This is a genomic window from Collinsella sp. AF31-11 (assembly GCF_003475605.1).
Lineage (GTDB): Bacteria > Actinomycetota > Coriobacteriia > Coriobacteriales > Coriobacteriaceae > Collinsella.
The window spans coordinates 103,200-159,572 of the sequence record NZ_QRQS01000004.1; the positions used below are offsets into that span (position 1 = coordinate 103,200).

Annotated in this window: 58 protein-coding genes and 1 pseudogene (2 of these 59 running past the window's edge); 52 read left to right on the plus strand and 7 right to left on the minus strand. The window is 61.2% G+C overall.

Annotation, left to right across the window (positions count from 1 at the left end):
• The 7 genes from DWZ22_RS03565 to rpsJ form a co-directional block, all read left to right on the plus strand.
• Nucleotides 1-4,071 carry the 3' portion of a DNA-directed RNA polymerase subunit beta' gene (locus DWZ22_RS03565; protein ID WP_199583439.1) on the plus strand. The gene continues 405 nt to the left of window position 1, outside the view, so 4,071 of the gene's 4,476 nt are visible here — the last part of the coding sequence; its start codon lies beyond the left edge, outside the window; its stop codon occupies nt 4,069-4,071.
• Between the two features lie 385 nt (nt 4,072-4,456).
• Nucleotides 4,457-4,975: an RNA polymerase sigma factor gene (locus DWZ22_RS03570; protein WP_118405479.1), complete on the plus strand. Its 519-nt coding sequence runs from the start codon at nt 4,457-4,459 to the stop codon at nt 4,973-4,975.
• Complete coding sequence (locus tag DWZ22_RS03575; RefSeq protein ID WP_118405455.1) at nt 4,926-6,002, plus strand: DUF4179 domain-containing protein; 1,077 nt, start codon at nt 4,926-4,928, stop codon at nt 6,000-6,002. Before DWZ22_RS03570 ends, DWZ22_RS03575 begins: the two co-directional genes overlap by 50 nt.
• 544 nt (nt 6,003-6,546) lie before the next feature.
• Nucleotides 6,547-6,924, plus strand: coding sequence for a 30S ribosomal protein S12 (gene rpsL, locus DWZ22_RS03580; protein ID WP_006235012.1), 378 nt, complete (start codon nt 6,547-6,549; stop codon nt 6,922-6,924).
• Nucleotides 6,925-6,998: 74 nt separating this feature from the next.
• Entirely contained in the window at nt 6,999-7,472 is a 474-nt protein-coding gene (gene rpsG / locus DWZ22_RS03585) for a 30S ribosomal protein S7 (RefSeq protein WP_006235013.1), read from the plus strand.
• A 19-nt stretch (nt 7,473-7,491) separates the two neighbouring features.
• Nucleotides 7,492-9,591, plus strand: a complete 2,100-nt coding sequence (fusA, locus tag DWZ22_RS03590) for an elongation factor G (RefSeq protein ID WP_022094183.1) — start codon at nt 7,492-7,494, stop codon at nt 9,589-9,591.
• Between the two features lie 60 nt (nt 9,592-9,651).
• A complete protein-coding gene (gene rpsJ, locus DWZ22_RS03595; RefSeq protein ID WP_022094184.1) occupies nt 9,652-9,960 on the plus strand; it encodes a 30S ribosomal protein S10 in 309 nt (102 codons plus the stop codon).
• A gap of 116 nt (nt 9,961-10,076) precedes the next feature.
• On the opposite strand, the gene DWZ22_RS03600 is transcribed toward rpsJ, so the two are convergent.
• The gene (locus DWZ22_RS03600; protein ID WP_158566083.1) at nt 10,077-10,853 is read right to left on the minus strand and encodes a biotin--[acetyl-CoA-carboxylase] ligase; all 777 of its coding nucleotides are present in this window, start codon (nt 10,851-10,853) and stop codon (nt 10,077-10,079) included.
• A gap of 176 nt (nt 10,854-11,029) precedes the next feature.
• On the opposite strand from DWZ22_RS03600, the gene DWZ22_RS03605 reads away from it, so the two are divergent.
• From DWZ22_RS03605 to DWZ22_RS10390, 14 genes are all read left to right on the plus strand, one after another.
• Nucleotides 11,030-11,989, plus strand: a complete 960-nt coding sequence (locus DWZ22_RS03605) for a 3-oxoacyl-ACP synthase III family protein (protein WP_117862227.1) — start codon at nt 11,030-11,032, stop codon at nt 11,987-11,989.
• Between the two features lie 52 nt (nt 11,990-12,041).
• The gene (locus DWZ22_RS03610) at nt 12,042-12,278 is read left to right on the plus strand and encodes an acyl carrier protein (protein WP_055285196.1); all 237 of its coding nucleotides are present in this window, start codon (nt 12,042-12,044) and stop codon (nt 12,276-12,278) included.
• Between the two features lie 2 nt (nt 12,279-12,280).
• Nucleotides 12,281-13,225: an enoyl-[acyl-carrier-protein] reductase FabK gene (fabK, locus tag DWZ22_RS03615; protein ID WP_117862226.1), complete on the plus strand. Its 945-nt coding sequence runs from the start codon at nt 12,281-12,283 to the stop codon at nt 13,223-13,225.
• Nucleotides 13,213-14,139 (plus strand): ACP S-malonyltransferase, encoded by a 927-nt coding sequence (locus tag DWZ22_RS03620; RefSeq protein WP_117862225.1) that lies wholly within the window; start codon nt 13,213-13,215, stop codon nt 14,137-14,139. The genes fabK and DWZ22_RS03620 overlap by 13 nt, the downstream gene beginning before the upstream one ends.
• Nucleotides 14,140-14,169: 30 nt before the next feature.
• Complete coding sequence (fabG, locus tag DWZ22_RS03625) at nt 14,170-14,943, plus strand: 3-oxoacyl-[acyl-carrier-protein] reductase (RefSeq protein WP_117862224.1); 774 nt, start codon at nt 14,170-14,172, stop codon at nt 14,941-14,943.
• Nucleotides 14,944-14,982: 39 nt separating this feature from the next.
• On the plus strand, nt 14,983-16,230 hold the full coding sequence (gene fabF / locus DWZ22_RS03630) for a beta-ketoacyl-ACP synthase II (RefSeq protein ID WP_117862223.1): 1,248 nt from the start codon (nt 14,983-14,985) through the stop codon (nt 16,228-16,230).
• Nucleotides 16,231-16,233: 3 nt separating this feature from the next.
• The gene (gene accB, locus DWZ22_RS03635) at nt 16,234-16,707 is read left to right on the plus strand and encodes an acetyl-CoA carboxylase biotin carboxyl carrier protein (RefSeq protein ID WP_117862222.1); all 474 of its coding nucleotides are present in this window, start codon (nt 16,234-16,236) and stop codon (nt 16,705-16,707) included.
• 9 nt (nt 16,708-16,716) lie between these two features.
• Nucleotides 16,717-17,139 (plus strand): 3-hydroxyacyl-ACP dehydratase FabZ, encoded by a 423-nt coding sequence (fabZ, locus tag DWZ22_RS03640; RefSeq protein WP_118328197.1) that lies wholly within the window; start codon nt 16,717-16,719, stop codon nt 17,137-17,139.
• Between the two features lie 10 nt (nt 17,140-17,149).
• On the plus strand, nt 17,150-18,493 hold the full coding sequence (locus DWZ22_RS03645) for an acetyl/propionyl/methylcrotonyl-CoA carboxylase subunit alpha (protein WP_055250229.1): 1,344 nt from the start codon (nt 17,150-17,152) through the stop codon (nt 18,491-18,493).
• Nucleotides 18,486-20,204, plus strand: a complete 1,719-nt coding sequence (gene accD / locus DWZ22_RS03650; protein ID WP_233546435.1) for an acetyl-CoA carboxylase, carboxyltransferase subunit beta — start codon at nt 18,486-18,488, stop codon at nt 20,202-20,204. The genes DWZ22_RS03645 and accD overlap by 8 nt, the downstream gene beginning before the upstream one ends.
• 40 nt (nt 20,205-20,244) lie before the next feature.
• Nucleotides 20,245-21,459, plus strand: a complete 1,215-nt coding sequence (locus DWZ22_RS03655; protein WP_147352258.1) for a PTS transporter subunit EIIC — start codon at nt 20,245-20,247, stop codon at nt 21,457-21,459.
• Nucleotides 21,460-21,609: 150 nt separating this feature from the next.
• Complete coding sequence (locus DWZ22_RS03660; protein WP_117854499.1) at nt 21,610-22,764, plus strand: cation diffusion facilitator family transporter; 1,155 nt, start codon at nt 21,610-21,612, stop codon at nt 22,762-22,764.
• 38 nt (nt 22,765-22,802) lie between these two features.
• Nucleotides 22,803-23,423, plus strand: coding sequence for a histidine phosphatase family protein (locus DWZ22_RS03665; RefSeq protein ID WP_118405460.1), 621 nt, complete (start codon nt 22,803-22,805; stop codon nt 23,421-23,423).
• A gap of 31 nt (nt 23,424-23,454) precedes the next feature.
• Nucleotides 23,455-23,682: a hypothetical protein gene (locus DWZ22_RS10390; RefSeq protein WP_233506705.1), complete on the plus strand. Its 228-nt coding sequence runs from the start codon at nt 23,455-23,457 to the stop codon at nt 23,680-23,682.
• 99 nt (nt 23,683-23,781) lie between these two features.
• Here the strand turns inward: DWZ22_RS10390 and DWZ22_RS03675 are convergent, their stop codons facing one another.
• Together DWZ22_RS03675 and DWZ22_RS03680 are read right to left on the minus strand one after the other, a co-directional pair.
• Nucleotides 23,782-24,543 carry a DeoR/GlpR family DNA-binding transcription regulator gene (locus DWZ22_RS03675; protein ID WP_117862215.1) on the minus strand — a complete coding sequence of 254 codons (762 nt, stop codon included), beginning with the start codon at nt 24,541-24,543 and terminating at the stop codon, nt 23,782-23,784.
• Between the two features lie 15 nt (nt 24,544-24,558).
• Nucleotides 24,559-25,323: a DeoR/GlpR family DNA-binding transcription regulator gene (locus tag DWZ22_RS03680; protein ID WP_233546436.1), complete on the minus strand. Its 765-nt coding sequence runs from the start codon at nt 25,321-25,323 to the stop codon at nt 24,559-24,561.
• A gap of 262 nt (nt 25,324-25,585) precedes the next feature.
• On the opposite strand from DWZ22_RS03680, the gene DWZ22_RS03685 reads away from it, so the two are divergent.
• From DWZ22_RS03685 to rplX, 21 genes and pseudogenes are all read left to right on the plus strand, one after another.
• On the plus strand, nt 25,586-26,026 hold the full coding sequence (locus DWZ22_RS03685) for a PTS sugar transporter subunit IIA (RefSeq protein ID WP_117647590.1): 441 nt from the start codon (nt 25,586-25,588) through the stop codon (nt 26,024-26,026).
• Between the two features lie 117 nt (nt 26,027-26,143).
• On the plus strand, nt 26,144-26,620 hold the full coding sequence (locus DWZ22_RS03690; protein WP_117647588.1) for a PTS sugar transporter subunit IIB: 477 nt from the start codon (nt 26,144-26,146) through the stop codon (nt 26,618-26,620).
• An 80-nt stretch (nt 26,621-26,700) separates the two neighbouring features.
• Complete coding sequence (locus tag DWZ22_RS03695; protein ID WP_117647586.1) at nt 26,701-27,510, plus strand: PTS sugar transporter subunit IIC; 810 nt, start codon at nt 26,701-26,703, stop codon at nt 27,508-27,510.
• Entirely contained in the window at nt 27,510-28,340 is an 831-nt protein-coding gene (locus tag DWZ22_RS03700) for a PTS system mannose/fructose/sorbose family transporter subunit IID (RefSeq protein ID WP_117862213.1), read from the plus strand. Before DWZ22_RS03695 ends, DWZ22_RS03700 begins: the two co-directional genes overlap by 1 nt.
• Nucleotides 28,341-28,509: 169 nt before the next feature.
• Entirely contained in the window at nt 28,510-30,006 is a 1,497-nt protein-coding gene (locus DWZ22_RS03705; RefSeq protein ID WP_118405462.1) for a sulfatase, read from the plus strand.
• A gap of 103 nt (nt 30,007-30,109) precedes the next feature.
• Entirely contained in the window at nt 30,110-31,210 is a 1,101-nt protein-coding gene (locus DWZ22_RS03710) for a radical SAM protein (RefSeq protein WP_117647580.1), read from the plus strand.
• Nucleotides 31,211-31,311: 101 nt separating this feature from the next.
• Nucleotides 31,312-32,796: an arylsulfatase gene (locus DWZ22_RS03715; protein WP_118405463.1), complete on the plus strand. Its 1,485-nt coding sequence runs from the start codon at nt 31,312-31,314 to the stop codon at nt 32,794-32,796.
• Nucleotides 32,797-32,811: 15 nt separating this feature from the next.
• A complete protein-coding gene (locus DWZ22_RS03720) occupies nt 32,812-33,423 on the plus strand; it encodes a hypothetical protein (protein ID WP_117647577.1) in 612 nt (203 codons plus the stop codon).
• Between the two features lie 501 nt (nt 33,424-33,924).
• Nucleotides 33,925-34,722 carry a sulfite exporter TauE/SafE family protein gene (locus tag DWZ22_RS03730; protein ID WP_118405464.1) on the plus strand — a complete coding sequence of 266 codons (798 nt, stop codon included), beginning with the start codon at nt 33,925-33,927 and terminating at the stop codon, nt 34,720-34,722.
• A gap of 599 nt (nt 34,723-35,321) precedes the next feature.
• Nucleotides 35,322-35,942, plus strand: a complete 621-nt coding sequence (gene rplC / locus DWZ22_RS03735; protein ID WP_035137484.1) for a 50S ribosomal protein L3 — start codon at nt 35,322-35,324, stop codon at nt 35,940-35,942.
• Nucleotides 35,943-35,988: 46 nt separating this feature from the next.
• Complete coding sequence (rplD, locus tag DWZ22_RS03740) at nt 35,989-36,615, plus strand: 50S ribosomal protein L4 (protein WP_006235032.1); 627 nt, start codon at nt 35,989-35,991, stop codon at nt 36,613-36,615.
• Nucleotides 36,616-36,903 (plus strand): 50S ribosomal protein L23, encoded by a 288-nt coding sequence (gene rplW, locus DWZ22_RS03745; RefSeq protein WP_118405465.1) that lies wholly within the window; start codon nt 36,616-36,618, stop codon nt 36,901-36,903.
• Between the two features lie 179 nt (nt 36,904-37,082).
• Nucleotides 37,083-37,913 (plus strand): 50S ribosomal protein L2, encoded by an 831-nt coding sequence (gene rplB, locus DWZ22_RS03750; protein ID WP_117583062.1) that lies wholly within the window; start codon nt 37,083-37,085, stop codon nt 37,911-37,913.
• A 32-nt stretch (nt 37,914-37,945) separates the two neighbouring features.
• Nucleotides 37,946-38,206, plus strand: a complete 261-nt coding sequence (gene rpsS, locus DWZ22_RS03755) for a 30S ribosomal protein S19 (RefSeq protein ID WP_006235035.1) — start codon at nt 37,946-37,948, stop codon at nt 38,204-38,206.
• A 14-nt stretch (nt 38,207-38,220) separates the two neighbouring features.
• The gene (rplV, locus tag DWZ22_RS03760) at nt 38,221-38,592 is read left to right on the plus strand and encodes a 50S ribosomal protein L22 (protein ID WP_006235036.1); all 372 of its coding nucleotides are present in this window, start codon (nt 38,221-38,223) and stop codon (nt 38,590-38,592) included.
• A gap of 6 nt (nt 38,593-38,598) precedes the next feature.
• The gene (gene rpsC / locus DWZ22_RS03765) at nt 38,599-39,309 is read left to right on the plus strand and encodes a 30S ribosomal protein S3 (protein ID WP_006235037.1); all 711 of its coding nucleotides are present in this window, start codon (nt 38,599-38,601) and stop codon (nt 39,307-39,309) included.
• Nucleotides 39,309-39,704: pseudogene (gene rplP / locus DWZ22_RS03770) on the plus strand (50S ribosomal protein L16); the annotation flags it as partial. The gene rpsC and the pseudogene rplP, both read left to right, overlap by 1 nt.
• A 107-nt stretch (nt 39,705-39,811) precedes the next feature.
• Complete coding sequence (gene rpmC / locus DWZ22_RS03775) at nt 39,812-40,027, plus strand: 50S ribosomal protein L29 (RefSeq protein ID WP_006235039.1); 216 nt, start codon at nt 39,812-39,814, stop codon at nt 40,025-40,027.
• Nucleotides 40,028-40,043: 16 nt separating this feature from the next.
• On the plus strand, nt 40,044-40,304 hold the full coding sequence (gene rpsQ, locus DWZ22_RS03780; protein WP_006235040.1) for a 30S ribosomal protein S17: 261 nt from the start codon (nt 40,044-40,046) through the stop codon (nt 40,302-40,304).
• 118 nt (nt 40,305-40,422) lie between these two features.
• Nucleotides 40,423-40,791, plus strand: coding sequence for a 50S ribosomal protein L14 (rplN, locus tag DWZ22_RS03785; RefSeq protein ID WP_006235041.1), 369 nt, complete (start codon nt 40,423-40,425; stop codon nt 40,789-40,791).
• A 13-nt stretch (nt 40,792-40,804) separates the two neighbouring features.
• Nucleotides 40,805-41,110, plus strand: a complete 306-nt coding sequence (gene rplX, locus DWZ22_RS03790; protein ID WP_006235043.1) for a 50S ribosomal protein L24 — start codon at nt 40,805-40,807, stop codon at nt 41,108-41,110.
• Nucleotides 41,111-41,877: 767 nt separating this feature from the next.
• On the opposite strand, the gene DWZ22_RS10395 is transcribed toward rplX, so the two are convergent.
• Complete coding sequence (locus DWZ22_RS10395) at nt 41,878-41,979, minus strand: IS3 family transposase (RefSeq protein ID WP_231501554.1); 102 nt, start codon at nt 41,977-41,979, stop codon at nt 41,878-41,880.
• A 329-nt stretch (nt 41,980-42,308) separates the two neighbouring features.
• Here DWZ22_RS10395 and DWZ22_RS03800 point away from each other — a divergent pair, with 329 nt between their 5' ends.
• The 8 genes from DWZ22_RS03800 to DWZ22_RS03835 all read left to right on the plus strand — a co-directional run bounded on the left by DWZ22_RS03800 (nt 42,309) and on the right by DWZ22_RS03835 (nt 50,375).
• Nucleotides 42,309-42,653, plus strand: coding sequence for a 5'-methylthioadenosine/S-adenosylhomocysteine nucleosidase (locus tag DWZ22_RS03800; RefSeq protein WP_233502308.1), 345 nt, complete (start codon nt 42,309-42,311; stop codon nt 42,651-42,653).
• A 226-nt stretch (nt 42,654-42,879) separates the two neighbouring features.
• Complete coding sequence (locus tag DWZ22_RS03805) at nt 42,880-45,621, plus strand: PRD domain-containing protein (RefSeq protein ID WP_118405466.1); 2,742 nt, start codon at nt 42,880-42,882, stop codon at nt 45,619-45,621.
• Between the two features lie 123 nt (nt 45,622-45,744).
• Entirely contained in the window at nt 45,745-46,218 is a 474-nt protein-coding gene (locus DWZ22_RS03810; RefSeq protein WP_118405467.1) for a PTS sugar transporter subunit IIB, read from the plus strand.
• Nucleotides 46,219-46,227: 9 nt separating this feature from the next.
• Complete coding sequence (locus DWZ22_RS03815) at nt 46,228-47,013, plus strand: PTS sugar transporter subunit IIC (RefSeq protein ID WP_118405468.1); 786 nt, start codon at nt 46,228-46,230, stop codon at nt 47,011-47,013.
• Between the two features lie 2 nt (nt 47,014-47,015).
• Nucleotides 47,016-47,849, plus strand: coding sequence for a PTS system mannose/fructose/sorbose family transporter subunit IID (locus DWZ22_RS03820; protein WP_089572476.1), 834 nt, complete (start codon nt 47,016-47,018; stop codon nt 47,847-47,849).
• Between the two features lie 26 nt (nt 47,850-47,875).
• Entirely contained in the window at nt 47,876-48,274 is a 399-nt protein-coding gene (locus DWZ22_RS03825; RefSeq protein WP_118405469.1) for a PTS sugar transporter subunit IIA, read from the plus strand.
• Nucleotides 48,275-48,286: 12 nt separating this feature from the next.
• Nucleotides 48,287-49,411 (plus strand): glycoside hydrolase family 172 protein, encoded by a 1,125-nt coding sequence (locus DWZ22_RS03830; protein WP_199583441.1) that lies wholly within the window; start codon nt 48,287-48,289, stop codon nt 49,409-49,411.
• A 79-nt stretch (nt 49,412-49,490) separates the two neighbouring features.
• Nucleotides 49,491-50,375, plus strand: a complete 885-nt coding sequence (locus DWZ22_RS03835; protein ID WP_199583443.1) for an ROK family protein — start codon at nt 49,491-49,493, stop codon at nt 50,373-50,375.
• A 116-nt stretch (nt 50,376-50,491) separates the two neighbouring features.
• Here the strand turns inward: DWZ22_RS03835 and DWZ22_RS03840 are convergent, their stop codons facing one another.
• The gene (locus tag DWZ22_RS03840; RefSeq protein WP_117757095.1) at nt 50,492-50,734 is read right to left on the minus strand and encodes a DegV family protein; all 243 of its coding nucleotides are present in this window, start codon (nt 50,732-50,734) and stop codon (nt 50,492-50,494) included.
• Between the two features lie 590 nt (nt 50,735-51,324).
• On the opposite strand from DWZ22_RS03840, the gene DWZ22_RS03845 reads away from it, so the two are divergent.
• Nucleotides 51,325-52,404 (plus strand): Gfo/Idh/MocA family protein, encoded by a 1,080-nt coding sequence (locus DWZ22_RS03845; protein WP_118405470.1) that lies wholly within the window; start codon nt 51,325-51,327, stop codon nt 52,402-52,404.
• A gap of 3 nt (nt 52,405-52,407) precedes the next feature.
• Nucleotides 52,408-53,154: a DeoR/GlpR family DNA-binding transcription regulator gene (locus DWZ22_RS03850; protein WP_118405471.1), complete on the plus strand. Its 747-nt coding sequence runs from the start codon at nt 52,408-52,410 to the stop codon at nt 53,152-53,154.
• A gap of 388 nt (nt 53,155-53,542) precedes the next feature.
• On the opposite strand, the gene DWZ22_RS03855 is transcribed toward DWZ22_RS03850, so the two are convergent.
• Both DWZ22_RS03855 and DWZ22_RS03860 read right to left on the minus strand, forming a co-directional pair.
• Entirely contained in the window at nt 53,543-54,202 is a 660-nt protein-coding gene (locus tag DWZ22_RS03855) for an RluA family pseudouridine synthase (RefSeq protein WP_231501551.1), read from the minus strand.
• A 15-nt stretch (nt 54,203-54,217) separates the two neighbouring features.
• On the minus strand, nt 54,218-56,373 hold the 3' portion of the coding sequence (locus DWZ22_RS03860) for a U32 family peptidase (RefSeq protein WP_118405472.1). The gene runs 340 nt beyond the window's last position; only the last 2,156 of its 2,496 coding nucleotides appear in the window; the start codon falls outside the window, past its right edge — the gene reads right to left on this strand; it ends in the stop codon at nt 54,218-54,220.

A 56,373-nucleotide genomic window follows, 5' to 3' on the forward strand; every position in this document is an offset into this window, starting at 1 on the left:
AGCTACATCATCACCGAGGTTGACTACGAGGCTCGCGAGGCCGACGCCGACGACCTGCGCGAGGAGCTCGCTGCCGATCTGGAAGAGATCGATGCCGAGTGCGCCCGCCAGATCGAGTCCCTCAAGGAGCAGGGCGACCCCGAGAACTTTGACGAGTTCTCCGACGAGGAACCGCTGACCCCCGAGGAGATCGCCTCTGGCATCGTCGACATCGAGGAAGAGCGCAAGGACGAGAAGCAGCTCCGCACGGACGCCTTCAACGCCTTCATGAAGCTCACCGAGCGCGACCTCATCTCCGATGAGCCGCTGTTCCGCGAGATGACCCGCTACTACTCCATGTACTTCAAGGGTGGCATGGGTGCCGAGGCCGTCCGCGACCTGCTCGCTGCCATCGACCTTCCTTCCGAGGCCGAGAAGCTCAAGGCCATCATCGCCGACGAGGATTCCCAGAAGCAGAAGCGCGAGAAGGCCGTTAAGCGCCTCGAGGTCGTTGACGCCTTCCTGAAGGGCGGCAACAGCCCCGCGAACATGATCCTGGACGTCATCCCGGTCATTCCGCCCGATCTGCGCCCGATGGTCCAGCTCGACGGCGGCCGCTTCGCTGCGTCCGACCTCAACGACCTGTATCGTCGCGTGATCAACCGTAACAACCGACTCAAGCGCCTGCTCGACCTGGACGCCCCCGCGATCATCGTGAACAACGAGAAGCGCATGCTCCAGGAGTCCGTGGACGCCCTGTTCGACAACGGCCGTCGTGGTCGCCCGGTCTCTGGCCGTGGCGGTCGCCCGCTCAAGTCGCTCGCCGAGGCCCTCAAGGGCAAGCAGGGTCGTTTCCGTCAGAACCTGCTGGGTAAGCGTGTCGACTACTCCGGCCGTTCGGTTATCGTTACCGACCCCAAGCTGCTGCTGCACCAGTGCGGTCTGCCTAAGACCATGGCGCTGGAGCTCTTCAAGCCCTTCGTAATGAAGCGCCTGGTCGAGCTCGGCAAGGTCGAGAACATCAAGGGCGCCAAGCGCGCTATCGACCGCGGTGCCACCTTTGTGTGGGACATCCTCGAAGAGGTCATCGACGGCCGCGTCGTGCTGCTCAACCGTGCACCGACTCTGCACCGTCTGTCCATCCAGGCCTTTGAGCCGGTGCTGGTCGAGGGCAAGGCTATCCACCTGCACCCGCTGGTCTGCTCGCCCTTCAACGCCGACTTCGACGGCGACCAGATGTCTGTCCACGTGCCGCTGTCCAGCCAGGCTCAGGCCGAGGCTCGCGTGCTCATGCTCTCTGCGAACAACCTGCGCTCGCCGGCATCCGGCAAGCCGGTCAACATTCCCTCGCAGGACATGATCATCGGTGTGTACTACCTCACCCAGGTTCGCGACGGCCTGCCGGGCGAGAACCACGTGTTCTCGAGCTTCGACGACGCGCTGCACGCCTATGACTGCCGCTCCGAGGTCGACATGCAGGCCAAGATTCAGGTCCGCGTGTCCGCCGAGAACGCCAACGTCATCAACGAGGACGGCACCCGTATCTTCCGCGTTAAGAACGGCAAGAACGAGTTCGTCGACTACGACGTCACCGGCAACAAGACCGCGCGCTTCGAGACCTCTATCGGCCGCATCATCTTCAACCGCCAGTGCCTGCCCGAAGACTACGAGTTCATGAACTACAAGATGGTCAAGGGCGACGTGGCCAAGCTGGTTGCAGACTGCTGCGATCGCTACCCCGAGGCCAAGGTCGGTCCGATCCTCGACGCCATCAAGTACTCCGGCTTCCACTACGCTACCCGCGCCGGCCTCACCATCTCGGTGTGGGACGCTCTCATCCCTGCCGAGAAGCAGGAGCTGCTCGACCGCGCCCAGGCCAACGTCGACCAGATCAACGAGTACTTCGAGGAGGGCTTCATCAACGAGACGGAGCGCCACATCGAAGTCGTTAACGAGTGGACCGCTTGTACCGATAAGGTTGCAGCGCTCATGCTCGACATGTTCGACGAGGAGAACCCGCTGTACATGATGGCCGACTCCGGCGCTCGTGGTTCTAAGACCCAGCTGCGTCAGCTCGGCGGCATGCGTGGCCTGATGGCAGACATGTCCGGCGAGACGATCGACCTTCCCATTAAGGCGAACTTCCGCGAGGGCCTGCTGCCACTCGAGTACTTCATTTCGACTTACGGCGCCCGTAAGGGCCTGGTCGATACCGCATCCCACACCTCGGACTCTGGTTACCTGACCCGTCGTCTGGTCGACGTGGCCCAGGACGTCATCGTCCGCGAGGAGGACTGCGGTACGCACGAGGGCGTTACCTACAACCTCATCATCCCCGGCACCACCGACCTCAACACCGACCTCGTCGGCCGTTGCTTCATCCAGGACGTCGTGGCTCCCGATGGCACCGTGCTCTTTGAGCAGGACGGCTACATCGAGAAGGTTGCCGACATCCAGAAGATGGTCGATGCGGGCCTCAAGAAGGTCAAGCTCCGCGCGCTGCTCACCTGCCGCTCCAAGTACGGCGTGTGCCAGAAGTGCTACGGTTGGGATCTTTCCACCCGTCGTCCGGTCGCCATCGGTACTGCCGTTGGCATTATTGCCGCCCAGTCCATCGGCGAGCCCGGTACGCAGCTTACGATGCGTACCATTCACTCCGGCGGCGTCGCTGGCGTCGACGATATTACGCAGGGTCTGCCTACGGTCAGCCGTATGTTCGATATCGTCGGCAACGTCAACGAGAAGATTCTGGGTCGCGAGGCCGAGCTGGCTCCGTACTCCGGCCACCTCTCGATTAAGCCCGAGAAGTCCGAGTACGTGCTGACGCTCACCGACTCCGAGGATCACACCCGTGTTCTCGACGAGCGTCGCGTCCCCGCTTCGGTGCGCTTCATGCCCGAGATCGAGGACGGCTGCGAGGTTCGCGCCGGCGACCAGATCACCAAGGGCTTCGTCAACTTCCGCAACCTGCGCAAGCTGACCGACATCGAGTCGACGATGCACACCTTCGTCGAGAGCGTCAAAGACGTCTACACCAGCCAGGGCGTCGACCTGAACGACAAGCACATCGAGGTGCTCGCACGTCAGATGCTGCGTCGCGTTCAAATTACCAACCCCGGCGACTCCAAGTACCTGCTTGGTCAGTACGTCGACCGCTATGAGTTCGCCGACGAGGTTGAGCGCGTTGCCCGCCTGGGCGGTCAGGCTCCCGTGGCCGAGCCCGTCATCCTGGGTACGCTCAAGGTCGCGTCCAACATCGACTCCTGGCTGTCGAGCGCTTCGTTCATCCGTACCGCTGGCGTCCTTACCGAGGCTGCCATCGAGGGCAAGGTCGACCACCTGCTCGACCTTAAGTCCAACGTCATCGTCGGTAAGAAGATCCCGGCTGGTACCGGCCTCAAGCCGTACGCCAACGCCAAGCTGACGTATCGCACGGCCGACGGCTACGTGGACATCGACGGCCCGGCTTCGCCCAACGCCAAGTCGCTGCCCGAGTGGGCTCCTGTGGAGCTCAAGGACCTGGACGAGCAGCTCCCGCAGCAGCTCGACTGGGCCGGCTACGACGAGTTCGGTGGTGCTGACGGTTCGTTCACCCGCAACGGCCATACCATCTCCGCCGAGAAGGCTCGCCTGTACCTGTTCGACGACCTGGGCGTGTCGCAGCGTTGGACCAACAAGTTCAGCGAGGTTGGCATCGAGACGGTCGGCGACCTGGTCGGCAAGTCCGAGGAGGATCTGCTGCGCATCGATGGTATCGGTGCTAAGGCGATCGAGGAGCTCCGTGACGGCCTGGAGGCCCACGACCTGCTCTACATCCTCGAGAACAACGACGACGTTGCCGACGAGGAAGACCTCTCGCAGCTGCTGCAGATGGTCTTTAGCCCCGACGGTCCGGACGATATCCTGCTGGGTACCTCCGCTCCGACGCATCACGCCGACGCCGACGAGGAGCTCCTGGGCGCCCCGATCGACGACAAGAAGGCTCCCGCCAACGGCGCGATCAACGAGGACATGGCGTCCCTCGACGAGCTGCTCAACCAGCTCGTGGACACCGACGACGCCGAAGAGGCCAAGGACAACGACGAGGAATAATTTCCTAGTACGTTAACCGCCCTTCCAAAGACCCGCTTCCCAACAGGGGAGCGGGTCTTTTTTGGTGAGGAACGTTGCCCCGACGAGCACGTCGGATTCCCGGAACGGGCGGCCCGCTGTTAAAGTTTGTCGCGAGTTCCGCACGCAAAGGAAAGCACTTAATGTGCTTTCCGTCTTGTGCAGGACTGTAGAGCAGCAAACTTAAACAGCGGGCCGCCCGTTCCGGGAATCCGCCCCCGCGCACAGAAGGGGATTCCTTTTGCCAATAAGGGACAGGTTTATTTTGGTAGGTTTTTCCTGCTTGGATTTGAAACATTTCGTTCGGCCAAAGCGTATCTATGGTGAGGACCTCATCAAGAACCATCAGCGTCACCGGGAGGTGATTATGGAAGAACAAGCTTTTAGACAGGCGGTTGAAGACCACCGTGATGTCGTGTTTCGGATCGCCTTGACGTACCTGCGCGATCGCGCCGATGCCGACGATATTGCCCAAGATGTCTTTCTTAAGTTGCTTAAAAGCGATGGACACTTTGAAAGTTGGGAACATCTTCGCCGCTGGCTTATCCGGGTCACGATCAATGAATGCAAATCTCTCTTTCGAAAGCCATGGAGGCGTGTGGAGGATATTGAGAACCTGGCCGATTCGCTTTCGACGGCGCAGGAGGAGACCAAGGCGGTCCTGTCAGACGTTATGCGACTTCCGGAACGATTCCGTGTTCCCATCATGCTCTATTACTATCTGGGCTTTTCGACCTCAGAGATTGCCGAGTTATTGCATGTGCCAGCCGCGACTGTTCGGACGCGTTTGGCTCGCGGCAGATCGAAGCTCAAGTTCATCCTAGAGGAGGGCGACCGTGAAATCCAATCAAATCAAGCAGGCCTTCGAGTCCGTCCAAGCCGATAGCGATCTTGCTGACCGTGTTCTTTATGCCGCTGCTGGTGAGCCGCTTCGCCGAAAGGGTCACGCGAAGCCTCTGTATGTTGCCGTAATCGGATGTCTTGCCGGAGTGCTGGCGACCGGAGGGGTCGCCTACGCTGTTGTCAATTCCAGTTATTTTGCCTCTGCCTGGGGAAACCATGGCAACGGAGAGTCCGTTACCTGGACAAATGGCGGCTCGTCGGGGACGAAATATACCTACACCAGAGAGTTTGGTGATGGTATCGCGCCCCAAAGCCTGGAGGGTGCAGTCCAGAAGGTCAATCTGTCCGTCGAGGGCAACGGCTATACGCTCGACATTCATGAGATGGCAATCGACGAGAACGGTTGCGGTGCTGTGACGTTTACATTGTCCAATCCGAATGGCGTTAACTACTACAGGCCGGCGGCAGAGCTTGGCGAACTTGTTCTCTATGGTGAAGAAGAAGGGGGCGTCAGTACACCCAGCATGAACTTCGGCGAGGAATGGGCTGATACACGCTGCACCATTGATAAAGACACATCAAGCGACACGGTCATTAACGGCACGATGTACTTTGCATCTTGGAATCGCGATCGAGATTTACGACATGCGGTCACCTGGAATATCAGTTGGACGGAGGGCAAAGGTGAGGATGCGAAGGTGATCGAGGTATCGACGCCAGAGTTTAACGTCGGAGCGCACGTCGATACAAAAGAACTCCGCTCCGATGACTCGCCTCTCGAGATCAGTCCGTTTTCCATCCAGACGCACATCGATGATCTGGGCTATGAAGCAGTTGATCATAAACTGACCGTCACCTACAAGGATGGGTCAGAGCAGATTATCGAAGATGACGACGCAGGGGCGTACAATTTCTATGTTTCGATGGGACGCAATAGCGGAGAGAACATCTGGGTTCCGACAAGGCTCATCAATGTCGATCAGGTTGTATCGGTAACCCTTGAGGGAACGAGGTGCACATCAACGGGGGAGACCGAAACGAAAGTACCCTTTACCATCGTCTATTCGTAAGGTCTAGGCCGCTTCCCAAGAGGGAAAGCGGCCTATTTTGCGTTATATGGACGGTTAGATTGAACGCTATTTGTCTGATTCTCGGAAGAACGTGGCAAATGGATGCGGATCACCGTGAAGAGCGGCGTTTTCCCAGATAAAACCGACCAAAATAAACCTGTCCCTTTTTGGCAGGTAACGTTGCCCCGACGAGCACGTCGGATTTCCGGGCCGGGCGGCGCTGGGGTTAAGTTTGTCGCGAGTTCCGCACGAGCCGGAGGCCACTTAATGTGGCCTCCGTGCGAGCCAGGACTGTAGAGCAGCAAACTTAACCCCTGTGCCGCCCGGGCCGGGAATCCGCCCCCGCGCACAGGAGGGGATTCCTTTTGTGTAGGCTTTGCGGAAATGTGCCAATTTTGGGATACGCCCGGCGGCGTGGTCTGTTGACGGCACAGCTTACGGCACGTATCCTATCGAACTGCGTGTTTCGTAGGGGGATGCTGACCCCTCGATTCAAGCCGTTGCACTTTACAGAAAGCTGGAATCATTCGAGAAGGAGTACGCTTTGCCTACTATTAACCAGCTGGTTCGCCAGGGCCGTCGTTCCGTGCCCAAGAAGTCCAAGAACGCTGCTCTGCAGCACAACTCCCAGAAGCGCGGCGTGTGCACCCGCGTCTTCACCACGAGCCCCAAGAAGCCGAACTCGGCTCTTCGTAAGGTTGCCCGTGTTCGCCTTGTCAACGGCATCGAAGTTACTGCTTACATCCCGGGTGAGGGCCACAACCTGCAGGAGCACTCCATCGTGCTCGTCCGCGGCGGTCGTGTCCGTGACCTCCCTGGTGTCCGTTATCACGTCATCCGTGGCGCCTACGACGCTGCTCCGGTCCAGAACCGTATGCAGGCCCGTTCCAAGTACGGTGCTAAGCGCCCCAAGGCTAAATAAGCCAGATAACGTTTTGATACTTTCGCCGTGTGCCGTCTTGAGCGCCGCACGGTAGACACTTAAGGAGATTTCACATGCCGCGTCGTGCAGCAGCTAATCGTCGTGAGGTTCAGCCTGACGCCGTTTACAACAACCGCCTGGTGACTCAGCTCATCAACAAGGTCCTTCTTGACGGCAAGAAGGCCACCGCTGAGCGCATCGTTTACACCGCTTTCGAGATCGTTGCCGAGAAGTCCGAGGGTGGCGACGCTCTCGCTACCTTCAAGAAGGCTATGGACAACGTCAAGCCCACGCTCGAGGTTAAGCCCAAGCGTGTCGGTGGCGCTACCTATCAGGTCCCGATGGAGGTTAACTCCCGTCGTTCCACCGCTCTGGGTATCCGCTGGATCGTCAACTTCTCCCGCGCTCGCAAGGAGAAGACCATGGCCGAGCGTCTCGCCAATGAGATCCTCGACGCTTCCAACGGCCTGGGCGCTTCCGTCAAGAAGCGTGAGGACGTCTTCAAGATGGCCGAGGCCAACCGCGCGTTCTCTCACTATCGTTGGTAAGTTAAGGTAAGGAACTAACATGGCTAAGCCTAAGTACAAGCTTTCCGATACCCGTAACATCGGCATCATGGCCCACATCGATGCCGGTAAGACCACCACGACCGAGCGTATTCTTTACTACACCGGTAAGACCCACAAGATCGGTGAGGTTCATGAGGGCGCTGCCACCATGGACTGGATGGTTCAGGAGCAGGAGCGCGGCGTAACCATTACCTCCGCTGCTACCACGTGCTTCTGGAACAAGGACGGTAAGGACTACCGCATCCAGATCATCGACACCCCGGGCCACGTTGACTTCACCGCCGAGGTCGAGCGCTGCCTGCGCGTCCTCGATGGTGCTGTCGCCGTCTTCGACGCCGTTGCCGGCGTTCAGCCCCAGTCTGAGACCGTTTGGCGTCAGGCTTCCACCTTCAACGTCCCCCGCATCGCCTTCATCAACAAGTATGACCGCGTGGGCGCTGACTTCTTCAACGCTATCGAGACCATGAAGGATCGTCTCGACGCTAACGCCGTGGCCGCTCAGGTCCCGATGGGCGCCGAGGACAACTTCTGGGGCGTCATCGACCTCGTCACCATGACTGCATGGGACTTCAAGGCCGACGAGAAGGGCATGACCTACCCCGAGCCGATGGACGAGATCCCGGCTGAGTTTGCCGACATCGCTGCCACCAAGCGCGAGGAGCTCCTCGACGCTGCTGCCAGCTTTGACGACGAGCTCATGGAGAAGATCCTCATGGAGGAGGACTTCACCGTCGAGGAGCTCAAGGCTGCTCTGCGCAAGGGTGTTCTGGCCAACGAGCTTAACCTCGTCTTCGTGGGCTCCGCCTACAAGAACAAGGGCGTCCAGGAGCTGCTCGACGCTGTCGTCGACTACCTGCCCAGCCCGCTCGACGTTGAGGCCGTCACCGGTACCGATCCGGACACCGGCGAGGAGATCCAGCGTCATCCTTCCTTCGACGAGCCCTTCTCCGGCCTGGTCTTCAAGATCATGACCGACCCGTTCGTCGGTAAGCTCACCTACGTCCGCGTTTACTCCGGCCGCGCTGAGTCCGGCTCCTACGTGGTCAACGCTTCCAACGGTCAGCGCGAGCGCCTCGGCCGCATTCTCGAGATGAACGCCGCCGAGCGTATCGACCGTGACGACGCTGCCGCCGGCGACATCGTCGCTTGCGTCGGCTTCAAGAACTCCACCACCGGTGACACCCTGTGCGCCGAGGGCAAGGAGATCGTCCTCGAGAAGATCGAGTTCGCTAAGCCCGTTATCGACGTTGCCATTGAGCCCAAGACCAAGGCCGAGCAGGACAAGATGTCCCTGGCTCTGACCAAGCTCGCCGAGGAGGACCCGACCTTCCAGGTGTCCACCAACCACGAGACCGGCCAGACCATCATCGCCGGCATGGGCGAGCTGCACCTCGAGATCATCGTCGACCGTCTGCTCCGTGAGTTCAAGGTTGACGCTAACGTTGGTAAGCCCCAGGTTGCCTACCGCGAGACCGCTGGTCACGACGTCGAGAAGGCTGAGGGCAAGTTCGTCCGTCAGTCCGGTGGTCGCGGTCAGTACGGCCACGCCGTCATCAAGCTCGAGAAGATGGAGGAGGGCTTCGGCTACGAGTTCGTCAACGCTATCGTCGGCGGCGTCGTGCCCAAGGAGTACATCCCGTCCATCGACAAGGGCATCCAGGAGGCCCTGAACACCGGTGTTATCGCCGGCTTCCCGGTCCTCGACGTCAAGGTCACCCTGTTCGACGGTTCTTACCACGAGGTCGACTCCTCCGAGGCCGCCTTTAAGATCGCCGGTTCCATGGCTATCAAGGACGCCCTCAAGAAGTCCGATCCGCAGCTGCTCGAGCCGATCATGGCTGTCGAGGTCGAGACCCCCGAGCAGTACATGGGCGACGTTATGGGCAACCTCTCCGGTCGCCGCGGCAAGATCGAGGGCATGGAGGATCGCAAGAACAGCAAGCTCATCCGTGCCAAGGTGCCGCTGGGCGAGATGTTCGGTTACGCTACCGACCTTCGCTCCCAGACCCAGGGCCGTGCATCCTACACGATGCAGTTCGACTCTTATGAGCCCGCGCCCAAGTCCATCGTGGACGAGGTCATGAGCAAGAACGCCTAAGTTCGAGCTCCCTGTTACGTAATCCGCGAGAACATCTCTCGCACTCTTTGGAGGTTTAAGTTGGCTACCCAGAAGATCCGCATTCGCCTCAAGGGCTATGATCACGAGGTCGTCGATCAGTCCGCGAAGCTCATCGTCGAGACCGCTCAGAAGACCGGCGCTCGCGTTTCCGGTCCTGTCCCCCTGCCCACCGAGCGCAACCTGTACACGGTTATCCGCTCGCCGCACGTGAACAAGGACTCCCGTGAGCAGTTCGAGATGCGCACCCACAAGCGCCTCATCGACATCCTCGACCCCACCTCGGGCACTGTTGATTCGCTCATGCGTCTCGACCTCCCCGCTGGCGTCGACATCGACATCAAGCTCTAAGCGATATCGCTCATAGCTTACAGAGCCCCGCTGCCATTACGGTAGCGGGGCTCTTTTGTTTTGCATGATGGCCTTGGGGGACCGGGTAATGCTGTCGAGCGGGTGGCTGTGGCGCCTTATTTACCCATGGAACGCAGCGATGCCTCCTCAAAATGGAAGGATCGCAAGCCGTCTTCCGTCTCGATGCACGCGCGACCAAAGGTATCGACCGTTTGAAAGATGCCACGTGCCAGCTCGTCACCGGCAGGGGAACGGGCGATAACTTGCTCCCCAATCCAATTGAGATGAGCGACATAATCATCGTGGACGGGCGCGATCGGACCAGCGTCTTCTTCCATGGCGTTGAGCAGATCTGCCCACGCGTCCACAGCGTTTACGACGGTGTGATAGACCTCCTTGAGTAGGACATCGACGGTGGGAACATTCTCGTTGAGGTCTGACAGACCGATTGCCGGCAGGCCGCCATCGGGAACCTCCGAGGGCACATAGTTCACATTGACGCCAATGCCGCAGACGGCAATGGGCTTGCCCTCGTTGTCACGAGCCGCCTCGACCAAGATGCCGCCGAGCTTATGTCCTCGTGCGACGAGGTCGTTGGGCCATTTGAGGCCGATCTCGTTAGCAAGACCTTGCGCCTCGAGCGCCTCGAGCACCGCTAGGCCGCTGACGGCGGCAAGGCCAGAGTACTTGGCGGGATTAACACGAGGACGTAGGACAATCGAGAGCAACAGGTTGCCGGCGGTTGAATCCCACTTGTGGCCGCGTCGGCCGCGTCCTGCCGTTTGCGCGCGGGCGGCAAGCCCCGTGCCGTGCGGCGCTCCCTGTTTTCCTGCCTCGAGCAGGTCATCGTTGGTCGATCCGGTTACGTCGACTATCGTTAATTGGGCATCCATAGCGGCTGCTACCTCCTTAATGAATAAGTGAATGACGCAATGGTGTTGAGAGATAGACACAATGTGAAGCCTTTGTCGCATTTGGACAATTTAATGTTAACACGTCAACAAAGCGAAGAATGCGCTATCCTCTCTTGGTCGATGTAAACACGTCAACAACTCAAAGGAGGTGAGCGATGGGTTTCACGATACTGGGAACGGGCTCGGCGCTTCCCAAGCGCAGAGTTTCCAATGACGAGCTGTCCGAGTTCCTCGATACCTCGGATGAGTGGATTTTTACCCGCACGGGCATCAAGAGCCGCCATGTGTGCACCACCGAGTCGCTCGACGACCTTGCCGTGGCAGCGAGCGAGCAAGCGCTCCAGACGTCCGGAATCGATGCGAGTCAGCTGGATCTTATCGTCTGTTCGACGACGACGGGCGATCATCTCGTTCCCGCCGAAGCGTGCGCCGTTGCTGAGCGCCTGGGTGCCACATGTCCTGCCTTCGACGTTTCGGCGGCTTGTGCCGGCTTCGTATTTGCGCTCGATGTCGCCGAGGGCTATATCGCCCGCGGTCGTGCCAGGCGCGTGCTTATCGTTGCTGCCGAGCAGATGACGCGCGCGCTCGACTGGACCGACCGTGCCACGTGCGTGCTCTTTGGTGATGGCGCGGGTGCTGCGGTCATAGAGGCTGGGGTAGAGAATCCCCTCGCCGTTGAGCTTTCGACGTCGCCTGACGTCGAAACACTGCGCGTCCCCGGATTGGCGGGCTCCTCGCCGTATAAGACAGCGCAGGACCGCGAAAGCGTGCTGTCCATGAACGGTCGTCGTGTGTTCAAGTTCGGCGTCAATGCCATCTGCGACATGGTCCATAAGCTTGCGAGCGATGCGAGCATTGCGGTCGAAGACATCGATCATTTTGTATTCCATCAGGCTAACGAACGAATCCTGAGCCAGGCGGTCAAGCGCTTAGGTGTGCCGGACGACTGTGTGGTCCGAACGTTGCGTGAAACCGGCAACATCTCGAGCGCCTGCATTCCCTTTGCGCTTGATCGGCTGGCGCGCACCAACGCACTGAATGCGGGCGACACCATCGCCCTCGTTGGATTTGGCGCCGGCTTGGATGTAGGTGGCTATCTACTTCGCTGGAAGTAGCTGCACATAGGAAATGAAAACGCCCCTGGGGCACAAACAAAGGAGAACTACCATGGCAGATCAGAAGACCTTCGAGCGCGTTTGCGACGTTATCCGCGAGACCGCCGGCCTTGACGATGTCGAGATGAAGCCCGAGTCCACGCTCGAGGAGATTGGCCTCGACAGCCTGGGTACCGTCGAGATCCTCGTTGCCGTCGAGGACGAGTTTGGCATTGAGCTCGATACCGAGGAGAACCCCAAGACGGTCGGCGAGTTCGTCGATACGGTCGAGGCGGCATTGGAGAAGTAGTGATGCTCAAGTCTCCTCTCTGCGATCTGCTCGGCATCGAAAAGCCTGTGTTCCAGGGCGGCATGGCCTGGATTGCTGACGCCTCGCTGGCATCGGCCGTGTCCGAGGCGGGCGGCTTAGGCATTATCGCGGCCATGAATGCCGATGCCAACTGGCTGCGCGATCAGATTCACGAGCTGCGCGCCAAGACGGATAAGCCCTTTGGCGTCAACGTTATGCTCATGAGCCCGTTTGTCGACGAGGTCGCACAAGTGGTGATTGATGAGCGGGTGCCCGTTGTGGTGACCGGCGCCGGCAATCCCACCAAGTACATGAAGGCGTGGAACGAGGCGGGCATCAAGGTCATCCCGGTCGTTGCCTCGGTGGCGCTGGCGCGTCTCGTGGCGCGTCGCGGGGCCACCGCCGTGGTTGCCGAAGGCACCGAATCAGGCGGCCATATTGGCGAGACCTCGACGATGGCACTGGTGCCGCAGGTTGTCGATGCGGTCGATATTCCCGTGGTCGCGGCTGGCGGTATCGCCGATGGCCGCGGTGTGGCGGCCGCCTTTATGCTCGGCGCTGCCGGCGTCCAGGTGGGAACACGCTTTCTGGTCGCAAACGAGTGCACCGTATCCGAACAGTACAAAGAGCTGGTGCTCAAGGCAGGCGACACGTCGACGCGCGCGACCGGTCGCTCGACGGGACATCCGGTTCGTGCCCTCAAGAGCCCCTTCACCAACGCGTATGCCAAGAACGAGGCGGCGGGCGCAAGTCCCGAGGAGCTCGGGGCCATGGGCACGGGTGCGCTTCGCAAGGCGGCAAAGGACGGTAATTACGAAGAGGGTTCGTATTTGTGCGGACAGATTGCCGGCATGGTCAACGAGCGCCAGAGCGCTCGCGAAATCGTCGACGATCTGGTCGGCGGCGCCGAGCATGTCCTGAAGGGTGCGTCCGCATGGGTAGCGTAGCGTTTCTGTTTGCCGGTCAGGGTGCCCAGCACCCCGCGATGGGCGTCGACCTCATCGAAGCATCGCCGGCGGCTGCCGAGGTGTTCGCCATTGCCGACGAGGTGCGCCCGGGGACCAGCGAGCAGTGCCGGAGCGCCTCCAAGGAGGAGCTCTCGCAGACCGAGAACACGCAGCCTTGCGTGTTCGTGCACGACTTGGCTGTCGCCGTCGCCCTGCGCGAGCGCGGCGTGGTGCCTGCCGCCTGTGCGGGATTCTCGCTGGGCGAGGTCGCTGCACTCACCTTTGCGGGGGCATTCGATACGCGAGCGGGTTTTGAGCTCGTATGTGAGCGCGCGGCATTGATGGCCACGGCGGCCGAGCGTCACCCCGGCGGCATGCGCGCCGTCATCAAACTCGATGCGGCGCAGGTCGAGGGCTTGGCAAAACAGGCCGGCGAGGACTGCTGGCCGGTCAACTACAACAGCCCCCAGCAGACGGTTGTGGCCGGAGCGCCCGAGGCGCTGCAGGAGCTCGACGTTCTAGTGAAAGAGGCTGGCGGTCGCGCCATGAAGGTCGCGGTGTCGGGTGCATTCCATAGCCCCTATATGGCCGAGGCGACCTGTGGCCTTGCTGCATATATCGAGGCCGGTCACGCGCCGTCCCCGCTGCTCATTCCTGTTATGGCAAATATGACAGCGGCGCCCTATCCGGCCGACCCGCAGGCGGCAGCGGAGATGCTTGCCAACCAGGTGAGTCATGCCGTGCGCTGGGTCGACACGCTGCATGCTCTGCAGGATCAAGGCATCGATACGTTTATTGAGGTCGGCCCTGGCAAAACGCTGTCCGGCTTGGTCAAGCGTACGTTGAGCGACGTTCGCGTGTATTCGTGCGAAACGGCAGAACAGGTCGCAGCTATTGCCAACGAGCTCGCATAGCCCATAGGGCTGTAACCCGAAAGGAATGACATGGGCAACTTGAACAACGGCGCGCTCGAGCGCATCGACTCGCGTCGCGTGGCGCTGGTCACGGGCGCCTCGCGCGGTATCGGTCGCGCTTGTGCCGTGGGCCTGGCGGAGGACGGCTTTGATATCGCCGTCATCTATGCCGGCGGCGTCGATGCGGCGCGTGAGACGTGCGAAGCCTGCGAGGCGGCTGGCGCCACGGCGCGCGCATATCAATGTGACGTGGCCGAGCCCGATGCCGTCAACGCGTGCGTGGAGACGGTCCTCAACGACTTTGGCTCCATTTGGGCGCTTGTCAACAACGCCGGCATCACCCGCGATGGCCTGCTCATGCGTATGGGCGACGATGCCTTCGACCGCGTGCTCGATGTCAATCTCAAGGGCACGTTCAACACGACGCGCGCGCTCACCAAGACCTTTATGCGTCAGCGCGGCGGTTGCGTCATCAACATGAGCTCGGTCGTGGGCCTAATGGGCAATGCCGGGCAAGCCAACTACGCTGCCTCCAAGGCGGGCGTGATAGGGCTTACCAAGGCGGTGGCACGCGAGCTTGCGCCCCGCGGCGTGAGGGTTAATGCGGTCGCTCCCGGGTTTGTCGAGACAGATATGACGGCAAAGCTCTCGGAGAAGGTGCGTGCGGCAACCGAGGAACAGATTCCCCTTAAGCGCATGGCACGCCCCGAGGAAGTGGCCGGCGTGGTGCGCTTTTTGGCGAGTGATGCGGCTGCCTACATTACGGGTGAGGTCGTGCGCGTCGACGGCGGAATGGCGATGTAGAAACCAGGGCCGAAGAACGGCTTGGATGAGGAGAGCATGATGGAACAGAGAGTTGTAATCACCGGCATCGGTGCCGTGTCGCCGCTTGGCAACACCGCGCTTGCCACCTGGGCGGCCATGTGTGCCGGGACCTGTGGCATCGGCCCGATTACGCACTTCGATACGGATGCGTTTGCCGTCAAGGTGGCGGCCGAGGTCAAGGGCTTTGACGGCAACGACTACTTTGGCAAGCACGATGCCAAGCACTTAGACCCCTGTGTTCAGTTTGCACTGGCGGCGTCGGACGAGGCCATGCACGATGCGGGCTTTGATGTCGAAGGCGCCATCGATCGCGAGCGCCTGGGCGTCTACGTGGGTTCAGGCGTGGGCGGCATGCAGACGCTTGTCGACAACGTCCATACGATTGCCGACCGTGGGCCCCGCCGCGCATCGCCTTACATGATTGCGATGATGATCCCCAATATGGCTTCGGGCAATATCGCGATCCGCCACAAGGCAAAAGGCCCGACCCTGCCCGTGGTGACCGCGTGCGCGACCTCGGCCCATGCCGTGGGCGAGGCGTTCCGCGCCATCAAGCATGGCTATGCCGATGCGATTCTCGCCGGCGGTGCCGAGGCGGCCATCATCCCCGATGCCGTTGCGGGCTTTACGTCCTGCCGTGCACTCACTACCAATCCCGATCCTGCGACGGCTTGTCGTCCGTTCGATGCGAATCGCGACGGCTTTGTGATGGGCGAGGGCGCCTGCGTGCTCGTGCTCGAGAGCATGGAACATGCGCAGGCGCGCGGTGCGCACATTTATGCCGAGGTCGTGGGCTACGGCAACACCGATGATGCCTATCACATCACGAGCCCCGATCCCGAGGCTGCCGGCATTGCCCGTGCGATATCGCTGGCGGTGGCCGAGGGCGACGTTAAGCCTTCCGAGGGCCTCTACATCAACGCTCACGGCACCTCGACTAAACTCAACGATTCGTCCGAGACGGCGGGCATTAAGCGTGCACTCGGCGAGGACGCGGCACGCGCCGCGCACGTCTCGTCGACCAAGTCGATGACGGGGCACATGATCGGTGCCACGGGGGCCATCGAGGTCATGGCCTGTGCCATGGCGCTCGAGCAGGGCGTGGTGCCCCCGACCATTAACTACCACACGCCCGATCCCGCCTGCGATCTTGATTACACGCCTAATCGTGCGGTTCGCGCCGACCTTACCTGGGCGCTTTCGACCAACCTGGGCTTTGGCGGGCACAACGCCGCCATCGCGCTGCGTAGATATGCAAGGAGCTAGAGCATGGATTCCAAAAGACTTGCCGAGATAGCCGATGTTATGGAGGACCGCGGCCTCACGCGCGTGCGTGTTGAGGAGCCCGATGGCACCGCGGTCGAGCTCGAGCGCGCGAGTGCGGCGCAGCCGGTTGCCGTGCCCATGCCCGTGCCGAGTGCCATGGCCGCTCAAGTTACAGCTCCCACAGTCGCGCCTGCCGCACCGGAACCCGCCGCGCAGACACCTGCCGCCGCGCCGGAGCCTAAGGGCACCGAGGTGACTGCTCCCATGGTCGGCGTTTTCTATGCTGCCCCAGCGCCGGGCGACGAGCCGTTTGTGCACGTGGGCTCCAAGGTCAAGGCCGGCGAGACCCTCTGCATCATCGAGGCCATGAAGGTTCTCAACGAGGTGACGGCCGAGGCGGATGGCGAGGTGCTTGAGATCTGCGTGGCCGACGGCGACCTCGTGGAGTTCGGCAGCTGTCTTATGAGGATCGGATAGGTGATATCCATGAACAAAGAAGAGCTCAAGAAGCTGTTGCCGCATCGCGAGCCGATGCTTTTGCTCGACGAAGCCGAGCTGGTGGGCGACGAGGCCCACGGCAAGATCACGATTACGGGCGACGAGTACTTTTTGCAGGGGCATTTTCCGGGAAACCCGGTCGTCCCCGGCGTGATTCAGTGCGAGATGCTCGCCCAGAACTGCTGCGTGCTGCTGATGGGCGATGAGGAGGCGAGCGGCGCGACGCCGTTCTACACGAGTCTGGACAAGGTGCGCTTTAAGCGTCCGGTGCGCCCGGGCGACACGGTGGATCTGGTGTGCTCCATCACGCGTGCGCGCGGGCCGTTCCGCTTTGCGACGGGTACCGCGAGCGTCAACGGTGAGGTTTGCTGCCGCGCCGATATGTCTTTTGCACTCATGCACGAAAGTTAAGGAAGGCTTCATGTTCGACAAAGTGCTCATCGCCAACCGCGGCGAAGTCGCGGTCCGTGTTATCCGCGCGTGCCGCGATATGGGCATCAAGACCGTCGCCGTTTATTCCACGGCCGATGCGGACGCGCTACACGTGCAGCTTGCCGACGAGGCGTATTGCATCGGCGGCCCGCGTCTTGCCGAGAGCTACCTCAACGACGATGCCGTGCTCACCTGTGCCGTAAAGTCGGGAGCAAAGGCGATCCATCCTGGCTACGGTTTCTTTTCCGAGAAGGCGAGCTTCGTGCGCGACTGCGACAAGTACGGTCTGGCGTTTGTTGGTCCCTCGGCCGAGGTCATCGACAGTATGGGCGACAAGGACGCCGCGCGTCGAACGGCTGCCGCGGCGGGCGTGCCCATCGTGCCGGGCTGCGATTTGCTCAAAAGCCCCGAGGAGGCGACGGCCGAGGCCGAGCGCATCGGCTGCCCCGTGCTCATCAAGGCGCGCGCGGGCGGCGGCGGTCGCGGTATTCGCAAGGTCGAGCGCGTGGAAGATGCGGCAAAGGCCTTTATTGAAGCACGTGCCGAGGGCGAGGCCGTTTTTGGCGACGGCGAGTGCTACATGGAGAAGTTCGTCGCGCCGGCGCATCACGTCGAGGTGCAGATTATGGCCGATAAGCAGGGCCATGTGTTTTCGCTCGGCGAGCGCGAGTGCTCGGTGCAGCGCCGCAACCAAAAGCTGATCGAGGAGAGCCCCGCGCCGTGCCTCGACGGACGCGATGATATTCGCGCGCGCATGCACAAGGCGGCGCGCGACTTGGCTCGTGCCGTCGGTTATGAGGGCGCTGGCACCATCGAGTTTCTGTACTCGGACGACGGCAATTTCTACTTTATGGAAATGAACACGCGCCTGCAGGTTGAGCATCCGGTTACGGAGTTTGTGACCGATACCGACTTGGTCAAGTGGCAGCTGCGCGTGGCAGCCGGCCAGCCTCTGCCCTTTGAGCAGGAGGACATGCCGGTGCGCAACCACGCCATGGAGTGCCGCATCAATGCCGAAACGCCGGACTTTCTGCCGTCATGCGGAACGGTCACCGCGTTGCGTGTGCCGGGTGGTCCGCGCGTGCGCTGGGATTCCGCCATGTTTACCGGAGCGAACGTTCCGCCGTACTACGACTCCATGCTCGGCAAGCTCATCGTGTGCGCGCCCACGCGTGACGGTGCCATTCGCAAGATGCGCTCGGCCCTGGGCGAGCTCGTGATTGAGGGCGTGAGCGAAAATAGCGAGCTTCAGCTCGACGTGCTGGCAAACGACGAGTTTTTGTCGGGCATGTACCACACCGATCTGATGGGGCATCTCTATGCTGATGAATAGAAAAGCGAAGACGGTCAACGTCCTCGAGGGGCCGATAACCGAGTCGTGCGCCGAGTTCCCCGCGCGCCACGTGTTTATCAAGTGTCCGGAGTGCCGCCGCGTGATCGATGAGGCGCGCCTGCACGACAACCTGGAGGTCTGCCCTCGTTGCGGCAAACACTTTCGCGTGAGCGGTCGCGCGCGCATGCGCATGACGGTCGACGCGGGTACCTTTGAGGAATGGGATGCCAATCTGGCGTCGAAGGACTTCCTCTCGTTTCCCGGTTATGCCGACAAGCTTAAGAGCGTGAGCGAGCGTTCGGGCGAGCGCGATGCCGTTGTGTGCGGCAGGGGCAAAATCTGCGGCTGCGATACCGCGCTCTTCTTTATGGATGCCAACTTTATGATGGGCTCAATGGGCTCCGTGGTGGGCGAGAAGATCTGTCGTGTCTTTGAGCGCGCGGCCGAGTTGGGGCTGCCGGTCGTTGGCTTTACCGTATCGGGCGGCGCCCGCATGCAGGAGGGCGTGACCTCGCTCATGCAGATGGCCAAGATTTCTGCGGCGGTTAGGCGCCACAGCGAGGCGGGCGGCCTGTATATCACGGTGCTAACCGATCCCACGACCGGAGGTGTAACCGCGAGCTTTGCCATGGAGGGCGACATTATCCTGGCCGAGCCCGATGCCCTGACGGCATTTGCCGGCCCGCGCGTGATCGAGCAGAACATGCACAAGCGCCTGCCCAAGGGATTCCAGCGCTCCGAGTTTTTGCTGGAGCACGGCTTTTGCGATGCCGTTGTTCCGCGTGGCGAGATTGCGCTCACGGTAGGCGAGCTGCTGGCGCTGCACGAAGGGCGCGCGCCTGGTCTGGGGGCTCCGCACGAGATCGTGCATACAGGTCGCCGCGGCAAAAAGCTGGGACACTTGTTTAAGCGCTCGGCGGCACCAAAAACCGCGCTCGAGATTGTCAAGCAGACCCGCTCGGCAGATCGCGCCACGGCAGGTGAGATGATCTCGCTGGGCCTGGATGGATTTGTGGAGCTGCACGGCGACCGTTACTTTGGTGACGACGCCGCCGTGGTGGGTGGCATTGGCTGGAAAGACGGACGTCCCGTGACGGTTATCGCTATCGAGCGCGGCACCACGACCAAAGAGCGCATGCGCCGCAACTTTGGCATGGCGCATCCCGAGGGCTACCGCAAAGCGCGTCGCCTTATGCGCCAGGCCGAAAAGTTTGGTCGACCGGTTCTGTGCCTGGTCGATACTTCGGGCGCGTTTTGCGGCATCGGTGCCGAGGAGCGCGGCCAGGGCGAGGCGATTGCCCAGAATCTCATGGAGATGAGCGGCCTTAAGACGCCGATTGTCTCGGTGGTGACAGGCGAGGGTGGCTCTGGTGGCGCGCTGGCGCTGTCCGTGGCCGACCGCATCCTGATGCTCTCGAGCTCGGCCTATTCGGTCGTGAGCCCCGAGGCCTGTGCATCGATCCTGTGGAAGGATACCGAGCGCGCGAATGAGGCCGCCGAGGCGCTTAAGCTCACGGCCCCCGATCTGTTGGCGCTCGGCATCATCGACGGCATTGTTGACGATAGGGGCCTGTCGCATGAGGAGATCGCCGGTGCCGTCATATCCTCGGCATTTGATGCCTTCGATACGCTTGGGCAGCTCGACGACGCGACCCTCACAAACCTCCGCTACGAAAAGTACCGCGCAATCGGTCAGTACCGCACGATGTGACAAAGGGACAGTCCGCATGTCACATTGGGAAAGGGTTCCTGTGTCACAAGTTTCTAACACCTCGTTTACAACGACGGTTTCATCAAACGCCATGGCCGTGGTGGACTATCTGTCCAAAAGCATGATGTCGGCGCTGCCGTTTATTGTCTGCGCGGCGTTGTTCCGCACCGTCGCCGTCATTATGGGCGAAGGCATGCTGGGCCTATGGTCTGCCGATTCCGAAATCTATCGTCTGTTCTACAGTTGGCTCTATAACGCCGGCTACTACTTTTTGCCCATTTATCTTGGTTGGGCGGCCGCCCGCCAGCTCGGTTGCTCGGAGCAGCTGGGCATGATGCTGGGCGGCGTATTGATTGCGCCCGATCTGCTTAAGCTCGTCGATGCCGCATCGACGACGGGGGCATCGATGACTTCCGTGTATGGCCTGCTTCCCGCGCCGGTCAACGATTACACGACGACTGTTATTCCGGTTCTCATCTCGGTGCCCGTGCTTTGGCGAGTGGAGTGTTTCTTTCGGCGCGTTATCCCTAAGGCCGTGGCGTTTTCGTTCGTTCCGTTTGCGACCATGCTTGTCATGGTTCCGGTTTCGCTGTGTATTACGGCGCCGGCGGGCAGCTATTTGGGCATGTTGTTGGGCCAGCTTATGTTTATGCTTGGCAATTCCGGTGGCATCGTGTCGCTGCTCACGCTCATGGGGCTTGCCGCGGGCTGGGAGTTCCTTAAGATCGCGGGTGTCAGCAACGTTGTCCTATCGCTCGCCTATGCGCAGTTTATGAGTGTGGGAACGGATTCGTGCATCCTGATCGCCGCGACGATGGCAACGTTCGCCGTTTGGGGCATGCCTTTTGGCGCGTCGCTCCGCGTTGCGGATAAGGACGAGAAGGCGCTCATGCTGGGCTATTCAATCTCGGGCGTGCTTGGCGGCGTAAGCGAGCCGGCGCTGTACGGTTGCGGCTTTAAATATGGCAGGTGCCTGACGTGCATGGCCATTGGCGGCGCCGTCGGAGGCCTTGTTGCAGCCGTGGGCCACGTTACGGCCTATACCATCGGCATGACGAATGTCCTCATGGTCATTGGCTTTGCCACGGGCGGCATCTCGAACCTGCTGTGGTGCTGCGTTGCCGGCGGCACGGCATTTGCGGTGTCTGCGGCGCTGAGCTACTGCTTTGGCGTGGCGCCGGCGAAGGGGCAGGCGACGGGGGACGGAGCCGATTCGCCCGAAACAGTGGCGAGCGCTGCTGAAGTAAGCGCATAAACCTGTGCGACAAAAGGACGATCCCTTTGTCGTGTTCCAAGGCCGCGGCCCGTGTGGGCTGCGGCCTTTTTGTATCTGGGGGACAAAGTGGCTACACTACAATCCGGTCAAGCAATAGATATATAAGTAGTACCGTGGGGGCGGATGCAGATGGTCGAGTGGATTGTTAAGCGCGCGCAGGGCGATCGTGCACGTGTGGGCACGTTAGCGGGCATGGTGTGTATTGTCGCCAATGTGGCGCTTTGTGCTGCAAAGGGTGCCATTGGTGTGGTTTCGGGATCGGTTTCGATTGTGGCGGATGCCATGAACAACCTATCCGATGCCAGCTCGAACATCGTGAGTGTCCTTGGCTTTAAGCTGGCGAGCAAGCCGGCCGACCCCGAGCATCCTTACGGCCACGGTCGCTACGAGTATCTCTCGGGTCTGGTCGTGGCGGCGCTCGTGCTGCTGATTGGCGTTGAGCTGGTGAAGTCCTCAGTTGAGCGCGTCATCCACCCCGAACCTGTCGAGTTCTCGCTTGCCCTGGTGGCAGTTCTCGTGCTTTCGATGGTCGTAAAGCTCTGGATGGCGACCCTCAACCAAAAGCTCGGCGATCGCATTGAGTCCGAGACGCTGCATGCGACCGCCCAGGATTCCAAGAACGATGTCCTTGCTACGGGCGCCGTGCTGGCGTGCGCAATTGTTTCGCAGGTGACGCACATCAATCTTGACGCATGGGTCGGCCTTGCCGTTGGCGCCTATATTGGCTGGAGCGGTTTTGAACTCATCCAGGATACGGTGAGCCCGCTTTTGGGCCAGACGCCCGATCCTAAGCTGGTCAAGCACATTCGAGATAAGATCATGAGCTATCCCGGTGTTTTGGGCGTTCACGATCTGATGGTTCACGACTACGGCCCGGGCAGGAAGTTCGCAAGCGCTCACGCAGAGATGGCGGCCGAGGCCAGCCCGCTGGAAAGCCACGACACGCTCGACAATATTGAGCAGGCGTTTAGGAACGAAGACGGCATGATTGTCACGCTCCATTACGACCCCATCGTGACCGACGATCCAAAGGTGGCGAGCATGCGTTTACGCATTAACGCCATGGCCCAACAGATCGATAACCGCCTTTCGATTCACGACCTTCGCTGTGTGCCGGGTCCTACGCACACCAACGTGATCTTTGACTGCGTGCGTCCCTCGGATCTGCAGATGAGTGCCGAAGACGTAAAACACGCGCTGGCACAACGGGTCGAATCGGAATATCCCAAGTCGATTGCCAAGATTACGATCGACGAAGACTACGTAGGCCATACCCACGAGTAGGCCGCGCCGGCAAAGCAAGTTATGCAGAAGGGGAGAGCATGAAGCGCCTATACCTACTCCGCCACGGTCAGACGGAGTTCAACGTCAAAAAGCTGGTCCAGGGCCGCTGCGATTCACCGCTGACCGGCCTGGGCCGTCAGCAGGCACGGGTGGCAGCCGCGTGGCTCAAAGCCCACAACGTCGTTCCCGACAAAGTGGTCTCTTCGCCCTTGGGCCGAGCCATGGACACAGCTCAGCTCGTTGCTACCGAACTCCTCGGTCCGGACGCCGCTGTCGAGCCCTGCGAAGGCATCATCGAGCGCTGCTACGGCACCTTCGAAGAAGGTCCCCACGATGCCCTCCCCACCGACGTCTGGGATCCGGGCGAGGACCTGGTCCCCTTCGGAGGAGAAGGAAGCCGCGCGTTGCAAGAGCGCATGGTGGACACCCTCACCAATATCATGGGCGCCGATGGTATCGAAACCCTCCTAGCAGTAAGCCACGGCAGCGCCAGCCGCCAATTCATCAAGGCTGCAGCCCCAGAGGGCTTCGAGCTCCCAACAAAACTCCCCAACTGCGCCATCATGATCTTTGATTTTGAGGATTCGCAAGAAGAATGCGACACGTCCCAATGTAAGTTCACCTTGCAGCAGATCATCGATCCTCAACAAAGTCTTTAGCCTGAGCGAGCAGAGTTAAGCAGGCATCAACGTGTCGTCTCCCGAGCTTTGGCTTGACACGCTGAACATCTACAAGGATAACCTTGAGGCCGTCGAGGCGTTCCTGGCCGACGCCCGCGCCATGGGCGACGGTCGCCTCAATGTGGTGCTCACCGGTGCCGGCACCTCCGATTACGTGGGTGAGGTTGTCGTCCTCAACCCCGACCTATCCCTCGTCGAGACCTATCTCGGTGGCGAGAGCGTCTACACTGAGAAGTAGCTGCTGACCTATTTGCGATTTGATGCGAATAATGAGACCCCGATTCGGCTTTATCGAATCGGGGTCTTTGCTGTGGTGTCCAGCTAAATCAAAACAGGCCTATTCTGCGACGATGATGCGAGTTGATTCGAGAACCATGGAACGCTGTTTGTCGTTGACATTTGCATCGGTGATGAGTGCGTCCATTTGATCGAGATTGAAGAAGCCGAAGAAGTCCATCTGTCCGATCTTGCTTGAATCGCAGACAAGGTAACGCTTGGCGGCGCGATCGCAAGCGAGCGCCTGTAAGCGTCCTTCCTCAAGGTTAGAACAGGAGATGGATTGGGCGAGTACGCCGTTGGTGCCGATAAAGCAAGTGTCGATACCGAGCGGGGCGAGAGCATCTTCGGCGATGGGCCCGACGAAAGAACCCGATCGTTTGCGATACTGTCCTCCCAGGGCCCAGATCTCCACATCGTTACGCGTCTGGAGCATGTTCAGCACGATGATGCTGTTTGTGATGACGCGCAGCCGCATGCGCGGCAGCGCACGGGCGATGAGAGCGCAAGTCGAACCGGGTCCGAGGAAGATGGTGTCGCGCTCTCTGATGAGGTTGACAGCGGTGCGTGCGATATGCTCTTTTTCAGGGGAGCGGATTGAGAGCTTTTCAAAAAACGGGACCTCTTCGGCAATGGGGGAGCCGCTTGAAAGTCGGATGCCACCGTACTCGCGGATGACGCCAGCGCGTCGCGAGAGCTCATCGAAGTCTCTTCGAGCGGTCATTTCAGATATACCAAAGATTGTTGCGGCTTGGGCAACAGTGACCATTCCGCGCTGAGCGCACAGCTCAAGTAATTGTTCGTGACGTTCGGGTTTAAGCATGGCTTGCCAATTGGATTATGCGGTAATGACGGAGGTATAGGCGCGGAGGGCCTCGATGGTCCGGGGGTCTGCGTCCTCGTTAATGAATGCCGCGGTCATATCCTCCAGTGTGGTGAAAAGGCAGAAGTCGCGCCTTCCGACTTTTTCAGCATCTACAACAAGATAACGCTCCTGAGCTCGAGAAAGAGCGTCTGAGAGGACCATGGCTGCATCGGGACGAGAGCCAAAGACCTCGTTTCCAAAAATACCGGTTGCCGAGACGTAGGCCTTGGGAGCGGATAGACCGTAGGGGCCGCGGCCGTTGTATGGCATGGTGAAAACTCGCGTGTCGTGATGCATCATGCCACCAACAAAGAATAGATCTATATGTGGATTGTCGGCTAGCAGGTTCAGCACGGGAAGACTGTTGGTGACGACGCGTATGTCCTCCTGGGGCAAATACGAACACATGAGCTCGAGAGTGGAGCCTCCACCGAGAAAGATCGTATCGCCGGCTGAGACGGTTTGGGCGGCGGCTATAGCAGCGGCACGTTTCTGATCAACTTGAAAACGACGTTTCTCCTCATGCGGGGTCAAACGTGAAAGGGCTGTTCCGTGGGCGGAGTGTGGAAGCTGAGCCCCTCCGTGTACGCGCACAAGAAGGCCCTTGTCGGCAAGCTCGGCCAGGTCACGCCTGATGGTCATATCCGAAACAGATAGGGTATTAGATATCTCGTTTACCGATACCGAATGATGTTGATCGAGCAAGTCGAGAATGGCCTGCTGGCGTTCGGATTTCATGAGTGCCGACTCCCTCATCGAGCGTTTGTTCTTATTTCAATGTAAACGAACAACATAAATAAACGCAAACCGTTCACGAAGGCACATTACCTTTCACCGGTCAAAACATAACGCTCACGGAAAAAACCATCAAATAGGAGGTAAATAGAGCTCATTCCAAAAATCATTTCTTGACCAATAAACAAATATAGACGAACATAAACGAACAGAACGAACAGAACGAAGAGAACGAAGAGAATTAATAAGTATGAAAGGACAGAAGATGCGTATCGGTGTCATCCTTGCAAGTCACGGAGAGTTCGCTCAGGCCGCCCTCGGCGCCGTCGAGATGATTGCGGGCAAGCAGCCTGATGTCATCGCTCTTGGTCTCACCGCCGAGAAGAGCCTGGAGTCTTTCGAGTCCGAGATGCGCGAGGCTTACGAGACCCTCAGCGCCGAGTGCGAACTCGTCGTCACCCTATGCGACATCTACGGCGGCACCCCATTCAACGTGACTACCCGCTGCCTGCTCAACGGCATGAACATGGTTGCCTACACTGGCCTGTCCATGCCCGTTGCGGTCGAGCTCCTGCTCACCCGCGATGGCCTCGATTCCGCCGACGCGGTCCGTGCCCAGCTCACTGCCGCTCACGCCGGGGCCCAGCAGGAGATCAAGGCTCCCGCTCCGGCCGTGGAGGCAGACGAGGACGATTTGGACCTCTAGGCTCGTTAGCCCGTCGATTCGAGTGGCGCTCACCCGTATCCCCCGAGTGGGCGCCTCGATCGAGCAGAGCATTCGTAAACGGTACTGAAGGAACGTGCAAACGAAAAGGAGAACATCATGGCACTCAAACTCGTCGACATCGATGACCGCCTGATCCACGGTCAGGTCGCCACCACTTGGATTCCCGACTTCGGCATCGAATCGGCAATCATTGTCTCGGATAAGGTCGCCAACGACCCCGTCCAGAAGTCCGTCGCCGGCCTCGCCGCCCCCGACATCAAGGTCTCCGTCTTCGGTGTCGAGAAGTTCATTGAGGTCCTCAAGAAGACCGAGCTCAAGAAGGCCACGATGGTGCTCTTCACCAACCCCATCGACGCCCTCAAGCTGCACGAGAACGGCTTGCCGTTCGACTACCTGAACGTCTCCGGCATGCGCTTCAACGAGCAGCGTCATCGCCTGCACAAGAACATGTCCGTCACCGCCGAGGAAAAGGCCGCCTTCGAGGAGCTCATTGGCCTCGGCGTCGACTGCTGGATGCAGACCACCACGCGCGATTCCAAGGAGCCCGTGTCCGAGCTCCTCAAGAACTACTAAGTAAGTAACCATCTCCGGGCATGTGAACCCGGGGCGTGCCCATCGGAGGGAACGATGGGCGAATAGGGAAGGAGAGGCTTATGCTTCAGGCACTTCTGCTCGCCATCTGGGCGGGTCTGTGCACTTGGGACCAGTTCGGTCCCCACCTGGGCTTCCGCAAGCCCCTGCTGGCATCCGTCGGCGTCGGCATCATCCTCGGTGACATGACGACCGCCATCATGATCGGCGCGACCATGGAGCTCATGTGGCTCGGCGTCAACAACATCGGCGCTTATGTTCCGCCGGATGTCATCTCCGGCACCATCGTCGGTGCCGCCCTGGGCATCATGGGTTCCACCGACACCGCCAGCGCCATCGCCCTGGCAGTCGCCATCGGCATCCCCACCGCCACCTTGGTTCAGCAGCTGAACATCTTGGTCATGACCACTAACGTCTCGCTTGTCCACGGTGCCGACAAGGCCATCGAGTCCGGTAAGTTCAACGCCGTCAACAAGTTCTTCTGGACCGGCGCCCTGTGCTTCTTCCTGACCCGCGCCGTTCCCGTCTTCATCGCCACGGGCATCGGCTCCTTCGTGATCGAGGACATCATGGCCTTCCTGCAGAACCAGGTTCCGTGGGTCCTCACCGGCTTCTCCACCGCCGGTGGCATGATGCCCGCCGTCGGTCTGGCCATGCTCCTCACCATGATGATGAAGAAGAACATGTGGATCTTCCTGCTGCTCGGCTTTATCATGGCCGCCTTCCTCAACGTCCCGACCGTGGGCATCGCGCTCGCCGCTTGCGCCGCCGCCGGCGTGTGGGACGTCATTACCGAGGGCCAGAAGAATCAACCCGCCCCTGCCGCCGCCTCTGCCGCCGGCTCCGATGATGACGAGGAGTACGATCTCTAATGGGTAAGATCTCCAACTCCACCCTGAACAAGGTCCTGCTGCGCACCCAGGGTTGCCAATTCGCGCACAACTACGAGCGCATGCAGTCGCTGTCCCTGACCTACTGCTTTGCCCCTGTCCTCGAGGAGCTCTACAAGGACGCCCCCAAGGAGGAGCGCGTTAACGCCATGAAGCGCCACCTCGAGTACTTCAACACCCACCCGCTCGCGATCCCCTTCATCCTTGGCATCACCGCCGCCCTGGAGGAGACCACGGATGAGGATCAGAAGGACACCGTCGTCGGCATCAAGACCTCCCTCATGGGTCCCTTCGCCGGCCTTGGTGACTCCCTGCTGAACCTCACCTGGTTCCCGATCGCCGGCTCCATTGGCGCATCTATGTGCGTCGACAACGGCTCCATTGTGGGTCCGCTCGTGATGTTCTTGCTCATCAACCTGCTGTATTGGCCGCTGAAGTACTTCGGCCTGCACAAGGGTTACGAGATGGGCATGGAGCTCGTCGAGAAGGCGGGCGTCCAGGTCTTCGACCGTCTGGGCAACCTCGCCAACGTGCTGGGCGTCATGGTCACCGGCGGCCTGATCGCCACGACCGTTAAGCTCAAGCTTGCCGTGCAGTTCGCCTTCGGTGAGGGTGACCCGCTGGTGCTCCAGGACCAGCTCGATAAGGTGTTGCCCTTCCTGCTGCCTGTCGTTCTGACTTTCATCTGCTATCGCCTGCTCAAGAAGGGCCAGGGCAAGAACTCCGCCCAGATCATCATCGGTCTGATTGTGTTCTCCCTTGTGTTCGCCGCTATCGGTTTCTACTTCCCGGCGTTCAAGATCTTCGCCTAATCGCGAGCTTATCAAAAGGCAAATCGTTTGATGCCCGCGCCCCGCATGCCGGGCGCGGGCCTCGTTGTCTCATGTGCTCTCCATCGTGCGCGATCGGGGTGCGCTCCATTATGCCCATGTGCCTTTGGCGTATCGCCATCTGGCAAATCCAACTATCGAAAGGATGCCAATGAGAACCGTCCTCGTGCTCATGGATACTCTGCGTCGCGACGTCCTGTCGTGCTACAACCCCGCAACCGACGTCCAGACCCCCAATCTCGATGCCTTTGCCGAGCGTTCCTGCGTGTTCGACAACCACTGGATCGGCTCGGCTCCCTGCATGCCTGCCCGCCGCGACATCCTCACCGGTCGCTACAACTTCCTCGAGCGCCCCTGGGGCCCCATCGAGCCCTTCGATGTGACGCTGCCGGCCTGCCTGCGCGCGAACGGCAACTTCTGCCACATCACCACCGACCACTGCCACTACCTACGCACCGGTGGCGAGGGCTACCTCCAGGAGTTCAACACCTGGGATTACTACCGCGGCCAGGAGGGCGACCCGTGGGTCAGCCGCATCGATGAGCCGAATAACATGCCCGAGACCTTCTACGGGCGCGTGCGCGAGCAGTACCAGAAGAACCGTCAGCTCTGGCCCAACGAAGAGGACATGCCGAGCCCCAAGACCTTCCAGTCCGCCTGCGACTGGATCGACGGCAATGCTGGGGCCGACGACTTCTTCCTCATGGTTGAGACCTTCGACCCGCACGAGCCCTTCGATGTGCCCGACAAGTACATGGAGATGTACGGCGGCACTGGCGAGCTCGACCGCGACTACTTCGAGATTCCTGAGTACAAGCGCGTCTCCGCCACCGACGTCAACAAGGGCGCGGAGGACTACCTGCAGCGCCGCTACAAGGCCCTCGTCACCATGACCGACCGCTGGTTTGGTAGGCTCATCGACAAGCTCGAGGAGCGCGGGATGCTGGACGATACCATGGTCATGGTCACCACCGACCACGGCTATTTCCTGGGCGAGCGCGACTACATGGGCAAAAACTACATGCACCTGTATAACGAGCTCGCGCATCTGCCGTTCATTGTGCACTTCCCGGGTAACGCCCGCGCCGGCGAGCATGCCCGCCAGCTCACTCAGGCAATCGACATCATGCCCACGGTGCTTGAAGCCCACGGCTGCGAGATTCCCGCAGATGTGTGCGGCACCTCCCTCGTGCCGCTCATGACGGATGCTGACGCGCCCACGCGTGGCTACGCCCTGTACGGCGTGCACGCCATGACCGTCAACGTCACCGACGGCCGCTACACCTACTTCCGCGCGCCGGTCGCCGGCAACCAGCCGTGCTTCGAGTACACCGCACTGCCGCACACCATCCGCAAAAAGATGGGTTCGGACTGCCCGGAGGAGATTGAGTGTGGCCGCTACTTCAAACGCACCAAGTACCCGCTGTTCAAGATCCCCTGTAAGAAGCCGGCCCAGATCGAGGGAGCCACGCCGCTCGCCGAGGTCGAGCAGACGATGCTGTTCGACCTTGAGAGTGACTACGGCCAGGTTAATAATCTCGCCGGCAAGGACGACCACGCCGAACAGCGCATGATTGACCTGCTGCTGCGCGGCCTGGAGGAGCATGAGTCCCCGGCCGAGCAAAAGGAGCGCCTGGGCTTGGCCTAAGATTCATGCGGTGATTGTGCGGGCCGGATGCGCCGCCTCGGGTAAGGAAGTGGTTTCCGGCCCGATGAGTGAGGGCTAGCCTGTGCGAAGGGGGGTATGTGCCATGTGCGCGAAGCATATTGGCTTTTTGATAAAACCGGCATCGAGTGCTTGCAACATGCGGTGCAGGTACTGCTTTTACTGCGATGTCGCTGCTCATCGCGAGGAGCGGAGCGCCCGCGTCATGGGCGAAGACGTGGCAAGTGCCATCATCGACCGTGCACTCGCCGTGGCGAGTGATGCGCACATTTCTTTCGCCTTCCAGGGCGGCGAGCCCACCCTGGCCGGCCTTGACTTCTTCCATTCGTTCGTCGCGCGGGTGGAGGAGCGCCGTGAGAACCAGCGGGTGAGCTGGGCGTTGCAGACCAACGGCTACCTGATCGAAGAGGAATGGGCCGAGTTCTTCCGCGAGCACGGGTTCCTCATCGGAGTCTCGGTTGACGCTTATCGCGACCTGCACGATTCGATGCGTCCCGATGCGCACGGTGCCGCTACGTACGCGCGCGTCATGAGCGGCGTTCGCCTGCTGCGCGAGCGCGGCGTGGACGTCAACATACTCTCGGTCCTCACCTCGCAGATGGCGGCGCATCCACAGCGCGTCTTCTCCTTCATCAAGCAGGAGAAGATCACCCATATCCAGTTCATCCCGTGCCTGCCGGGCCTCGACGATGAGCGGGACACGTTCTCGCTCGACCCGCGTGCCTTCTCCTCGTTCTACCGCCGCTTGTTCGACTTGTGGTGGCGCGAGCTCGGTGCTGGGCGCTATGTGAGCATCTGGCTGTTCGAGAACGTCATGCAGATGGCGCTCGGGCAGTTTCCGTCGCAGTGCGGTATGCTCGGCCGCTGCGCTCCGCAGTTCGTGGTGGAAAGCGACGGTTCGGTGTATCCGTGCGACTTCTATGCGCTGGATGAGTACCGCGTGGGCGATATTCGCGTCGATTCCCTTGAGGCAATGGCGACCTGTGAGACCATGCGCATGTTTTTGAACGAGCCGCGTCGCGATTGCGCGCGGTGCGCCGATTGCCCCTTTGAGGGCATTTGCCATCGCAACTGCAAGCGCCTGAACATCGCCTATTACGATGCGGGCTACTGCGGGCTGCGTGAGTTTTTGGAGTACGCCTATCCCGGCCTGCAGCGCGTGGCTCGCATGTTCACGCGGCGCTGATCCTGCCCGGGTTTTGCCTCGTCGTAGTTGTGTGGGGCTCTGCGCCCCTCCCGCCTTGACCACTCAATCTTCATCCCGTTCCCGTGAGTTTGGAGTTCCCTATGCCCCAGCAACCCAACGTTCTCCTTATCATGTGCGACCAGATGCGCGGCGACTGCCTGGGTATCGACGGCCATCCGGACGTGCAGACGCCCTACTTGGACACGCTCGCCGCCGACGGCATGCTGTTCGAGAACGCCTACTCCGCCTGCCCGAGTTGCATCCCGGCGCGCGCCGCCCTCTTTTGCGGCAAGACGCCCGCGGGCACGGGCCGCGTGGGTTACCAGGACGGTATCGCGTGGGAGTACGACCATATGCTCGCGCAGGAGATGCGCGACGGCGGCTACCAGACCGCCGTGGTAGGCAAGATGCACGTGCATCCGCCGCGTTTGGGCTGCGGCTTCGAGCACATGCGCCTGCATGACGGCTACATCGGCCACTACCGCAAGGCGAACCTGCCGTACTGGATGCACCAGAACGTCTCCGACGACTACATGCGCTTCCTCAAAAATGAACTGGGCGAATTCGCCGACGTGAACGGTTCGGGCGTTGAGAACAACTCCTGGATCACCCATCCCTGGGCCTACGAGGAGCGCCTGCACCCCACCAACTGGGTGGTGGACGAGTCCATCCGCTTTTTGGAGACCCGCGATCGCACGCGCCCGTTCTTCCTCATGACGAGCTTCGTGCGGCCCCACCCGCCCTTCGACGCGCCGCAGACCTACTTCGATCTGTACCGCGACATGGAGCTGCGCGCGCCTGCCGCTGGCGATTGGGATGACGCCGATGCCACCGAGCGCGATGGCATGATCTTGGACAGCGTGCACGGCTGCCGCGACGCCGAGCTGCGCCGCGAGGCCATGGCGGGCTATTATGCCTGCATCACACATATGGACCACCAGATCGGCCGGCTCATCACGGCGCTCGAGAACGACGAGACCTACCACGACACCGTGATCGTGTTCTGCTCCGACCACGGCGAGATGCTCTTTGACCACAGTCTCTTTCGCAAGGTGTTGCCCTACGAGGGCTCCGCGCGCATCCCCTTCATCGTGCACGTGGGCAAAAACGTCGATGTGCCGGGCGGCGAGCGCGTTCGCGGCGTGAGCGAGAGCACGGTGGAACTCATGGACCTTATGCCCACCATCCTCGAGGCGTGCGACCTGCCCGTGCCCGAGGGCGTGGAGGGCGCCTCGCTCATGGGCGAGCTTACCGGCGCCGCGCCGCTGAACCGTGCATACCTGCACGGCGAGCACAGCGGCAGCCGCGAGCAGTCCAACCAGTGGATCGTGACCCCGCATGACAAGTACATCTGGTTCACACGGACCGGGATGGAGCAGTATTTCGACCTGGACGCCGATCCGCGTGAGGAGCACGACCTCATCGACGCTCCGGAGCGCGCCGCGCGCATCGCCGTGCTCCGTGCCTGCCTGATTGAGGAGCTCGCTGGTCGCGAAGAGGGATATGTTCGTGACGGCGAGTTGGTGGCGGGACGTGCGCCCGCCGTTATGCTTGAGCGCCCCCGGCCCTCGCGCCTCCAACGTTAAGAGAAAGGCCTATCCATGGATATGAAGACGATCGGCATTGTGGTCGTAGTGGTTGCGGTCGGGTTCACCATTTACATGGAGGTCCAAAAGCGCACAACCTTCGCCAAGCTCGAGGCGTACCTGCGCGAGGGCGACCTCAACAACTACCTCAAGGTCCTGAACCGCCCGCTCACTAGCGTGCTGTACCCCAAGTACAACGTGCTTTTCATGCGCTTGAACGCAGCTCTTGCCATGGATGACGTCGAGGCATCCGAGCGCATCATCCGCGAGATGGGTTCGCTCAAGATGAGCGAGGAGCAGACACTCGCGCTGGCGGCAAAGGCGTTCTCCTTCTACGTGGAGATCGGGGATGAGCCCCACGCACGCGAGGTGCTCTCCTACCTCGAGGAGCACGGTGATCGCGAGGCTGCGCGTGCCGACCGTCGCACCTATGACGTCTTCCTCAAGGGCTCGTATGCCTATATCGACGAGATGGAGCGCGCGTTGTCGGAGGCGGCTGGCATGGAAGAGGCCCTGCTCTGCCAGATGCTCTCGGTTCAGTACGAGAACAAGGGTGACGAGGGGCGCGCCGCGTCCTATTGCGAGCGCGCTGAGCGGACGCTCGCAGCAGCCATGCCTGACAAGTAGGGAAGAGTCTAGGCGCTTCATATGCTAGCAATCGTATTCGCCATTGCGTTTTTCGCCTCTACCATCAGTGCCATCTGCGGTGTCGGCGGGGCATCATCATTAAGCCCGTGATGGACGCCGTGGGTGTCGCCGACGTGGCGACCATCAACTTCCTGTCCGGATGCACCGCGAGGACAACATCGGGCACTTCGCCATGAGCGTTTCCACCGCGCTGCTGCTCGACGTCGTCTACGCGTGCATCTTCAACCAGGATTACTTCGCTAACTACTAGCGGCGTGTCGAGACGGTGCGCGGGCCATTGATGGACTCGGCAGGCAGATTGGCGGGGACGCCTAGCCCTTGGCGCAACGGTGCTCCGCATGAGCGGCGTAAATAGGGACATATCGCGCAGCAGCGTTCGAGATATGTAAAAGTCCACAACCATACGCTGCGGTTTTGAATGATACGAACGCTTGCAATTCGTTGCATAGGGTGTTGCTCGATCGATAGGAGCTTGTTCGGATGGGTCCTCAATACATCTTGGTCTTCGCGGTATGCTTCCTGGCGTCGCTTCTGGGGCCGCTCTGTGGCATCGGCGGCGGCGTGATCATCAAGCCCGTGGTCGACGCGATGAGCGTCATGAGCGTGAGCACGGTGAGCTTCCTCTCGAGCATGTCGGTGCTCATCATGTCGCTCTCCACGCTCGCGCAGAACGCGGCGAGCGGGCAGTCTGATATCGACGCGCGGGCGATGTCGCCCATCGCCGTCAGCTCCGCGGTGGGCGGCGTGATCGGCAAGATGTTGTTCAACCGGCTGGGGTCCGTGTTCCCCGACGCCGAGCTCGTCGGCGCGGTCCAGGCCGCCGTGCTCATCGTGCTCGCCGTCCTCGTGCTGGCCTACACGCTCAACAAGGCGCGCATCAAGGGCCTCAAGCTCGAGAATGCGTGGGCGCAGGCGCTCATAGGGTTCTGCGCCGGGGCGTGCTGGTCCTTCCTCGGCATCGGCGGCGGCCCCTTCAACCTGGCCATCCTCGTCTTCTTCTTCGCCATGGAGAGCAAGCCCGCCGCGCAGGCGTCGCTGTTCATCATCGCGTTCTCGCAGACGGCGAGCCTCATCTACACGCTGGCCACGGGCAGCGTGCCCGCGTTCCTCCCCGTGGTCCTGCTGGGCATGGCGGCGATGGCGGTGCTTGGGTCGGTCGTGGGGCGCCGCCTGCTGCGCCGGATGGACTCGGCGGCGGTCGATAAGCTCTACGTGTTCGCCCTCGTGCTCATCATCGTGATCTGCACGTACAATTTCATCCGGTTCTCGGTGCTCTAGTTCTTCGCCCCGAAACGGGATGCCGCGATAATGGAGCTGGAGCGCGGGCCTTCCTCTTCTGCCTTGAGGAGGTCGCCGTGTCCCGCTCGTCTCATGAGCGCCGATGGTGTTGAAGTCCTCTTGGCAATAAGTCGCGGCAGCGTCAGCCGCCAATTCAAAAAAGCCACAGGCGGAAGGCAAACCGCTTCAAAGCAAATTCACCCTCCAACAAATAGTGGATCCCCAACAAAGTCTTTAGCCTGAGCGAGCAGAGTTAAGCAGGCGTCAACGTGTCGTCTCCCAAGCCCGGCAGAGCAGCAACCTTAATATATTTCGCCGCCGCTCTGCCGGCCCCAGGCGACTCCGCGCACTTTACCTGCGTAAACAATGTGAGTGAAATATGAATCTCGATGGATACGCCCGCAGCCGTGTATACTAAACAGCTGTGTGAAACCAGGGGAGTATTCTGGCTGGACAAAATGCCTGCTTAATAGGGTTGTCAGGTAGTCCGGGCGTAATACAAGACTGGGGAGCACGTCGTGTAAGTAGTGGTCCTCTAGGGGCGTACGCTCGGTGGTGTACGCATTGTCCCAAGACCACGCGAGAGTTGGGATCATATCTTGATCAGCATGATTCTCGGCCGCAAGATTGGCATGACCCAGGTTTGGGACGAGGACGATAACGTCGTTCCCGTCACGGTCATCCAGGCTGGCCCCTGCGCTGTCTCGCAGGTTAAAACTCAGGCAACCGACGGCTATGACGCCGTCCAGATCGGTTTCGGCGACATCAAGGCCAAGAACGTGAACAAGCCCATGGCTGGTCACTTCGCCAAGGCTGGCGTCGAGCCTGTCCGCTTCCTTCGTGAGGTCCGCGTCGAGAACGGCGAGGAGCACAAGGTCGGCGAGGTCGTCACCGTCGCTGATTTCGCTGATGTCGAGAAGGTCGACGTCATCGGTACCTCCAAGGGTAAGGGCTTCCAGGGTCGCATCAAGCGCTGGGGTCAGCGCCGCGGTCCTATGACGCATGGTTCTCACTTCCAGCGTCACCCCGGTTCTATCGGTCAGTGCGCCTATCCTGCGCGCGTCCTCAAGGGCGTCAAGATGGCCGGTCACATGGGTAACGAGCGCGTTACCGTCAAGAACCTTTCCGTTGTCCGCATCGATGCCGAGCAGAACCTCATCTTGGTCAAGGGCGCTGTCCCGGGTGCCAAGAATGGTCTCGTCGCCATCCGTATGGCCTAAGGGCCCAGCCCATTTAGCCCAGCGTCATACCAAGGAGAACACTTAAATGGCAAAGTTTGAAGTAAAGAACAGCGAGGGCAAGAAGGTCGCCGAGGCCGAGCTCGCCGCTGAGGTGTACGGCATCGAGCCGAACATCCACGTTATGCACCACATCGTCAAGTGCCAGATGGCCTCTTGGCGTCAGGGCACCCAGTCCGCTAAGGGTCGCTCTGAGGTTTCCGGTGGCGGCAAGAAGCCTTGGCGTCAGAAGGGCACCGGCCGTGCCCGCCAGGGTTCCATCCGTGCTGCCCAGTGGCGTCATGGTGGCGTTGTCTTCGCCCCTAAGCCCCGTTCCTACGCTAAGCGTATGAACAACAAGGAGGTCAAGCTGGCTATGCGCTCCGCGCTGTCCGCCAAGCTGGCCGATGGCGAGCTCGTGCTCGTCGACGACTACGGCTTCGAGAAGCCTTCCACCAAGGCTGCCGTTGCCATGCTCAAGGCTCTCGGCCTTGAGGGCAAGCGTCTGACCATCATCGTTCGCGATGAGGACGTCAACGCCTACCTGTCGTTCCGCAACATTCCCAAGACGTTCATCATCACTGCCGACGAGGCCAACACCTACGATCTCGTCAACAACAACGCCGTGCTGATGCCCGCCGACATCGCCGCTCACTTCGGGGAGGTGCTTGCTTAAATGACCGCCCACGAGATCATCATCCGTCCGATCGTGTCCGAGCGTTCCTTCTCCGGCATGGAGCAGAACAAGTACACGTTCGAGGTCGCCAAGGATGCTAATAAGTATCAGATCAAGGACGCTGTCGAGGAGATCTTCGGCGTCAAGGTCCTTCGCGTGAACACCCTGACGGTCAAGCCCAAGACCAAGCGCGTGCGCTATGTCGCCGGCAAGACCCGTTCTTGGAAGAAGGCCATCGTCACGCTGGCCGAGGGCGACACCATCGAGGTCTTTGGCAACCAGGCCTAAGACTCGCTGCTGTTGAGTGAGCTCATGCCTCCCAAATAGGGGAGGCGAGAGCTCAAGGTTTTGGGCGTATAAAATGGACACGCCCGGAGCCGTGTATACGTCCGGTGTCATCGCACCCGAGGCAGAACCTCGAATCCCTGTCTGCGATGGCTAACGGATTCCTATTGAAAGGGATTGTAATGGCTGTAAAGCACCTTAAGCCGACCTCCGCTGGTAGGCGTTGGCAGACGATCTCCGACTTCTCCGAGATCACCTGCACCAAGCCCGAGAAGTCTCTTCTCGAGCCCCTGCCCAAGAAGGCCGGTCGTAACAACAACGGCCGCATCACCACCCGCCACCAGGGCGGCGGCGTGAAGCGTCGTTACCGCGTGATCGACTTCAAGCGCAACAAGGACGGCGTGCCCGCCAAGGTTGCTACGATCGAGTACGATCCGAACCGTTCCGCTCGCATCGCTCTGCTGCACTACGCTGACGGTGAGAAGCGCTACATCCTGGCCCCCAAGGGCCTCGAGGTCGGTCAGACCGTCATGTCCGGTTCTGACGCCGACATCAAGCCGGGCAACGCTCTGCCCCTCGCCGACATCCCCGTCGGTACGCTCATCCACGCCGTCGAGTTCCAGCCGGGCAAGGGCGCCGCTATCGCCCGTTCCGCCGGTAACTCCTGCCAGCTGATGGGTAAGGAGGGCAAGTACGCCATCGTCCGTATGCCTTCCTCCGAGATGCGCCGCATCCTCGTTACCTGCCGCGCCACCGTCGGTGAGGTCGGCAACGCCGATCACGCCAACATCGTCATCGGCAAGGCCGGCCGTAAGCGTCACATGAACGTGCGCCCGACCGTCCGCGGTACCGTCATGAACCCTGTCGACCACCCGCACGGCGGTGGCGAGGGCAAGAACCACACCTCTGGTCGTCCCTCTGTTACCCCCTGGGGTAAGCCGACGAAGGGCCTTCGTACGCGCAAGAAGAAGAAGGTCTCGAACCAGCACATCATTCGTCGCCGTAAGAAGTAATTTCGGATACCGAGTTTTAGGAGAAAGCACTTATGAGCAGAAGTCTCAAAAAGGGCCCGTTCGTGGAGACTCGCCTTCTCTCGCGTATCACCGCGATGAACGAGGCTGGCAAGAAGGACGTCGTGAAGACCTGGTCCCGCGCGTCCACCATCTTCCCCGAGATGGTTGGTCACACCATCGCCGTCCACGACGGCCGCAAGCATGTGCCCGTGTATGTTACCGAGTCCATGGTTGGTCACAAGCTCGGCGAGTTCGCGCCGACTCGTACGTTCCGTGGCCACAAGGCCAAATAGGGGGTTAACCGTAAATGGCAACTAAGTCTATTGAAACTGAGGCCACCGAGGTTCGCGCCGTCGCTAAGTACGTGCGTGTTTCCCCCAGCAAGGCCCGCCTGGTGGTCGATCTGATCCGCCGCAAGCCTGTCGCTCAGGCCTTCGACATCCTCCACTTCTGCGACCGCGCCGTCGCCGTGGATGTCGAGAAGGTTCTCCGTTCCGCCGTTGCGAACGCCGAGAACAACAACGGTCTGCGTGCCGACAACCTGGTTGTCGCCGCTGCCTATGTTGACGAGGGTCCGACGCTTAAGCGCATCCGTCCCCGCGCCAAGGGTTCCGCTTCTCGCATTCTGAAGCGTACTTCCCACATCACCGTCGTCGTTGCTCCTCGAAAGGAGGCGTAAAGCTGTATGGGTCAGAAAGTCTACCCCACCGGCTTCCGTCTTGGCATCACCGAGAACTGGCGCTCACGCTGGTTCGCAGAGAAGGATTACGCTAAGACCCTCGGTAACGATCTCGAGATCCGCAAGTACCTTGAGAAGCGTCTTTCCCGCGCAGCTGTCTCCCGCGTCGAGATCGAGCGCGCTGGCGACAAGGTGAAGGTCATCATCCTCACCGCTCGCCCCGGCGTTGTCATCGGTAAGAAGGGTGCCGAGATCGATACCCTTCGCACCGAGCTCGAGAAGGTTGCTGGCGTCTCCAAGGGCCAGCTCTCCGTCGACGTTGTCGAGATCAAGCGCCCCGAGCTCGACGCCAACCTCGTTGCTCAGTCCATCGCCGAGCAGCTCGAGGGCCGCGTTGCCTTCCGTCGCGCTATGCGCAAGGCTGTCCAGTCCGCCCGCAAGGCCGGCGCCAAGGGCATCCGTATCCAGTGCTCCGGTCGTCTCGGCGGTGCCGAGATGGGCCGTCGTGAGTGGTACCGTGAGGGTCGCGTGCCTCTGCACACCCTCCGCGCCAAGATCGACTACGGCACGGCTGTCGCCAGCACCACCATGGGTGCCTGCGGCGTGAAGGTCTGGATCTACCTGGGCGAGAAGCTCCCGGGCCAGCCTGTTCCCAACCCTGCACTCGAGGGCTCTTCCCGTCCTCGTCGTCGTAACTCCGAGAGGAGGGGTCAGTAGTGCTTGCCCCTAAGCGTATTCTTCACCGCAAGGTGCAGCGTGGCTCCATGAAGGGCCAGGCCAAGGGTAATACCGAGCTGCATTTCGGCGAGTTTGGTATCCAGGCTCTCGAGGCCCATTGGATCACCAACCGTCAGATCGAGGCTGCTCGTATTGCCATGACCCGCTACATGAAGCGTGGCGGTCGTGTCTACATCACGATCTTCCCCGATAAGCCCATCACCAAGAAGCCTGCCGAGACTCGCATGGGTTCTGGTAAGGGTAACCCCGAGGAGTGGGTGGCCGTCGTCAAGCCCGGCCGCATCATGTTCGAGGTCAAGGGCGTGCCCGAGGAGGTCGCTCGCGAGGCTCTGCGTCTTGCACAGCACAAGCTTCCCATCAAGACCAAGATTGTTGCTGCCAAGAACGCTGAGCAGCGCATCGAGAAGGAGATGGCTGAGGAGGCCGCTCTCGAGGCCAAGTGGGCTGCTGAGGACGCCGCCGCCGCCAAGGAGGAGAACTAATGAAGCCCGCAGAGATTCGTGAGCTCTCGGACGCTCAGCTCGTTGAGAAGCTGAAGGAAATGCGCGCCGAGCTCTTTAACCTTCGTTTCCAGATGGCCACCAGCCAGCTGGACAACACCGCTCGCGTCAACACCGTGAAGAAGGACATCGCTCGCGTCCTCACGGAGCAGCGCGCCCGCGAGATCGCAGCGGAGAAGTCCGCTGTCGCCGAGTAGGACCTAAGGAGAGAACATGACTGATTCGCGTAACTCGCGTAAGGTCCGTACGGGTGTCGTTACCTCCGTCTCCGGTGCCAAGACCATCGTTGTCACCATCACCGAGCGCAAGCGTCACCCCAAGTACGGCAAGATGATGACCAGCTCCAAGAAGCTGCACGCTCACGACGAGGAGTGCACGGCTGGCGTGGGCGATACCGTCCGCGTTATGGAGACCCGTCCTATGTCCAAGATGAAGCGTTGGCGCCTCATCGAGGTCGTCGAGCGCGCTAAATAAGCAGTCGCTCATACGACTTGTACGTTTCCGAAGATGTGCGTATGCCTGGCTTGCATACCACGGGCCGTATAAAGGCTGCGCACCTCTCTTCGGTTCTTAGTTCGGAGGAACATCTACCATGATTCAGATGCAAACCATGCTGAACGTCGCCGACAACTCCGGCGCTCGCAAGATTCGCTGCATCAAGGTGCTTGGCGGTTCCAAGCGTCGTTATGCAGGCATCGGCGATGTGTTCATCGGTGCTGTCCAGGAGGCTACCCCTGGCGCCAACGTCAAGAAGAAGGACGTTGTCCGTTGCGTCGTCGTTCGCACCGTTAAGGAGATCCGCCGCAAGGATGGCTCCTACATTCGCTTTGATGAGAACGCCTGCGTTGTCATCAACAACGATGGTTCGCCCGTCGGCACCCGTATCTTCGGGCCCGTCGCTCGCGAGCTTCGTGACAAGAAGTACATGAAGATCGTCTCGCTCGCTCCCGAGACCCTGTAGTTAGGGGAGATATATGTATATCAAGAAGGGCGATAAGGTCCAGGTTCTCTCTGGTAAGGATCGCGGCAAGCAGGGCGTTGTCCTGCGTGCTCTCCCTGCCGAGAACAAGGTCGTTGTCGAGGGCGTTTCGGTCGTCAAGAAGGCCGTCAAGCCCAACGCTGCCAACCAGCAGGGCGGCATTGTTTCGCAGGAGGCTCCTATCGACGCCTCCAACGTCAATCTCGTCTGCCCCGAGTGCGGTAAGGTTACCCGCGTCGGTCACGAGAAGGACGGCAAGAACAAGCTGCGCGTCTGCAAGAAGTGCGGCCACAAGTTCTAAGCTGCCCGCAACATCAAGTTGCTAGCAAAGGCCCGGATGCCACGGCACCCGGGCCTTTTTCTATCCCCACTCGATGGCTTCGGTTCTGCCGTCCTGTCATTCCGGTTGCATCCAGTTTTCGGTGCCGTCTCGAATCGAGTGCCGCCAGGTGACACCCTGTCGCGTTTCGTCGGCTTCGGGGACAAAAGTCGGGACAACTCCAAAAACTATTTTCGAACTCAGGGCTTTGAGTTTTTGTTTTTGTCCCAAAGGGCGCGGCGGGATGCCTTTGGAGGCTCGATAGCGCCGAAAACGCCCGTTTTGAAACTTAAATGCCTTTTCGCGTGCAAGCCGCCAGCTGCAATAGGAAGTGAATCAACGCAGGTGGCTTTCAAGCAGTTTGCAAAACTGCAGGTCGCAGGTCTTCATTGCCAGTAGGAGAAATGAGTAGTCTCAGGTGGCTTGCCCATGAGTTGACGAACGGGATTTGAGATTACGCTGAAGTCCGGAAACGCTTCGAGCACGGCGTTACGTTTTTGGGGTTTGGGCGTAGCCCCTGCACCCGCGAGCGCGGGCCTTAAGCCCGCCGAGAGGGTGACGCGTCGAAAACGAAGGGGAAAGAGAGAAGGGGCCGTCCCTATCATTCAGGTTGCGACCGAAGAAGACAAGGAGACCCCCTGAGCCTGAATGATGCCCCACAGACCGCGTCCGACCGAGCTCAAGCCGAGCTTTTCCTGACGTCCGCCTTCGCGAAGATGATGGCTGGATTGGCTATGGATTGGCAACACTTATTTGGACGATTCCGGGAGGGACGGCCCCGCCTCCCTGAACTCGACCGGCGACATGTAGCCCAGCGTTGAGTGGATCCTGAAGTTGTTGTACCAGTGCACGTAATCCAAGAGCTTGGCTCGGAGCTCGCGCGTCCCTCCTCGGTCCTTCGGAGTGGCCGACGATCTCCCCGTTGCAGAGGTCGACGAGCAGGCAGACGTAGTTCCACGACGCCCCGACGCGCACGCAGGCCAAGTCGCTGCATATATGGGTGCACGGCGCCCTGCCGCCGAAGCCGCGCGCGACGACGTTCGACACGTCGGCCTCGTTGACCGCCCCGGGGTGCACCTTGAACCTCTTCCTGCCGTATGCGCCGGCCAGGCCGTTCTCCCTCATGATGCGGCAGACGCGGCGCCGGCTGACGGTAACGCCCGACCTCCCGGGCGACGCCTTGATCTTGCGCGATCCGTTCCGGCCCTTGCTGGCGGCGTGCGCCGCCGCGGCCGCCGTCGCCCCCGACATTAAGGTCCTCAAGGGCCGCGTCGTCTCCGGCGACCAGTTCGTCTCGCCCGCGGAACAGAAGGAGCGAATCCTCGCGACCTTCGGCGACCTGTGCTGCGAGATGGAGGGCTGCACCATCGCGCAGGCCGCTTATCTCAACGGCGTGCCCCTCGTCGTCGTGCGCGCCATCAGCGACAAGCCCTGCGCCGAGGGCCGGGTCGTCGACTACAACACCTTCGAGAAGAAGGCCGCCTGCGACTGCGCCCGCATCGCCGCGCGCATGGTTAAGCTTTAGGCCCTGCGCGCCGGGGCCCTTCTTTATGTTGGGACCCCGGCGCGCCGGGCCCTTTCCAAAGCGAAGTGTCGAGCCGAAGTGTTGAGCGTCGGCCCTGAATGTTCAATGGCCGTTGTTTTCTGCCCCTCAAGTGGTGGACTTTTCCTCGGAGCTGTTGATTCCCCCACGCGCCCCCTTCCGTTCTCTGTTCTCCCCTTATACTCCTTGTACGAGGAGGTAAGAAGTCATGGACAAGACCACACAGGACAGCTTGGCAAAGAAACCCGTCGACATGAGGGACAGGATTCTCGAGCATCTCGAGGCCCTCACCTCTGCCGTCTCGCTCGACGACCTTGCCCGTCTGTCCACCTCCGACATCGCCGAGACGCTCATCATCTCCAGGAGCCTGGCGAGCCAGTACCTCAACGACCTTGTTCGCGCCGGTCTTGTGGTTAAGGTGGCGGGCAGGCCTGTCCGTTATTTTCATCGCCGCGCGTTCCAGAAGCGTTTTCAGGTAAAGCTCTCTGCAAGCGAGTACGCCTCGCTCGCCGACCTCATCCAGGCGACGGGAATCGCCGATCACCGCGACTTCGCGCGTGCCGTGGGCTTCGACATGAGCCTCAGCTCCGTTGTCGAGCAGTGCAAGGCTGCGGTTCAGTACCCTCCGTTTGGCCTGCCCATCCTCTTGAGCGGCGGCGTGGGTGTCGGTAAGTCTTTCCTTTCTCGCCTTGTGTACGAGTACGGCAAGAACCAGGGCTTGCTGTCCCGCGACTCCTCCTATGTGCGCATCGACTGCGCCGGGGTCCCGGACGCCGCCTCGTTCAACGGGCTTCTTGACGAGTCGATCGCGAAAGCGCGCGGGGGTGTGGTCTTTGTCAACGGCATCGAGGCACTCTCTCCCTCTGCGATGGAGCACTGCCTTGCGACGGCCCTCGGGCTCGATGCCTCCCAGGATGCGCCGCGCGCTCGCCTCGTTCTTTCGACGACGCTTTCCGCCGATGACCTGAAGGTTTCCTCGGCCTACAGCAAAATGCCCATCTGTGCCCGCGTCCCCTCACTCAAGGAGCGGACCCCCGAGGAGCGCGAGGATCTCATCTTGAGCTTCCTGCGCAGCGAGGGGTGCCGAATCGGTTCTGATGTGAAGATCAGCCGCGGCGCATACCGTTGCCTCGTGAACGCGGACTTTTCCGATAACATCGCCGGCTTGCGCGCCTGCGTGACGAACTGCTGTGCCAAAGCGTTCCTCGATCGCGAGGGCGACTACGTCGTCGTTCGCCCGTATCTTCTTCCCAGCGGGCTCCTCTCCTCCGCGCAGATCGATCAACAGCCCGACGATGGCGTTCTGATCGATGCGTCCCTGGATGCCGCCGAGAGCACAGGGCCGGTCGAGCAGGCGCTCGATGCCCTGTGCTCTCTCGATGAGCGATTCTGCGCAGGGGAGCTCTCTGTCTCCGAGCTCGTCTCGCAAGCTGTCTCCGCTGTGCGCGGCGTTGAGGATCACTTGATCTTCGGCCACGGCGTCGCCTCATCGAGGTCGCGCGCCTTCGAGCGCGTCGTGGGTGCGGTCCTTGCCGACGCAGGCTCTTCTTATGGCATCGAGCTTTCGAGGAAGGTCACTTTTCTACTGGCCCAGGAGATTTGCCTGCAGTTGTGGCCGGGCATCGGCCTGGCTAAGCGAAAGTCTGCCTGTGCGGAGCAAATCTCCCATCTCCTCGGTGCCGTGACCTCCGAATTGCCGTTTGCCTCGAGCGTCTCCGATCAGGTCGCCGCAGACATGGAAGGGGCACTCGGAATCTCGCTCGATCACTTCACGAAGACGCTTCTGACGCTGTGCGTCGCATCGGAGTCTCGCGACGCGAAGGCCCTTCGGACGCTCTGCGTCATCTTGTCACACGGCTACTCGACGGCGACGAGCATCGCCGACGCGGCGAACCGTATGCTCGGCGTGCATGTGTACGAAGCGGTCGACATGCCCTACGACCAGCAGCTGAAGGACATCGTCGGTCCGCTCCAGCGCCTCGTCGACCGCCATTCCTACTGCACCGGGGTCGTGTTTCTTGTTGACATGGGCTCTTTGGGGGAGGCCTATAAGGCCCTTGAGAACGTTACCGACTCCACCATCGGGGTGGTGAACAACGTCTCCACCGGGCTCGCGCTCGAGATCGGGTCCGGGCTGCTCGGCGGCAAGTCCATCGCCGAGGTTCTTGGCGATGCGACCGCCGCGTGCGTGACGCACTGCAAGGTGATCGAGCGCGTCAACCGTGAGGACGCCATCGTCTTCTGCTCCGAGTCCGGGGTCGACGCCGCGGAGAGGATACGCCAGCTCGTCTCGCAGAGCCTCCCGCGCACCATAGGCGCGCGCCTGCTCACGAGGCCCTTCAAGCAGCTCGTCACGAACGGGTCGAACGACGCCGTTTTCTCCGAGCACCGCGTCTGCGCCGTCATCGGCACGGGAGACCCCGGGATCGCCTCCGCCCCCTTCGTCGCCCTCGAGGACATCATGTCGACGGCGTCCGCCTCTAAGGTCGATGCCGTGTTCGGCAGGTGGCTTGACTCTTCCGAGCTCTCTTCTTTCCACGAGAAGCTGCTCTCGAACATGACGCTGCAGAACGTCATCCGCTCCATCACCATCCTCGACCCGGAGCGGCTATTCCACGAGATTGAGAGCGCCGTGCACGAGCTTCAGCGCAGGACAGGCGAGAAGATCGGCAGCAACGCCATCATTGGACTCTACGTCCACCTCTGCTGTCTCGTCGAGCGCCTTGTTACCAGAAACCCCATTGAGACCTACGTTGGCCAGGACCGCTTCGAGGAGGAGCGCACCGATTTCATCGAGTCCTTCAGGCAGAGCTTCTCGAGTATCTCGACGCGCTATCGCGTAGAGGTTCCCGTAAGCGAGATCGCATATGTCTTCGACTACATAAGCGTGAGCGCCGCCCCGGCGCGAGAAGAGCGCCTCGGCTCCTCGGACCTCCTGCTCGACGAGTGACCTTCCCCGCGCCGCCGCGAGCTGACCGAGCGTCCTCAATAATCCGATAACCCCTTGCCCGGCGCGAATCCGGATAGCGCCGAGGCAGTGCTGAATGAAAAACTTGATTTGATAGGAGCAAACATGAGTGTTGTTATGGCACGAATCGACAATCGCCTGCTTCACGGCATCATCGTGACGCAGTGGGCCCCGGTGTCGGGCGCGACCCGAGTCATGGTCATCGACGACAAGGTCGCCGGCGACGAGGTCCTGAAGTCCACCATGAGGATGGCGCGCCCCGCGGGCATGGCCGTCTCGATCATCTCCGAGCAGACCGCGCTCAAGAACTTCGCCGCGGGCAAGTACGACCGCGAGAAAGTCTTCGTCATCGCCAAGGAGCCCGAGACGATGCTTCGCCTGGTCGAGTCGGGCGTCGAGCTCCCGTCGCTGGTCGTCGGCGGCTCGCTCATCAAGGAGGACGGCATCCAGCTCACCCAGCGCGCCTACGCCTCCGCCGAGAACGTCCAGAGCTACAAGGCGCTCATCGCCCGTGGCGTCAAGGTGACGGCCCAGTTCGTGCCCGCCGACAAGCCCGTCTCCGTCGCAGACCTCATCTAAGGAGGAAATATGGTCAACTTCACTATACTGCAGGTTATCCTTCTGACCCTGCTGGCCTTCATCAAGCACGTGGACTACTACGGCATCCCGATGATCTTCGTCAATTACGCCGTTTTCTGGGGCCTCATCACCGGAGTCGTCATGGGCGACTGGAAGACCGGCCTTGTCATCGGCGGCACCATTCAGCTCATGCAGCTCGGCGTCGCGGGCTTCGGCGGCTCCTCCATTCCCGACTATGGCACGATGGCCATCATCGCCACCGCCTACGGCGTGACCCTGGGCTCCGACACGGGCCTCGCCATCGGCCTGCCGGTCGGCATGCTCGGCATCCAGCTCGACGTCGTCGTCAAGATCCTCAACGGCTTTGTCGTCGAGAAGTCCCAGAAGTTCTGCAACGAGGGTAAGTTCAATCAGATGAACGCCATCCTGTGGGTTTGCCCCGCGCTCTTCGGCCTGTGCGCCGCCCTGCCCGTCTTTGTCTCCGTGACGCTCGGCCAGCCCGCCGTCAACTGGCTCCTCGAGGTCATGCCCCAGTGGTTCCTCTCCGGCCTCACCCTCGCCGGCAAGATGCTCCCGGCCGTCGGTATCGCCATGCTGCTCCGCTACATGCCAACCGCCAAGTACTTCCAGTACCTGCTGGCCGGTTTCTTCCTCTCAGCCTTCCTGAACGTGCCCATCATCGGCGCCGCCATCGTCGGCTTTGCCCTCGCGATCGCGTTCTACCAGCGCGCCGAGAGGGACACCGAGCTCGCCGCCCACGCTTCCGCAGACGCCTTCATCGGAGAGGATGAGTAACCATGGAAAACGAGAACATCACCGCCGTCGCCGAGGGCAAGCCCTCCGGCTACAAGGTCACCAAGAAGGACCTGCGCAACGCGAACTGGCGCTGGCTCATGAGCGTGTGCACCTTCAACTACCAGACCCAGCAGGGCGCCTCAGTCGCCTACGCCCTCTCGCCGGTCCTGAGGAAGATCTACACGAACGACGAGGACTATAAGCAAGCGCTCAACAACCACTTCCGCTACTACAACACCCAGCCTTGGCTCGCCGCCATCATCCTTGGCGCCTGCGTGGCCATGGAGGAGCGCGACGGCCTAGCGGCGGCGGACGCCGTCCAAGACCTGAAGATCGGCACCATGGGACCGCTCGCCGGCGTCGGCGACTCCCTGCTCATGACCATGATCCCGACCATCATGGGCTCCATCGCCGCATACATGGCCATCGAGGGCAACCCCGTGGGAGCCGGCATCTGGTTCGCGCTCATCCTGGCCATCTTCTGGGTCCGCATGCACGCCCTCGAGTTCGGCTACAAGCAGGGCGTGAAGCTCGTCACCGACTTCAGTGAGAAGCTTCCCAACCTCACTGCCGCCGCCTCCGTGCTCGGCCTCACCGTGGTCGGCTGCCTCATCGCCTCGGTCATCGGCGTCACCTGCCCGATTAGCTTCAGCTTCGGCGACGTCGCGATGGAGATTCAGCCGCTGCTCGACAAGATCCTGCCTGCCATGATCCCCGCTGCCATCACGGGAAGCGCGTATTACCTTCTTACCAAGAAGAACGCGAGCATGACGGCCCTCATCCTCGTGGTGATCGTCCTCGCGATGGTCGCCTCCGCCGCCGGCATCCTCGCCTAGCTTCGACCCAAGAGATTGGTGAATCAATGAGAAAGATAGTTGTGGCGAGCCATTCCCTTCTCGCCCAGGGCTTCAAGGACACCCTCGAGTTCCTTACGGGTAAGGGCGACGCCGTCAACGCCGTGTGCGCCTACGTGAACGACAACGGCGAGGGGCTCGACGCGGCGGTCGAGGCGGCTCTTTCGGGCACTGACGAGGTCGTCGTCCTCACCGATGCGTTCGGCGGCAGCGTGAACCAGCGCTTCTCCCGCTTCGCCTCCGACCGGATCCACGTGATCGCGGGTGTCAACCTCCCGCTCGCCATGACGATTGCGCTCGCGCGCCCCGACGAGAAACTCGACTTCGACGCCCTCGTCAACGAGGCGCGCCAGCAGATCATCTACGTGAACGGTGCCAGTTCCGCCGAGTGCGACGACGACGAATAGAGGAGGTCGACGATGAGAGAGTTCCTTAAGGACGTGTGGATGCACGGCGGTGAGGAAAGCCGCGCCATCACCCCCGAGAACATCACGGGCGAGAAGGGCCGCGCCGCCATGTCGGCCAGCCACCTCGGCGTCGGCCGCAAGGGCTCGTGCTGCGTGCCCCTTGAGTCCGGCGAGACCATCACGCTCGCGGACATCGAGGGCCCCGGCATCATCCGCCACATCTGGATGACCGTCCCCGACAAGACCGCCGCCGGCAGCTTCGTCATGCGCGACCTCGTGCTGCGCTTCTACTGGGACGACGAGGAGACCCCCTCGGTCGAGTGCCCTGTCGGCGACTTCTTCTGCAACGGCTTCGGTGAGCGCGCCATCGTCAACTCGATGCCCATCTGCGTGAACCCGACGGGTGGCATGAACTGCTACTTCGAGATGCCCTTCAGGAAGCACGCCAAGGTCACGCTTACGAGCGAGCACCCCGGGTTCATTAAGTACATCTTCTACACGTTCAACTACGCGCTCACCGACGTGCCGGACGACGCCATGTACTTCCACGCCCGCTTTAACCGCGAGCGCAGCACCCGCAGGGGCGTCGACTACACCGTGCTCGACGGCGTGCGCGGCAAGGGCTACTACGTCGGCACCTACATGGCCCTGTGCGCCCTGGAGCGCTATTGGTGGGGCGAGGGCGAGATGAAGTTCTTCTTCGACGGCGACGAGGAGTTCCCCACGGTCACCTCAACGGGAGCCGAGGACTACTTCGGCGGTGCCTGGGCCTTCCTCGACAGGCCGCCCCACGCGCTGCCCGAGGCGCAGTGCTTCAACACGCTGTTCGCCGGCTACCCGTACCGCTCGACGCGCGACGCCACGCGCGACCGCTTCAGCGCGGGCAAGCCGAACCCGAACCCGATGCTCGCGACCAACGACGACGCGCTGCCCAGGCACGGCCTCTACAGGTGGCACCTTCCCGACCCGATCTCGTTCAAGGAGGACCTGCGCGTGACGTTCCAGGACCTCGGCAACGACGACATCAAGCTCTACGAGCGCGAGGACGACATCTCCACCGTCGCCTACTGGTACCAAAGCGAGCCGCACGCCGTGCTCGCCCCGTTTGCCGCAAGGCAGGACCGCGTGCCCAGGTAGGGTCGCCTCGAAACAAGCCAACGTTATGGGCGCCCGCGGTTGACCATGACTGCGGGCGTCCCTTTGCAAGGAGGATCACATGAGCGAAAAGCAAATGAGGCTCGGCGCCCTCGAGGCCGGCGGGACCAAGATGGTCTGTTCCGTGGTGTCCGGCGACGGCGAGGTCCTCGACCGTATAGAGACCCCGACGCTTACGCCCGCCGAGACCGTCCCGCAGATGATCGAGTGGTTCACTGCCCGCGATGTGGACGCGTTGGGCATCGGCGCCTTCGGCCCGACCTGCGTCGACCCCGACGACGAGCGCTACGGCTCCATCCTCCAGACGCCCAAGCTTGCGTGGCGAGGCTATGGTCTTCGCGCCGCGTTCGCCGACGCCCTCGGGATTCCGGTGGCCTACGACACGGACGTGAACGTTGCCTGCCTCGGCGAAGTGGTCTTCGGCTGCTGCAAGGGGCTCGAGGACGCCGTCTACGTGACCATCGGCACCGGCGTGGGCGCGGGCGTCATGTGCGCGGGCAGGCTCCTTCACGGCATGCTGCACCCCGAGGCCGGCCACATGCTGGTAAGGACCCGTCCCACCGAGGAGGGACGCTGCGTCTGCCCGAGTCACGCGAGCTGTCTCGAGGGCCTCGCCTCCGGCCCCGCCATCGCCGCGCGCTGGGGAAAGCCCGCGGCCGAGCTCGCGGACAACGATGAGGCGTGGGCGCTCGAGGGGGATTATCTGGGGCAGATGTGTGCGAACCTCGTGCTCATGTACTCGCCTCGCCGCATCGTCCTCGGCGGCGGCGTGATGCACCAGGAGCAGCTCTACGGCATCGTCCGCAAGAAGACCCTCGAATATCTGGGTGGCTACATCCAGACCGCCGAGCTTAAGGACATGGAGAGCTATATCTGCGCCCCGGGCTGCGGCGGCGACCAAGGAATCCTCGGCGCGGCCGAGCTGGCAAGAAGGGCGCTCGCGTAACTTGCGCTCTCTCCGCCATACAACGCGTTAAGAAAAGACGAGCGCTTCTTGCCAATTGAGCGGCAAGAAGTGCTCGTCTTTTGCATTTGTTTTTGGGGCAGGACGCCCCGCCTCCGCTAGAGTCCCTGGACCGCCACACCCACGAGGTTTGGACCGGTGTGGACAAGAAGCGCGGGGCTGATGTCGGAGCGGACGACCTCCACCGCGTTGGCCACGCGCTCGCACAGGGCCTGCTCCATGCGGTCGTAGAGGTCGGCGTGGGCCGAGGTGCAGCTCACGGCAAAGCGCACCTTGGGGTGCTTCTCGACGATGGCGGCGATGAGCTTGACCTCAGTGCGATGCGGTACTTGCACAGCCATTTCGTGTGCGCGAGCCTGTTGGCTTTCTGGGCCACAGCAATCACCTTCCCCCTAGTATGATGACCTGAATAATCCTCATGCTAGGGGGAAGGTTTTTGTCGCGTAGTGGAAATTGGCCTCCACCCGCTGAGCGGGTGGCTTTCTATGCCGCGCGGCACGGACTATAGTCCATGAATAAAAACGAGGGAGGCCACGTCCGGCCTCCCTCGCAAAGGGTCTCTGATTATTCCCACTCATTGGGGACAGACTTAAATGAGTGCTCTTGAAATGCCGGCGCCTGGGGACGTTCCTTTTCTGTCGGCAGTTTGGGACGATCCTTAGAGCTGTAGTGCGCCATGCTCGACGAAGCGAAGCGGATCATCCTGTCTTTCTAGTTCTAAGCAGAATTCCCCGTCTCTGTGCAATGACGACTGCGCATTTGTGCGTATTTGTGTGCGTAAAATTACGTGACCTTGCGTGTACATGCGCCATCTGCGGCTGAATTATGACTATTTGGCGGTAATATACGCAGAAGTACGCACACACACGCGAATTCGTGCGAATATAGAGCCGTTAGAAATAAGAGACTTTTCACGACGTAGGAGGCACATATGGCAGATTCCAAACAGGCTCCGCTCGATGCTGCGGCAGCAGCAAAGGCAGCGTTCGCTTCGGTCCAGGACAAGCCGTTCCCCGAGAACATCTTTACGGCTCCCGAGCTTCGCTGGGCCGTGATCGGCTGCGGTGTTATTGCCAACCAGATGGCCCAGTCTCTCGCCCTCGCTGGTCGCAAGCTTGCGGGTGTCGCCAACCGCACGCTGTCCAAGGCTCAAGCTTTTGCTGAGCAGTATGGCATCGAGAAGGTCTATGACACGGTCGAGGACCTCTATGCCGATCCTGACATCGATGCTGTCTATATCACCACGCCGCATAACACGCACATCACTTATCTGCGCGCCGCTCTGGCAGCTGGCAAGCATGTCCTCTGCGAAAAGGCCATTACCCTCAACTCTGCCGAGCTTGACGAGGCCCGCGCCATCGCCGACGAGCACAACGTGGTCCTTATGGACGCCACTACAGTGCTGCACATGCCGCTGTATCAGGAGCTCCACCGTCGCATGGATGCGGGCGACTTTGGCCGCATGAACCTCGCCCAGCTCAACTTTGGCAGCTATAAGGAGTACGGCGACCTGACCAACCGCTTCTACAACCGCAGTCTCGCCGGCGGCGCCATGCTCGACATCGGCGTCTATGCCCTTTCGGTCATGCGCCTGTTTATGGCCAACCAACCCGCCGAGGTCGTGTCTCTGGGCAATACCTGCGAGACTGGCGTTGACGTCGCGGGCGGCATTGTCTGCCGAAACGCCGAGCAGCAGCTGGGCGTCGTGAGCCTTACGCTCCACTCCAAGCAGCCCAAGCGCTCGGTTATCAGCTTCGATAAGTGCTATATCGAGGTCAACGAGTATCCGCGCGCCGACCATGCGACCATCGTGTGGACTGCGGACGGCCACCGCGAGGAGGTCCACGCCGGCACCGAGGCTTACGCCCTTTGCTATGAGATGGCCGATCTTGAGAAGGCCGTCGCCGGCGATGATTCCAAGCGTGAGCTTCTGGATTATGCTTCTGATGTTATGGAGCTGATGACCAAGCTCCGTGCCGATTGGGGAGTCGTCTACCCCGAGGAGGAGTAAGCGATGCTCGCGGAAGATAGGCTCAATGCGATCGTCTCGATGGTGCAGCAGGCTGGCTCAGTAACGGTGCCAGAGCTTGCCGATGCCCTGGGTGTGACGGCTTCTACCATTCGACGCGACCTGCAGACACTTGACCGAGCGCACCGCATCGCCAAGGTGCACGGTGGCGCGACAAGCCTTGAGCGCGCGCACGTGATGCGCGACCTAACGCTTAATGAGCGCAGCGACCTCCATAACGACGACAAGGAGCGCATCTGCGCTCGCGCCGCGGCGCTCGTGGAGTCCGAGAGCTTTGTGTACATCGATTCGGGTTCTACGACGCTCAGGCTCATCGAGCATCTTCCGCGCCTTGACGGCGTCACCTATGTGACCGACTCCGTGCTCCATGCCCAGCATCTCGCCCTGCGCGGTATGCGCGCCGTTGTACTGGGTGGCGAGCTCAAGCCCGAGACCGAGGCGCTCGTCGGTCCCGATGCCTTGGCAACCCTGGACCGCTATAACTTCAACTGCGGCTTTTGGGGTTCCAATGGCATCGCCGCCGAGCAAGGTCTCACCACGCCGGATATCGAGGAAGCGCAGGTCAAGCGTATCTCGATGCGTCATACCGCCAAACGCTTCGTAATCTCGGACGCCAGTAAATTTGGCATGGTGGCGCCCGTCAAGTTCGCGGACTTCCGCGATGCAACGATTATTACCGCAGGCGAGGTGCCCGCCAAGTACCAGTCGATGGACAACGTCATCACGGTCTAGCGAGCGGGGGGGGGCAGGCTAAGGCCAATGCCATTTAGTTTTCTCAGTAGAAAAGCGGCAACGTCCATCCCGGGCGTTGCCGCTTTTGTTGTCTACCAGTTTGTATAAATCTGTAACAACTGGACCGTTAAAAGTGGGTTAGATGTTACAGATTGAGATGCTTCCGAACCGCGCCGTCCCTTTGTCTCAATCTGTAACGGCTGGGACCGATTTTGCCGAGTTATTGTTACAGATTGAGATTTTCCCTTGAGGGGGATTCGAATGTCTCGATCTGTAACAGGTAGACCGGAAAATGGGTTCTAACTGTTACAGATCGAGACGTTTTGGGACCGCGGCTGAGCCATTGCGGCAAAACCACCACAAAGGTGCCTGTCCCCATTGTGGTGGTTTAGGGCTCCCAGGGGCAGGGGGCTTCGATGTGGATGTGCTCGCCGGTTACGGGATGCGTGAAGGACACGCTGTGGGCGTGGAGCATCAGACCGCAAGGGCGCGGCGTTCCGTACAGGTCGTCGCCAACTAGGGGATGACGCTCGCTCGCCAGATGCACGCGGATTTGGTGCTTGCGTCCGGTGAGCAACTCAACATCGATATACGAGCGCGTGGGCAGGCCACGGCGGCTCTTAAGGCGCTTGAGCACCTTCACGCGCGTCTGTGATGGCTTGCCGCTGGCGCCGACGCGCATCTTGCGGCTGTCGTGGCGGTCGCGGGCGATGGGCTTGTCGATGAGCTTTTCGTTCCAGTCGATCTTGCCCTCGGCGAGCGCCAGATAGTGCTTTTCGAATGCGTGGTCGATGATCATCTGGTCAAAAGCGGGTTGCGTCTGCTTGTCGAGCGAGAACAGCACCACGCCGGTGGTGTCGCGGTCCAGGCGGTTGAGCGGCTGCATGTCGGTCGCGGCAAAGCCGTCGCCCATCGCCAGCAGCAGGTCGCTGGCGTAGTCGGTAAGTGTGCGCTCGCCGGTGCCGTCACCGTGGACGATCATGCCGGCGGGCTTGTCGATGGCCATGAGCCAGGCGTCGCAGTAGAGGACTTGAGGTTCTTCGTTCACGTGTAAGCCTTTCGGTTAGCTAATTCCCACAAACATGCAGCCCGAGGTCGCCCCGCGTAGGCGGGCGGCGGGCTTGCGGCCGGCCTGCGCTGCTTCGACGGCGCGACGGACGCGGGCGACGGCACGGCCCACCTCATCCATCTCGAGCAGTGTGCCGTCCACCATGAGACGACGGACGCCGGCATCGAGCAGCTGAGGAACCTGCGGCGTGAGGTCGATGGGGTAGGCGTCGTACAGGCGCGAGCGGCCATGGATATCGGTGCGCACCGGCATGACCTTGCCATCGATATTCTTGAGCGACAGCTTGCGGGCACGCAGGCGGCAGTTGGCACAATCGTGGATGCAGCCGTTGGCAACCTGCAGAATGCAATGCTCGCTTGTCATGACGCGCGGGCGGCCAAAGACGGTGATGCCCAGAGCCGCGGGCGCGGCGGCGCCGAGCGAGACAATCTCGTCGAGTGTGATCTCGGGCGAGAGCCAAAACGCACCGGCTCCGCGCTCGGCAAGCGCCTCCATGCAGGGCGTGTTGTGCACCGGCAGGCAAGAGCGAATCTCGGCCGTGGCGCCAACCTGGGCGGCCAGGGCAAGCTCAGAGATGTTGCCAATAGCGACCGTGGCGCCGGCAACAACCCACGGGTCGACGCGTACGTGGTCGACGGCGCGACAGACCTCGTCGAGTACGGGCACGATACCCTGCTCAAATGCATCGGCAGGGGAGAGTCCGACAGCCTCGAGCGCATCGGTGGTCATGTAGATGCGCGTGGCGCCCTCGGCACGAGCTGCTTCGGCGGCCTCGAGCGAGGTGACGGCGGCGCAGATCTGCGGCTCATCGCGGTAGTGCTCGGGCGTGAGGCGGGAATCACTGGTGACAATCGCCGGCAGCTCGAGCGTTTTCGCGCGCTCCTCGTACGGTGCCAGAATGGCCTCTTCCAGCGCTTTACAAGCGGCGGCGCGCACTTTATGCACGGCGGAGAAGCCCATGCCGCAGCCGGCGTCGAGCGAAACGTCAAAGCTTGCGGCCTCAAAGGGAGAGGAGCCCATGCGCCCGACGTGCTCAACCAGATCGGATGCCTCGACGGCGCGGGTCTTGGCAGCCTCGACGGTAAAGCCCGTGGTCGTGGCCGTAAGCGAAGGATCGTCGCAACAGGTGAGCGTAACGGCAAACGGCTCGCCCAGACGCGCCACAACGGACACGTCTACGGCGCGGCGGCGCAGCACATCGCGCTTGAGCGCGGCGCCGGCGGCGTCAATGGCGCGCTGACTGCGAATCACGCGGACGCGGCAGCCCTCGGGCATGCTGCGGGGCACGCGACATTCGATGATGTCACCGGCGGCGGCATCATCGGCGGCAATGGTGGTCAGGAACTGGTCAAACTCGTTATCGTGGCGAAGCTCTAGCAGGTCGCCCTTGCCCACGGGTTCAAACAGCTCAATGCGGGCGATGGCGGCGCGGCGACGGCGGTCGTCGGGCTTGAGGCCGCGCACATCGCGGTTGGCCGGGCGGCTGCCCAGCACCGTGCCCACGATCTGGCCGCGGTTGTTGGAACGCTCATAGCTCATCATCTCGTCGCCCGAGGTACCGTCCTGATAGGCGTGCGTAAAGTCGCGGTTGAAGCAGCGCTTGAGCTGGCGCTGGCGAGCGGCTTGTTCGTCCTTGGAGGTCGAAACATCGGCCAGCATATCGTCAATTTGATGACGATACACATCGACGATGGAATACACGTAATCGGGGGCCTTCATGCGGCCTTCGAGCTTGAGCGACGCGGCACCGGCGTCATACAGGCGGCGCACGAGCTGCGAGGTGTTGGTGTCGCGCGGGCACAGCGCGCGCTCGCGCCCGGCAGGGGAGAGCGTGCGGCCGCCCTCGTCGATCAGCTCGTAGGGCAGGCGGCAGGGCTGGGCACACATACCGCGGTTGGCCGAGCGGCCCGCCATGGCAAAGCTCGAGAGCAGGCACAGGCCCGAGTAGCAAAAGCAGATGGCGCCGTGGCTAAAGACCTCGAGGTCGACATCGGGCGCGGCGTCGTGGATAGCGGCGATCTCGTCGATGGAGAGCTCACGCGAGAGGGTTACGCGGTCGGCGCCCTGCTCGCGGCACCAGATGGTTCCGCGGTCGTCATGGATATTCGCCTGGGTCGAGATGTGCGTCTCGATGCTCGGCATGGTGCGCT

Bases quoted from the DNA above. Each gene is read 5' to 3' on its own strand.
- DWZ22_RS03570 (WP_118405479.1), top strand. From the start codon at position 4,457: ATGGAAGAACAAGCTTTTAGACAGGCGGTTGAAGACCACCGTGATGTC.
- rpsG (WP_006235013.1), top strand. From the start codon at position 6,999: ATGCCGCGTCGTGCAGCAGCTAATCGTCGTGAGGTTCAGCCTGACGCC.
- fusA (WP_022094183.1), top strand. From the start codon at position 7,492: ATGGCTAAGCCTAAGTACAAGCTTTCCGATACCCGTAACATCGGCATC.
- DWZ22_RS03600 (WP_158566083.1), bottom strand. From the start codon at position 10,853: ATGGATGCCCAATTAACGATAGTCGACGTAACCGGATCGACCAACGAT.
- DWZ22_RS03605 (WP_117862227.1), top strand. From the start codon at position 11,030: ATGGGTTTCACGATACTGGGAACGGGCTCGGCGCTTCCCAAGCGCAGA.
- DWZ22_RS03610 (WP_055285196.1), top strand. From the start codon at position 12,042: ATGGCAGATCAGAAGACCTTCGAGCGCGTTTGCGACGTTATCCGCGAG.
- fabK (WP_117862226.1), top strand. From the start codon at position 12,281: ATGCTCAAGTCTCCTCTCTGCGATCTGCTCGGCATCGAAAAGCCTGTG.
- DWZ22_RS03620 (WP_117862225.1), top strand. From the start codon at position 13,213: ATGGGTAGCGTAGCGTTTCTGTTTGCCGGTCAGGGTGCCCAGCACCCC.
- fabG (WP_117862224.1), top strand. From the start codon at position 14,170: ATGGGCAACTTGAACAACGGCGCGCTCGAGCGCATCGACTCGCGTCGC.
- fabF (WP_117862223.1), top strand. From the start codon at position 14,983: ATGGAACAGAGAGTTGTAATCACCGGCATCGGTGCCGTGTCGCCGCTT.
- accB (WP_117862222.1), top strand. From the start codon at position 16,234: ATGGATTCCAAAAGACTTGCCGAGATAGCCGATGTTATGGAGGACCGC.
- fabZ (WP_118328197.1), top strand. From the start codon at position 16,717: ATGAACAAAGAAGAGCTCAAGAAGCTGTTGCCGCATCGCGAGCCGATG.
- DWZ22_RS03645 (WP_055250229.1), top strand. From the start codon at position 17,150: ATGTTCGACAAAGTGCTCATCGCCAACCGCGGCGAAGTCGCGGTCCGT.
- accD (WP_233546435.1), top strand. From the start codon at position 18,486: ATGAATAGAAAAGCGAAGACGGTCAACGTCCTCGAGGGGCCGATAACC.
- DWZ22_RS03660 (WP_117854499.1), top strand. From the start codon at position 21,610: ATGGTCGAGTGGATTGTTAAGCGCGCGCAGGGCGATCGTGCACGTGTG.
- DWZ22_RS03665 (WP_118405460.1), top strand. From the start codon at position 22,803: ATGAAGCGCCTATACCTACTCCGCCACGGTCAGACGGAGTTCAACGTC.
- DWZ22_RS03675 (WP_117862215.1), bottom strand. From the start codon at position 24,543: ATGCTTAAACCCGAACGTCACGAACAATTACTTGAGCTGTGCGCTCAG.
- DWZ22_RS03680 (WP_233546436.1), bottom strand. From the start codon at position 25,323: ATGAAATCCGAACGCCAGCAGGCCATTCTCGACTTGCTCGATCAACAT.
- DWZ22_RS03685 (WP_117647590.1), top strand. From the start codon at position 25,586: ATGCGTATCGGTGTCATCCTTGCAAGTCACGGAGAGTTCGCTCAGGCC.
- DWZ22_RS03690 (WP_117647588.1), top strand. From the start codon at position 26,144: ATGGCACTCAAACTCGTCGACATCGATGACCGCCTGATCCACGGTCAG.
- DWZ22_RS03695 (WP_117647586.1), top strand. From the start codon at position 26,701: ATGCTTCAGGCACTTCTGCTCGCCATCTGGGCGGGTCTGTGCACTTGG.
- DWZ22_RS03700 (WP_117862213.1), top strand. From the start codon at position 27,510: ATGGGTAAGATCTCCAACTCCACCCTGAACAAGGTCCTGCTGCGCACC.
- DWZ22_RS03705 (WP_118405462.1), top strand. From the start codon at position 28,510: ATGAGAACCGTCCTCGTGCTCATGGATACTCTGCGTCGCGACGTCCTG.
- DWZ22_RS03710 (WP_117647580.1), top strand. From the start codon at position 30,110: ATGTGCGCGAAGCATATTGGCTTTTTGATAAAACCGGCATCGAGTGCT.
- DWZ22_RS03715 (WP_118405463.1), top strand. From the start codon at position 31,312: ATGCCCCAGCAACCCAACGTTCTCCTTATCATGTGCGACCAGATGCGC.
- DWZ22_RS03720 (WP_117647577.1), top strand. From the start codon at position 32,812: ATGGATATGAAGACGATCGGCATTGTGGTCGTAGTGGTTGCGGTCGGG.
- DWZ22_RS03730 (WP_118405464.1), top strand. From the start codon at position 33,925: ATGGGTCCTCAATACATCTTGGTCTTCGCGGTATGCTTCCTGGCGTCG.
- rplD (WP_006235032.1), top strand. From the start codon at position 35,989: ATGGCAAAGTTTGAAGTAAAGAACAGCGAGGGCAAGAAGGTCGCCGAG.
- rplW (WP_118405465.1), top strand. From the start codon at position 36,616: ATGACCGCCCACGAGATCATCATCCGTCCGATCGTGTCCGAGCGTTCC.
- rplB (WP_117583062.1), top strand. From the start codon at position 37,083: ATGGCTGTAAAGCACCTTAAGCCGACCTCCGCTGGTAGGCGTTGGCAG.
- rpsS (WP_006235035.1), top strand. From the start codon at position 37,946: ATGAGCAGAAGTCTCAAAAAGGGCCCGTTCGTGGAGACTCGCCTTCTC.
- rplV (WP_006235036.1), top strand. From the start codon at position 38,221: ATGGCAACTAAGTCTATTGAAACTGAGGCCACCGAGGTTCGCGCCGTC.
- rpsC (WP_006235037.1), top strand. From the start codon at position 38,599: ATGGGTCAGAAAGTCTACCCCACCGGCTTCCGTCTTGGCATCACCGAG.
- rpmC (WP_006235039.1), top strand. From the start codon at position 39,812: ATGAAGCCCGCAGAGATTCGTGAGCTCTCGGACGCTCAGCTCGTTGAG.
- rpsQ (WP_006235040.1), top strand. From the start codon at position 40,044: ATGACTGATTCGCGTAACTCGCGTAAGGTCCGTACGGGTGTCGTTACC.
- rplN (WP_006235041.1), top strand. From the start codon at position 40,423: ATGATTCAGATGCAAACCATGCTGAACGTCGCCGACAACTCCGGCGCT.
- rplX (WP_006235043.1), top strand. From the start codon at position 40,805: ATGTATATCAAGAAGGGCGATAAGGTCCAGGTTCTCTCTGGTAAGGAT.
- DWZ22_RS03805 (WP_118405466.1), top strand. From the start codon at position 42,880: ATGGACAAGACCACACAGGACAGCTTGGCAAAGAAACCCGTCGACATG.
- DWZ22_RS03810 (WP_118405467.1), top strand. From the start codon at position 45,745: ATGAGTGTTGTTATGGCACGAATCGACAATCGCCTGCTTCACGGCATC.
- DWZ22_RS03815 (WP_118405468.1), top strand. From the start codon at position 46,228: ATGGTCAACTTCACTATACTGCAGGTTATCCTTCTGACCCTGCTGGCC.
- DWZ22_RS03820 (WP_089572476.1), top strand. From the start codon at position 47,016: ATGGAAAACGAGAACATCACCGCCGTCGCCGAGGGCAAGCCCTCCGGC.
- DWZ22_RS03825 (WP_118405469.1), top strand. From the start codon at position 47,876: ATGAGAAAGATAGTTGTGGCGAGCCATTCCCTTCTCGCCCAGGGCTTC.
- DWZ22_RS03830 (WP_199583441.1), top strand. From the start codon at position 48,287: ATGAGAGAGTTCCTTAAGGACGTGTGGATGCACGGCGGTGAGGAAAGC.
- DWZ22_RS03835 (WP_199583443.1), top strand. From the start codon at position 49,491: ATGAGCGAAAAGCAAATGAGGCTCGGCGCCCTCGAGGCCGGCGGGACC.
- DWZ22_RS03840 (WP_117757095.1), bottom strand. From the start codon at position 50,734: ATGGCTGTGCAAGTACCGCATCGCACTGAGGTCAAGCTCATCGCCGCC.
- DWZ22_RS03845 (WP_118405470.1), top strand. From the start codon at position 51,325: ATGGCAGATTCCAAACAGGCTCCGCTCGATGCTGCGGCAGCAGCAAAG.
- DWZ22_RS03850 (WP_118405471.1), top strand. From the start codon at position 52,408: ATGCTCGCGGAAGATAGGCTCAATGCGATCGTCTCGATGGTGCAGCAG.